The organism is uncultured Sphingomonas sp., from assembly GCF_946477935.1.
In the GTDB taxonomy this organism is placed as follows: Bacteria; Pseudomonadota; Alphaproteobacteria; order Sphingomonadales; family Sphingomonadaceae; genus Sphingomonas.
Genome location: NZ_CAMLAC010000004.1, coordinates 1 through 47,000, shown reverse-complemented (window position 1 = coordinate 47,000; position 47,000 = coordinate 1). Strand labels below are relative to the sequence as shown.

Below are 47,000 nucleotides of genomic sequence, written 5' to 3'. Positions count from 1 at the left end.
CCGAGAAGGGGCTGGCCATGTACGAGGCGGTGATCGCGGGACTGCGTGCCCGCGGCCTGCCCGTCCGGCCGCTGGTGATCGGCGACGGGCCGGAGCGCGAACGCTTCGCCCGGCGGCTGGACGGCGCGGTGATGACCGGCCATCTGGGCGGCAAGGCACTGGGCCGTGCGGTCGCGAGTGCGGACCTGTTCGTCAACCCCAGCCTGACCGAAGCGTTCGGCAACGTCACGCTGGAGGCGATGGCATCCGGCGTGCCGGTGGTCGCCGCCGATGTCGCGGCCACCCGGGCGCTGATCGACAACGGGCATTCGGGGCTGCTGGTGCCGCCGCGCGACGCGGCCGCCTATATCGAGGCGGCCGCCACGCTGATCGCGAACCCGGAGCGTGCTGCGGCGCTGGCCCATAACGCACTGGCGACGGCGCGCGGCTTCGACTGGGCGGCGACGCTGGACGCGGTGATAGACGGGTATCGCGATGTCGCCCGCGCGGTGAACCGGTCATGACGTGGCAACCCTGGCCGATCGCGGCCGCAACCGTGCTGGCAATCGCCCCGGCACAGGCGCAGCATGCGCCCGAGATCGCCGAGCCGATGGTGTTCGATCTCGTCCGCCCGCTGGGCGCCAGACGCGGCGAGCTGGAGGTCAACACGCTGGCGCAGCACAGCCTGTCCGGACCCGATCGCAGCGTCGAATGGGCGCCGGAGATCGAGCTGGCGGTGGCCGACGGCTTTGCGGTGGAACTGGAACTGCCGATCACCGACCGCCGTGTCACCGATTTCAAGCTGGGACTGCAGGGCACGTTCGGCACCATCAACGGCGGGCGCGGCATTCACGGCGTTCAGTATCTGGGCCTGTGGAACCGCGCGCGGAGGCAATGGGAAAGCTCGCTGCTCTACGTGATCGGCAACCGCTTCAGCCCGCGGTTCAGCACGCTCAGCATGATCGGCGTCGGTGAGGTTAGTGCAGCAGGTGCCGAGGCGCGCGGGCTGATCGTCAACCATACCAGTTTCTACGACATCAGCGATGCGACCACCGCCGGCATCGAGGTGAACATCCGCGCCGGCCATGAACGCTCGACGCTCATCATGCCGCAATTGCAACAGGATGTGACCGACCGGTTCCAGATCCAGTTTGGCATGGGGGCGGTGCGCGAAACCGGCACCGCCTGGCATCCACGCATCGGCGCCCGTGTGGTGCGGCAATTATAGATGACGGTTCGGGGGACGATGATGATGGGTCGGGCCATGGCGACGATGGCAATGGGCGGTGCGGCGATGCTGGCCATGCCGCTGCCCGCGACCGCGCAATTCTTTCTGAAAAGCCACGATTATCGTGGCGAGGTGGTGACCAGCCAGGCTCCGGGAATCCTCCAGCCGCTGCCCGGCGCCACCGCCGCCGAAGGCGAGGCGGCATTGATCTGGACGATGCGCGCCGCCCTGAACGTCGCGGCGCTGCAATGCCAGTTCGAGCCGACGTTGCTGACGCAAAGCACCTACAACGCCATATTGGGCGACCATGCCGAGGAATTGAAGGCGGCGTGGGGTACGCTGAACGGCTATTTCACCCGCACCCACAGGACGGTGAAGGCCGGGCAGGCCGCGCTCGACCAGTTCGGGACGCGGACCTATTCCAGCTTCGCCACGGTATCCGCGCAATATGGCTTCTGCCGTACCGCAGCCGCAGTGGGACGCGACATCCTGTTCGCAGCCCGCGGCGAACTGGCGACGATCGCGGCTGCGCGGATGCAGGAGTTGCGCAACAGCCTGGTTCCGTATGGCGAGCAGCAGTTCCCGCGCCATATCGGTCGCGACGCGGCGACCCTGCCGCGGCTGGACGTCGCCTGCTGGGACAAGAAGGCACGGTGGCGCACCCGTGCCTGCGGGGCGGATATGTGGCCGCACGTCGCCGAAGCGCGGCCGGCCGAGGTGCAACTGGCGGGCAACTGAGCGGTCTCGCTCCGCCTATTGCGGCAGCAGGCGCGGGAATTCAGCGGGCACCTCGCGCGCCAGGAAGCCGATCGGGCCGCTGGTAGTGGCGACGCGGCGGCCGGCCTGGCCGTGCAGCCACACGCCCCAGCCCGTCGCCTCCACCGGCGAGGCTCCGCGCGACAACAGACCGGCGATGGCACCGGCCAGCACATCGCCCGATCCGCCCGTCGCCAGACCGGTGCCGCCCCCGCCATAATGGAGCAGCGTACCCTCCGGCGCGGCGATGACGGTATCGCTGCCCTTCAGCGCGACCACCGCGCCATAGTGCGCCGCGACCTGTGCCGCGATCCCAGCCGGATCATCGGCGATCGTCTCCTCGTCACGACCGGTCAGCACCGCCATCTCGCCGTAATGCGGGGTCAGCACCCATTGCCCGGAAAAGCCGGCCAGTTCGGTGCGCAACGCGCTGATACAGCCGATCGCCATCGCATCGACTACCAGCATCATGTCGTCGCGGCGCTGGCCGGCCACCATGCGCAGGATGCGCGACGACGCGTCCGGGTTGCCGATGCCGGGGCCGACGACCAGCGTATCGCAGCCGTCGATCGCCTCCGCCAGCCTGCCGACCGCGTCGATATGGATCTCGCCATCTTCGTCCTCGGGCAAGGCTATCGCCGCGGCCTCGGGCACCAGCAGCCCCAGCATCGTCGCGGCGGATGCGACCGTTGCCATCTGCAACTTGCCCGCCCCGACGCGCAAGGCCGCTTCCCCGGTCAGGCGCAGCGCGCCGGGCACGCGCGCCGACCCACCGATCGCCAGCACCTTGCCGCGGCTGTTCTTGGTCGTGCCGCGCCGGTGGACGGGTGCGGGGTTGGCAGAGATCCAGGCGCTGTCGAGCGGCGTCATCCGGTCGCTCATCCGCGCACCCCGCCCGTCCGTTCGGGCTCGGCCGTCACCGGCACCGCATCGTCGGGTACCACGTCATTATAACGGACCAGCATCAGCCCACCGCCCGGATCGGCGCGATATTCGGTGACCGAGCAATTGGCGACGTCCCCCTGGCGGTCGATCGCCAGTATCTGCTCTTCGGACAAGTTCTCGATCACGTAGCGCAGGCACAGCACGACCACCTGATGCGCCACGATCATCACCCGCCGCCCGGCATGGTGCAACGCGATCGTATCCATCAGCGAGCGCAGTCGCAAAATGACATCGCACCAGCTCTCCCCGCCGGGCGGCCGGTGGTAGAATTTGCCGAGCAATCGGCGAAACTCCGCCTGGTCGGGATAGACGGAGGCGACGCCGCTGGTGGTCAGCCCGTCGAGAATGCCGAATTCCTTCTCGCGCAGACGTTCGTCGACGCAGATGGGAGCATCGTCGTCGGTACCGCCGTGGTCGCGGAACAACCGTGCGGTATGGCAGGCACGGACATAGGGAGAGGCCAGGATGATGTCCGGCCGGTCATCGGCACCAGCCCCTGCGAACCATGCGCCGAGCGCTGCCGCCTGTTCCTCGCCGCGCGGCGACAGCATGATGTCGACGTCGCGCGCCGCCAGTTCGATGCGATCGGCGCCGCTTGCCTGTGCCGCATCGCGCGCGACGTTGCCCGCGCTTTCACCATGTCGGACGATCCACAGCCGGCTGGGCCAATGCAGCGCGCTCCGTGGTTCCAAGTCCTTCAACATCCACGCTTCTCCCTAAGGATCAGACAAGCGCGCGAAGGGCCTTGGCGTTCCTTGCCGGATGCGTGTTCAGGGCCCGCATCAGCGTGTCGCTATACAAGCGGTGCGTCGAATTCACCCGGTGGACGCCCTGCCCCGCCGGCGCGATGCCGAGCGCCGCGGCCGGGGTAAAGGTCAGCTCGCCGAAATAGATGCCGTCTGCGCCGTCATACAGATCGACGCGCACGAAATCGAACGGCGCGGACAGTGCGCGCGCGGCGGCGATCATGGCCGCGATCCGCTCGGGCGTGGGCAAGGTGTAGCTGGCTGGCGGGACCAGCCCGTCGTCGGCATGCATCGGCGCAAAGTCGGGCAGACGCAGCAGCCGGCTCCAAGGTGTGCCGAAGCGGCCATGATCGACCTGGGCGAGCAGCGGCTCGCCATGAACACAGTGGAACTTGTAATCATCCGGCGGGCCGCTGGTCCTGACCGGCACCATCGTCTCGACGATGATCGTCCTGGGCAGGCGCCAATATTGCATCTCGCGCAGGATCGTCGCGTAGTCGCGCGTGGCGAGGGCATGGAGCGCCTCCACATCGTCGGCGGAGCGCGCATGGCGCAGAAAGGTCGCGGCGCCGCTGGCATGCCCGGGCTTGGCGATCGCGTCGGTGCCGACAAATGGGGTCAGGCGTTCCCACAGATGTCGCGGCGACGGCAGTTCGGCGACCGGGATTACCGCCAACGTTTCAGGCACGCGGAGTGCCGGTGCCAGCCGCTGCGCCTCGATCTTGGCGGTGTCCTTGGCGACGAAGCGGCGGTGCAGCGCCGGCCAGTCCGGCTCGATCATCCGGGCGAAGATCAGGTCGTTGATCGTCGCGTCGGGGTCGGTCGGGGATAGCGGCCACCGGCCGAAGCGGCGGGCGAAATGCGGGCCGGCGATCAGGTGATTGAACGGCCGCGTCATCGGCGCGTCATGCCTGAATCTTTCCCACGCCGGCCCCGAAAGTTCATCATCCGTGGCGGGAAAGTGCAGATGTCGCAAGCTCGGGATCCTTTGGCGGGCCTGTCACAACGCCCCGCTCAGACAATCGTCTCCGGAGGTCAGCGCCCGTCCAGCATGACGAGTGCGACGCCCTGTGGCGGCAGATCGAAGCCGGCGACGGCAGCGCCGGCCGCGCCGGGCGTCAGCGCGACAGGTTGTGGCTGCATCACCGATGCGGCCTCGAGCGCCGCATATTGCGTCGCATCGGGGTTCAGCGGCGCGCCCATCCTTTTCCATGCGGCAAAGGCGTTGCCATGCTGGTCGTCCACGCGCCAGATCGTCGCCTTCCCGCCGCGAACGCCGCGCACCGTCAGGCGGATGGCGGCGGGCGGGCCGGCGACATCGTCGTCATGATAATGCCACACCAGCACCGCGGTGCGTCCGTCCGCCAGGCGCGTCGCGACCGTGCCGATATCGGCCGCCCCGCGCACCCCCTCCGCCACGATACGCTCCAGCGGCACCTGTGCATCGCTGGTCGCCCGCAGCCGCTCGGGGCCGAGCTGGGCGAACAGACGGAACACGTTCAGCACCGGCAGTGCGACGCCGTTGGAGGCGAGCTGGCGATAGCCTGCGAACCAGGGCTGGTCCTCGAACTCGAACGACCAGGACAATACGCCCTCCAGATTGACCCGCCGCCGCACCGCCAGTTCCCAGATCCTCGCGAAGCTGGCGGCGGTGTAGCTGGAGTACATGGTGCCGTTGCGATACGCGTTTTCCGGCCCCGGACAGGCGGCGCACCCTTCCGGATCGCTTTCGCCGATCACCACCGGCTTGGCGGCGAGCGCCGGGATCGCGGTGACCTTCACGAAACCGCGATCGACCTCCTTCAGATGGGTCGAAATCCCCATGCGGACATGGCCGTCGACGAAGACGGGCTGCCCCTTGGCGTGAAAGGCAAGGAAGTCGGTGGGTGTGCCCACCTTGCCGGTGGCGTAGTTGGTGCCCGAGGTTACGTGGCGCAGGAAACCGTCCATGAACTCGCCGCCCGCGCCCGCCGAGTCCGGCCCGCCGACCCGCGCGGTCGGCAAAGCGCGGCGCACCCCGTCCACCGCATAATCGTGCAGCTTGTAGAAGTCCTCGCGCGACGCCTCCCAATAGGCGCCATTGGCCTCGTTCCACACCTCGAAATACCAGCGCTCCACCTCCGCCCGGCCGTAGCGCGCGACATTGTGGCGGGTCCATTGATAGACCAGCTCGCGCCACTTGTCGTAGCTCTTGGGCGGGTAGGCCCAGCCCGAGATGATGTACTTGTAGTCGAATCCGGGCCGCCAGCCATGCTGATAGGGCACCCCCGCCGGCGCCGACGACATCGCCTCCGGCATGAAGCCGATCTGGAGATAGGGACGCACCCCGCGCGCCAGATAGGTGTCGATGATCCGGTCGACATGGCTCCAGTCATAGATGGGCTTGCCGTCCTTCGTTTCGGTATAGACGTTGGTGCTGCCCCATTTGAACGACGCGGTGCCGTCGCCGGTGTTGAGCAGGTTGTGCGCGCGGAAGAACACATCGCCGGTGCGCAGCTTGCCCAGTTCGACCAGCAGCTTGCGACCATCCTTCATGGTCGCGTAATTCGGCTCGTCCGCCCCGAAGAAGCGCCACACGGGGGGCAGCGTGCCTTCCACCCGGTCGGCCTCCACCGTGATCGCGACGGCACGCGGCGTGACGCGCTCTTTCGCGGTGATCGGAGAAGCCGCCAGCAGACAGGATGCCAGAACAGCCGCCATACCACGGATCATGGACATGCCCCCTCTCGCCCGCCGGCCGCATTCCCTGCCGGTTCGCGGGCGATCATGGCCCAGGCCACCCGGCGCTTCAACTGCGCCTGCCCGACAGAGCGGGAAAAGCGGATCAAATTCGTTGTTCTATCGCAGCATCTTATGCTGAAAGGCGGCGGGGGCTGCACAGGGCGCATCGGGATCGAGGATTGACCCGCACGCACTCTCGCGGATACCACGATCCGGTCGATGTGGGAGAGACCGGGGTCATCCCGGCGCCGAAGGAGCAACCGCCCCGGAAACTCTCAGGCAGAAGGACCACGCGGCGCGAGAACATCTGGAGAGTGATGCGGTTTTCCCCGCGTCCGCCGACGGGATAGCGATCTCAGGCGCAAGGGACAGAAGGGGCATGCAACGGCCGGCGACCACCGGCGAAAAGGACCGCATGCACACCGATCCCGTCACCACCCCGCTCGATCGCGACATCCACCGCCCGATCAGCGTCGCCGAACTGTTCACCATCGGCATCGGCCCTTCCAGTTCCCACACGGTGGGGCCGATGCGGGCCGCGTTCGATTTCGCGCAGCGTGCGCTCGGTCTGGAGAGCGCGCCGGTGCGCGTCACCTGCGACCTGTACGGGTCGCTGGCGCTCACCGGACGCGGCCATGCCACCGACACGGCGACGATCCTGGGGCTGGCGGGATGGGAGCCCGAACGCCTCGACCCCGATGCCGCACCCGCGATCCTGAGCGGCATCGCGCAGGCCGGGCGGCTGATGCTGGGCGGCACGCATGCGATCACCTTTCCCGCCGGCGACATCGTCTTCCATCCGCGCGCCTTCCTGCCCGAACATCCCAACGGCATGACCTTCACCGCCGCCTGCGCTGATGGCACCACCCATGCCGAGACCTATTTCTCGATCGGGGGCGGCGCCATCCTGCGCAAAGGCGCGCCCGTCGCCGCCACCAACATCGCGGTGCGCCATCCCTTCGCCTCCGGCCTCGACCTGCTGACGATCGGCGACGCCACCGGTCTCGTCATCGCCGACATCGTTCGGGTCAATGAGGAGGCGTGGCGTTCGCGGGGGGAGACGGACGCGTTTCTGGATGCGGTGCGGGGGGCGATGAGCGCGTGTATCGACCGCGGTATCGCGCAGGAGGGCGTGCTGCCGGGCGGGCTGAAGGTCAGGCGGCGGGCGCACAAGCTGGCGGAGAGCCTGACGGGGGAGCGGCCGGGGAGCAATCCGGCGGAGGTGTTCGAGTGGGTGAGCCTGTGGGCGCTGGCGGTGAATGAGGAGAATGCGGCGGGCGGCCGTGTGGTCACCGCGCCGACCAACGGCGCGGCCGGCGTATTGCCCGCGGTACTGCGCTTCTACGAGACGCTGATCCACGGCGCGACGGCAGAGGGCGCCCGCACCTTCCTGTTGACCGCCGCGGCGATCGGCATGCTCTACAAGAAGCGCGCCTCCATCTCGGCGGCGGAAATGGGGTGCCAGGGCGAGGTCGGGGTCGCCTGTTCGATGGCGGCGGGCGCACTGGCCGCGGTGCTCGGCGGCAGCAACCGCCAGATCGAGAATGCCGCGGAGATCGGCATGGAGCATAATCTGGGCCTGACCTGCGACCCGATCGGCGGCCTCGTCCAGATCCCGTGCATCGAGCGCAACACGATGGGCGCGGTAAAGGCGATCAACGCCGCCTATCTGGCACTGCGCGGCGACGGCAGCCATGTCGTCTCGCTGGACGCGGTGATCGAGACCATGCGCCAGACCGGCGAGGACATGCGGTCGCAATACAAGGAAACCAGCCTGGGCGGGCTGGCCGTAAACGTGGTGGAATGCTGAGACTTCAGAACAAGGTCCGCCGGAACAGCGCCAGCGTCCAGTCCATCGCCTGAAGAAACAGCGCGGGGTCGTAGCGCGGCCCCTCGTCGCGCAGAAAGGCGTGCTGCCCGTTCACCTCGTGCCATTCATAGCGCGCGCCGACCGCCTCCAGCCGCGTGCGGATCGCCTCGCGGCCGGCATAGGGAACATGCGGGTCCTGCCGTCCCCAGACGAACATCGCCTCGCCCTGCAACTCCGCCATGCGCGCCAGGCTGTCGTCGGCGCGGCCCTGTCCCAGCGTCCCCGAATGAATGTCGGTGGCATAGAAGCACGCTGCGGCCGACACACGCGGATCGAGCGCGGCGCGAAAGGCAAGATGCCCGCCGAGGCAGACGCCAAAGGTCGCGAGCCGGCCGGTGCAGGCGGGATGCGCGGCCAGTGCGGTGAGCGCGGCGCGGGCATCGGCGTCATAGGCGGCGATCGGCTTTGTAAATTTCAGGTCGTTGCCGCGGTCGGTACCGGCCGGGTCATAGGCGAGCACGGTGCCGGCCGCCTCATATTCGTGATACACCTCCGGCACGGCAACGACATAGCCCTGCCCCGCCAGCATCGCCGCCAGCCGGCGGATCGGTGCGGTGACCTGATAGATTTCGGAGAACAGCAGGACGCCCGGATATCGCCCCTCGACCGCGGGGCGGAACAGGTGCGTGCGCATCGTGCCCGTACCCGGAACCTCGACATCCAGGGTTTCGTCGCTGCGAAGGATCATGGTTCGTTCCTGCTTACCGTGGCCGATATGGCACTGGCAGCATGACCCGCCCGAGGCAAGGATCGTTGCAGCGACGGAACGTAAGCACGCCAGTCGCAGTTTCTGGCAGGAATCGGAGTGACATAGATGACCGCCAGTGCCCGCCTGACGTTTCTGACCCGGATCGGCTTCGCCACGCGCGGGCTGCTCTACATCGTCATCGCGATGCTGATCCTGCGCACGGGCCGGACGGAGGATCCCGCCGGCGCGCTGGAATATCTGGGCGAGGGTGGCGGCCAGTGGCTGCTCAGCGTCATGGCCGCCGGGTTGATCGCCTATGGCATATGGCGGCTTGCCGATGCGGCGTTCGACATCGAGCGCCACGGCAGCGACCGGAAAGGCGCCATGGAACGCGTCGGTGCCGGCATCAGCGGCCTGGTGCATCTGTTCCTGTCGTGGCAGGCGATCAAGCTGATGCGCGGCGCCGCGGGCTCGGGCGACGGCACCCGGGCGGGGGCGCAGGCGGCGCTCGATCTGCCCGGCGGCTGGGCGCTGGTGCTGCTGGGTGCGGCCGCCTTGTTCGGGCTGGGCGCGATCCAGTTGGTCAAGGCGGCCAAGGGCAGTTTCCTGCGCTATCTGGAGCCGCAGGTCGCGCAGCAGCGCTGGGCGCAGTGGAGCGGCCGTGCCGGCTATGCCGCGCGCGGGCTGGTGTTCCTCATCAGCGGGTATCTGCTGATGCGCGCCGGGCTGGACGAACAGGCGGCACAGGCCGGCGGGATGGCGCGCGCCCTGTCATGGCTGACCAGTCCGTTCGACCTGATCGTCGGTGTGGGGCTTGCCGGGTTCGGCCTGTTCAGCCTGATCGAAGCGCGGTTTCGCCGGTTGCACGACGTGCCGGTCGACGATGTGGTGCGCCGGGCCACGCGGCTGCGCTGACCGTCACCCCGATGCCTTGGCATCGCCGCGCTTCAGCATCACGTCCTTGACCGTGTTGCCCGCCAGTCCGCCGGCCGCGAGCGACACGACGACGTTGCCGACCAGAAAATCGGCGATGCCGACCACGCTGGCGAACGCGACAAGCGCGGTGGTGGTGATCGGCATGGCGGCAGCTGCCTTGCCCAGCGTGACCTTTGCCGAGTGGCGGATCGCCTGCACGCGGGTCAGCGCGGCGGCCAGCGGCTGATCCGCCTCCGCCAGCGCGATCAGTTCACCCAGCGCACCATGCAGCGCCCGCAGATGGGACAACGCGTCCTCGCGATCGTCCTCCACCGGCGCGCCATTGTCCCGCAGGCGTGTTTCCTCGGCGATCAGGCGATCCACCGCCAGCAGCGCCGCCGGGGCCAGAACGCGTACCAGCAGCGCCTGTTCGCGGGTGGAGGCCCGCCCCGTCCATCCCGACGCGCTGACCGGTTCCTGCCCGCAAACCGCCTCCATCAATGCGGCGAACTCGCCACGCACCATGTCGCGGCGCTGCTGACGATCCGCGGTCTCGCGGACATGGCGAACGAAGGCGGGCAGATTGGGCTGTGCGGCAACACTAGCCGGGGCCAGTGGACGCAGGTCGCCGCGTTGCAGCAGCGCCCGGCGCAGCGCCTTGTACCGGCTGTCGTCGGCGAGATCCTGAATGCCGTCGCACCCGCCCAGGCACAAGGTGCGCAGGCGCTGTACCGCCTCCTCATCCGACAGACCCTCCGGCCAGCCGGTCATCCGGGCACCATTCCGGTCCATGCTGCGGCCTCCTTTCCAGCGTGTTCGCATGGCCTATCACAGCGTTTCATAAAAAGGAACATAACAAGAACATCAACTTAGCGCATCCAGCAGCTATTTGCGATTGCGTCTCAAAACGCTTGCTCCCTTTCGGAAGATCGCTATTGCGAGCCGATATCAAGGATCGGGGGAATCGAAGATGGTGGCTGGTTCAAGCCTGTGGACGATCGCGCTTGTTCTGAGCGCCGCGCCGACGATGGAGCGTGCCGCGACAGACGACGCGCCCGCCATGGCAGCGACGCCGGAGGAAGACCCGCAGGACCAGGCCATCGTCGTCACCGGCGAAAAGGATGTGCGGCCGACCACCTCTACCCGGCTGTCGCTGACCCTGAAGGAAACGCCGCAATCGGTGACGGTGGTCGATCGCCAGCGCATCGAGGATTTCAACCTGACCTCGGTCACCGAGGTGCTGGCGCAGACGCCGGGTGTGACGATCTCGTCCACCGACAGCAACCGCACCAATTTCAACGTCCGCGGCTTTGCGGTGCGCAACTTCCAGCTCGATGGCGTGCCGACCATCTATCAGGTCAGCGGGTACGAGAACAGCGCGGTGGGCGACATCGCGATCTATGACCGGGTGGAGGTGATCCGCGGCGCGGCCGGGCTGGTGACCGGGGTCGGCGACCCGTCCGCGACGGTGAACCTGATCCGCAAGCGTGCGCCTGCCGAATTCCGCGGCTATTTCTCGATGCAGGGCGGCAGCTTCTCCACCTATCGGCTGGAGGCCGATGTGGGCGGCCCGGTGACCGAGGACGGATCGGTCCGCGCCCGCATCGTGGGCGCCTATACCGATCGCGAATCCTATATCGACCTGCAGCATGACCGTGTTCCCGTGCTCTATGGCACGCTGGAATGGGACGTGACGCCGCACACGCGGTTGCGCGTCGGCGCCGATTACCTGCGCACGGATTCGCGCGGGGCGGGCTGGGGATCGGTCCCGCTGCTCTACACCGACGGCACGAAGACCGACTTTCCTCGCTCCTTCACCGGCACGACCCGCTGGACCCAGTGGCTGCGCGAGACGACAACGGTGTTCGGCGCGGTCGAACAGGATATCGGCAGCAACTGGCTGCTGCGCGTCAGCTATAACGGCCGGCGCGGCGACAATGACAGCACGCTGTTCAACATCCCCAACGGTTTCCCCAATCGCGACGGCACCGGGCTGGGCGCGCCCTTCTCCTTCTATGGTGAGGTGGACCAGAACGAGGACGCGGTGGACGCCTATGTCGCGGGCAAGGTGAAGCTGTTCGGCCGCGAGCATGAGGTGGTCGCGGGCATGAACCATTTCGAGCGCGACTTCGTGGTCAACCGTTCGCGCTACGGGGCGCTTCCGCCCGGCTATCCGATGACTGCCACCCCCGATATCGACCCGTGGAACCCGACCTTCGGCCGACCGGAGATCATCCGCTCCAACGTGCCCGACTTCACGCAGGACCTGCGCCAGACGGGCGGCTACGGCGTCGTCCGCCTGAATCCGGCGGACTGGCTGAAGGTGATCGCGGGCGTCCGATACACCGACTATCGCGCCGATCGCGACAATTACCTGAACGGCGTGTTGCAGCCGGACGGCGTCAGCAACGTGCAGCACGAGAAGAAATGGGCGCCCTATGGCGGCATCGTCGCCGACCTGACCCCGGCGATCTCGCTTTATGCCAGCTATGCCAGCGTCTTCACGCCCGTATCGGCGCGCAACGCGAACAACGACATCCTGCCGCCCACCACCGGCGCCAATTACGAGGCGGGCATCAAGGCGACGCCGTTCGGCGAAGGCTTCACCGTTTCGGCCGCGGGCTTCCATATCCGGCAGGACAATCTGACCATCACCGATCCCAACGCGGTGCCCAACTCGCTGCCCGGCAACCTGACGCCGTCGCTGTCGGTATCGGGCGTCAAGACCTGGGGTGGCGAGGCCGAGGTGGCGGGCGAACCCCTGCCCGGCTGGACGATCAACGGCAGCTACACCTATGCCCGGTCGGAGGATCGCACGGGCCTGCGCATCAACCCGTTCTTCCCGCTGCACCTCGGCCGCATCTACACCACCTATCGCCTGCCGGGCGACCGGCTGACGATCGGCGGCGGGGTGACCGCACAGTCGCGGATCTTCGATCGGGGCAACGTCCCCTCCGGCCGCTTCACTGCGGCCGGCGCGCCGATCCTGGTCGCCGGGGAGGTCGAACAGGGCGGCTATGCCACCGTCGACGCGCTGGCCCGCTACAAGCTGACCGACCGCGCGATCCTGAGCGTCAACGTCACCAACCTGTTCGACCAGACCTATTACCGCAACGTCCGCTTCGCCTTTGGCGGGCCGGGCGGCTTTTATGGCGAGCCGCGCCGGGTGATCGGCAGCATCCGGGTGAACTTCTGAGGGACTGTTTAGAAACGTGCTGAAGCACGTTTCGCGGCACCAGCCCACTCCCCCACCCGGCCTCCCATCAAGGATACTCTGTGGGAGGCCGGGTGGGGGAGTGGGCTGGTGCCGCCGTGAAACTCGCTCCTTCGCGAGTTTCCAAACGGATTCTGAGCCTCCGTCCGGAAATGCGTACCCACGCATTTCCGGACACGCCTTTGGACCGAAGGACCGGACCCATGGCGCCGGCGACCGGCGGTTGCCCTATCCTATGCGATTGCAGCACGCCTTAAAAACCTGATCGGGCAGGTACTTCTGGCTTCGGAACCGATGGGTTCGGGGGTATGGGCATGCTGATGCAGGAAGGTAACCCGATGAACGCAACCGCGAGACGCGATATCGTCGTGATCGGGGGGTCGGCGGGCAGCGGCGCCGTTCTGAAGACATTGATGCAGAGCCTGCCCGCCGACCTGCCGGCCAGCCTCTTCATCGCCACGCACATTCCCGCAAGCGGCCCCGGTTTCCTGAACGAGATCCTGTCGAGCCGGAGCGCGCTGCCCGTGACGCAGGCGGTCGACGGCCAGCCGGTCGAGCGCGGTCATGTCTATCTGGCGGCCCCCGACCGGCATCTGCTGGTGATCGACGGCATCATCCGCCTGGGTCTGGGGCCGCGCGAGAACATGGTGCGACCGGCGATCGACCCGCTGTTCCGGTCCGCGGCGCTGTCGTTCGGCCCGCGCGTGATCGGCGTGATCCTGACCGGCATGCTGAACGACGGCGCGGCGGGGCTGCATGCGGTCAAGGCATGCGGGGGCCTGGCCGTCGTCCAGAACCCGGTCGATGCCCATGCCGAGCAGATGCCGCTGGCGGCCCTGCAGGCGACGGAGGTCGATCATGTCGTGGCGGCCGCGGGCCTGGGCGATCTGCTGGTCGAACTGGTGAACAGCGTGGCGGGGCCGCGGCTGCAACCGGCCGAGGATCTGAAGCTGGAGGTCGCGATCGCGGCCGGATCGCGGCTGGGCAGCGCGACCCTGCTGGGCATCGCCAGTCCCAGCCCCCTGTCCTGCCCCGATTGCCACGGCGTGCTTTCGGAGGTGCGCGGGGGCGTGCCGCTGCGGTATCGCTGCCAGATCGGGCATGCCTATACGGCGGAAACGCTGGTGGCGCATGGCGATGCGGTGGATGAGGCGATCCGGGTGGCGATGCGGATGATGGAGGAACGGGTGACGCTGGTGGAGCGCATGGCGCAGGATGCGCGCGAAAGCGGCCGCATCGCGGTGGCCGAACTGTACGAGGCGCGGGGCGTGGAATATCGCCGGTATGCCACCACGCTGCGCGACGCCGCGGTCGCCTCGCTCCGCCTGGGTCGCGCCCCGCACGAACAGGATGTCCCCGATGACCGGTGATATGCAGGACGAGGCGGTGACGTCCGCCATTGTTGGCATCGGCGTCGGCGCGGCCTCGCTGCCCTCGCTGGAGGCGCTGCTCGCCGGGATCGGGCGTGGCGCGGCGGCCGGGGCGGCGTATCTGATCGCACTCCGCCAGCAGGACGGGCCGGGCATCGACACCATTGTCGAGGCTTTGCAGGCCAGCGCATCGCTGCCGGTCGCGCTGGCCCGCGATGGCGAGCGGATCGCGGGCGGCCATGTCTATGTCGGCGGGCCGGACGACATGGTGACCCTGGTCGACGGGCATCTGGCGACCCGCCCCGCCTCCGAGCCGGCCGGGCATCGCGGCACGATCGACACCATGCTGATCTCGCTGGCCGAACATGCCAGCGAACGCGGCATTGCCGTGATCCTCGCGGGCCTCGGCTCCGACGGCAGCGCAGGCGTGACCGCCACCAAGAAGTTCGGCGGCCTGTCCATTGCCGAGCGGGTGGGCGACGACGACGGGGCGACCGTCGACGACAACGGCCCCTACGGCGTCACCGACATCCGCGTGCCCGCCACCGAAATCGCCGAGCAGATCGACCGCTACGTCGCCAATCTCGCGGCGCCGGGTGCCGAGGAAGCGGAGCAGATGCCAGGCGACGGCGAGGCACAGGTGACGCAGATCACCACCATCCTGCGCAACGTCACCGGCAACGACTTCCACGATTACAAGCGCGGCACCTTCCAGCGCCGGGTCCATCGCCGCATGCTGGTCACCCAGGTGGACAGCATCGACGCCTATGTCGTGCGGCTGCGCGAGGATCATGACGAGGTGCAGAGTCTGTTCCAGGATCTGCTGATCGGCGTCACCCAGTTCTTTCGCGATCCCGCCGAGTTCGCGGCGCTGGAAAGCGAGATACCGCGCCTGTTCCAGAGCAAGGCGCCCGGCGAGCAGGTGCGTGTCTGGGTACTGGGCTGCGCCACCGGCGAGGAGGCCTATTCGATCGCCATCCTGCTGCGCGAACACATGGCGACGCTGGATCGCCCGCCCGAGGTGCAGATCTTCGCCACCGACCTTGATGCCAAGGCGCTGAACCTGGCGCGCGCCGGCCGCTATACCGATACGATCGCTGGCCATATCCGGCCCGACCGGCTGGAACGCTGGTTCGTGCGGGAGGGCGACACCTATTGCGTCGCCAAGGAACTGCGCGAGATGTGCATCTTCTCGCCGCACAACATCGTCAAGGACGCGCCCTTTTCGCGCATCGACATCCTGTCGTGCCGCAACCTGCTGATCTATCTGAATGCCGAGTTGCAGGGGCGGGTCATCCCGATCTTCCACTTCTCGCTGCAACCGGGCGGCGTGCTGTTTCTCGGCTCGTCGGAAAGCGTGTCGCGCCACCAGAAGCTGTTCGCGCCGGTCGATCGCCGCAACCGGGTGTATCGCCGGCTGGAGACCGGATTGCGCACCATTCCCGATTTCCCGCTGAGCGCGCGGGTGCGCACACCGGATATGCAATGGCCCCCCGCCGCCGCCCGCTCCCCCGTCGGGCAACTCGCCAACGCGGTCAGCCGCAAGGCGGAGGCGCTGGCGGAGCGGTACGCGCCCGCCTATGTCGTGGTCGACCACCAGTTCGACGTGCTGCACTTCGCCGGGCGGACCGGCCGGTATCTGGAGCCCAGCACGGGGGCCGCGACGCTCAGCCTGCTCAGCCTGATCCACCGCGACCTTCGCCTCGACCTGCGTTCCGCCCTGAGCCGCGCCGCCAGCGAGAACCGCCGCATCGAGCTGCCGCGCCTGACCGTCCATCATGACGACCGCGCCCATGCGGTGAACCTGATCGTGGAGCCGGTCGGCGGGCCGGATGCGGAGGCGCTGATGGTGCTGTTCCAGGATATCGGCGCGGTCGCGCTGCCCGGGGACGGTGACGGCGACCGGCTGGCGACCGACGAGCATGTGCAGCGGCTGGATGCCGAACTGCGCGTCACCCGCGACCGCCTTCAGGCGACGATCGAGGAACTGGAATCCACCAACGAGGAGCTGAAATCCTCCAACGAGGAATATCAGTCGATCAACGAGGAACTCCAGTCCGCCAACGAGGAACTGGAGACGTCGAAGGAAGAGCAACAGTCGATCAACGAGGAGTTGCAGACGCTGAACCACGAGCTCGGCCACCGGGTGGGCGAGCTGGGGCAGACCAATTCCGACCTGAAGAATTTGCTGGAATCGACCCAGATCGCCACCGTCTTTCTGGACAATGATCTGCGCGTGCGCTCCTTCACGCCGGTCGCGACCGAGATCTTCCACCTGCTCGACACCGATGTGGGGCGCCCATTGGACCATGTCGTCTCGCGCGTCCATTATCCGGAGCTGCACGAGGATGTGCGCCGGGTGCTGAAAACCCTTCAGCCGGTCGAGCGCGAGGTGATCGAGCCAGGAACCGGCCGCCATTTCGCGGCGCGCGTGCTGCCCTATCGCAGCACCGACAATTTCATCAGCGGCGCGGTGGTGACCTTTACCGACCTCACCGCGGTACGACAGGCCGAAACAGCCACCCGCGCCAGCGAGGAACGCTACCGCGCCTTTGTCACCGCCAGTTCGGACGCCGTGTTCCGCATGAATGCGGACTGGAGCGCGATGCGTCAGATGGACGGTCGCGGCTTCCTGGCCGATGTCAACGGGCCGTCCCGGGACTGGATGCACAGCTACATCCATCCCGACGACCAGCCATGGATACGCGCCGCGATCGACGACGCCATCCGTACGAAGACGATGTTCGAGCTGGAACATCGTATCCGCCGGGCCGACGATACGATGGGGTGGGCCCATTCGCGCGCGGTGCCGATCCTGGACGGCGCGGGCGAGATCGCCGAATGGATCGGCACCGCCAGCGACGTAACCGACGAGCACGGCGTGGAGGTTGATCGCCGCGCCGCCGAGGAGAGGCTGCGCAGCGCGATCCAGGTCGCGCGCATCGGCACCTGGGACTGGAACATCACCAGTGACGAGATCATCTGGTCCGAAGAATATTTCCGCATGCTTGGCTACGGCATCGGCGAGGTGGCGCCCAGCATGGACGCGCTGCTCGACCGCATCCACCCGGAAGATCGGCAGGCGACCAAGGAAGCCGTTGTCCAGGCCCGGGACATGCATCAGGAGTATGTGCACGAGTTCCGGTCGCTTCACCCGGACGGATCGGTACACTGGCTGTCCGCGCGCGGTCGGTTCCTTTATGCCGATGATGGTGAGGTTCTGCGCATGATCGGCGCGATGATCGAGACGACCGAGGCGCGCGAGTTCCAGAAGCGACAGACGGTTCTCGTCACCGAGCTGCAGCACCGGACCCGCAACCTGATCGCGGTGGTGCGCTCGATGACCGACAAGACGCTGCGCCATGCGCCCGACCTGCAGACCTTTCGCGGGCAGTTCCGCGTCCGGCTCGATGCGCTGGCCCGCGTTCAGGGCCTGCTTTCGCGACTGGACGAGCATGACCGGGTCACCTTTGACGAGTTGCTGCACACCGAACTGGCCGCGCATGGTGCGATGGAGAACGAGCCCGACCGGGTGACGCTGACCGGGCCAACCGGCATCCGCATGCGCTCCGGCATGGTGCAGATGCTGGCACTGGCGCTGCACGAGCTGGCGACCAACGCCACCAAATATGGCGCGTTGAAGGAGACGGGCGGGCGGCTGGAGATAAGCTGGCGCCTGCTGGACGAGGGCGATCGGTCCAGGCGGCTGGAGATCACCTGGCAGGAACATGGTGTCACCATGCCCCCCGCCGATGCACCGCCCCAGGGCAGCGGTCAGGGTCGTGAGTTGATCGAGCGCGCCCTGCCCTATCAGCTCGATGCGGAAACCAGCTATGCTTTCGGGCCGGACGGGGTGCGCTGCGTCATCATCGCGCCTGTTTCCAGGACGATGCCATGACCGACCCTCCCCTGCGTGGCCGCGCGATCCTGGTGATCGAGGACGAGTATATGCTCGCCGACGAGCTGTGCACCGATCTGGCGGAGGCGGGCGCCGACATCGTCGGTCCGGCCGCCACGGTGGCCGCCGGCATGTCCCTGCTCGACCGTGCCGCGCGACTGGACGGTGCGGTGCTCGATGTCAGCCTGGGCGGCGAACTGGTCTTCGATCTTGCCGATGCGCTGGTGCGGCGCGGCGTGCCCTTCGTCTTCACCACCGGCTATGATGTGGCTGCCATGCCCGACCGCTTTCAGGCCGCGCGCCATTTCCACAAGCCTGTGCCGATCGCAAAAATCATCGCCGCGCTGCGCAGCCGATAGCGTCATCACCGACTAGCGGGCTTTTGCGGCACCATGGACGGTGGCGCTAATCGAAGTTAGGATGGCGGGATGACGCATTATACCCGCGCCGATCTCGATATGGTGGATCGCCACATTGCGCAGGGCGAGCGGCATATCGTGCAGCAGGAACAACGCGTCACCAGCCTGCGCCTGAAGCAGTTGCCGACCGCCGCGGCGGAGGCCCAACTGGTGGCGCTGAACGCGACGCTGGTGCAGCACCGCGCCCACCGCAGCGCGATCGCCGAGGCGCTGGATGAAGGCGGGCGGCGGCCCGGCCATGGCGGGTCGACCGGAAGTGCGGAGCCGGACGGCTCGGGCGAGAGCGGGAAGTAACGCCCGCTCTATGCGATCACCCAGGCGAGCGCCTGCCGCAGCCGTGCCGTACCATCCTGCGCGAACCATGCGCCATGCGCGAAGATCACCCGCTCGGGCGCAAGTGCGAGCATCGCGCGCAGCGCGGCCACGACGTCGGCATGGCGCAGGTACAGGATCACGCGCAGATATCGCGGTGTCGTGCCCGCTTGGGTCCCGGCCAGTCGCGAGAAGGCGCGGGTGACCGCGGGCAGGCTCCGTGATCGCAGATGCTGCACCAGATCGGTCAGGATCAGCGTGCGCGAGGGGCGGTGGAACAGGTACACCTCCGCATAGCCCGCACTGCGGATCAGCCCTTGCGCGATCTCCTCCCGCCACGCCTCCGGCGCCTCTCCGCTCAGATCGCGATCGATCCGTACCTTCGCCGCGCGCACCTGACGCCGGCCGCGCAGCCCCGGCGCACCCCAGGTCACCGCATCCGGAAAACGCGCCTGCCACCCCTCCAGATAACTCCAGTGCGCAACGTTCGGCGCCACAAGGTGCCGCACCTGCCCCAGCACCTCCAACGCCGCGACCAGCGCATCGCTCACCTGCGTCGGGGAATGCAGCAGCAGCGCACCATCCGCCAACCGCACCACCGTCATGCGCACCGGCATCGGAATACCCCCCGGCCGCATCGGACCGCTATCGACGATCCAGACATTGTCGGCGACCGGCTTGGGCGTATCGAGCGGCGGATAGGTTGCGGCTTCGTCGGCCTCGTCCTCCGGGCCGACATCGGTACTGCCGCCCCGCAGCGCGCGGACGAGCAGCAAGGCCGCCCCGCCTGCCAGGGCCAGTCCCGCGACTTTTCCAGTAGAGTTTATCCGCATCGACCTTGCTCCGCTTCGCTGCGGTCAGGATCGCTACACGGCGTCGCCTGGTTCCGCGTCGGCAGAGGCAATCGGGCCGGATGACATTGCCGAGAGGACGATCAGAGTCCGAGCCGTTCGCGTAACATGGCCCGGCGGGCCTGCCGCGGTCAGTCGGCCGCAGCGGTCGGGAAGAAGCGTTCCACCACGTCGCGCGCCAGCCGCGCGGGGCGGAAGGTCTTGGCATCGATGCAGCACCAGCTCGACCGGACCTCGGCCAGCACATCCTCGCCACGCCGGATGATCGTGTTGTAGAAAGCGCGCGCGCCTTCCACCTTTTCCAGCAGGACCGTGGCGATCACATCGTCCCCCAGATAGGTTGGGCGGCGATAGGTGATCTCGTGCTTCAGGGCGACCCACAGGTGGCGGGCGACCGCATCCGCCGGTGCCAGCGACCGCCAATGATCGATCACCGCATTCTGCACCCAGTTCAGGTAGCTGGCATTGTTGACATGCCCCATGAAGTCGATGTCCGACGCCTGGACCGGCACGGAATAACGAAAGGGCGCCGCTTTACTCATGGATTTCCGATTAGCATGCGCAGCCGGCGGCAGATAGCGTTATTCCCTATCGCCGACACAGGATCAGCTTGGCCACAAGCGGTCATGGCCCGGGCCGCGCAGGGGCGGCCCGGACCCGTCACTCACTTGCCGCGAAGCGTGTTCGCGATGGCCAGACCGATCACGCCGACCAGCGCGGCGGTGGCGTAGGGGCGCGCCTTGGCGAAACCGGTCGCCTTGTCGATCACCGGGCCGGGATTGGCGATCGCATCCTTGGCGGCGCCGGCAACCTGCTTGGCATTGCCGATGATCTGATCCGCGACACCTTCGTTTTCGATCTGCTTGTCGCCGATCGCCTTGCCAACGGTTTCCTTGACGTTGCCGCCCAGATCCTGCGCCTCACCCTTCAGCGTGGTCGTGTTCATGATGATGCCTCCGTAACCAGAATGGAACGGGATGCGTAACGATCGAGGCACGGGGAAGTCCCGCCGCAATGCGGTAAATTTTCTTCAATCGGCGATATCGCCCAGCGGCGACGCGGCATAATCCGCCAGCAGTGCCGCAACATCATCGTAGATCGCGGTCGCACCCGCCTCCATCAGAGCGTCGTCCGTGAACCCGCCCGAGCGCAGCGCGACCGCGGCGATCCCGCATCGCCCCGCCGCCTCCACATCATAAGGTGTATCGCCGACGACGATCACCTCGTCCGCTGCCATCTGCGGCAGCTTGTCCAGTGCGGCGGCGAATATGTCCGGGGCGGGCTTGGTCCGGGCGACATCGTCGCCGCTGGTCGTCTCCGCGACGAGATCGCGCACATCCAGCACGCCCAGATAGTGATCCAGCTCCTCCCGCGACGCCGAGGATGCGAGCACCACCGACTGGCCCAGACCATGGGCATGGGCAAGCAGGTCGGGTGCCTGTGCAAACGGCTTCGCCCGATCGAGATATCGGTCCTTGAAGATCGCACCATGCGCCTCGCCCAGCCGGGTTACGCCCTCTTCGTCCAGGTCGGGTAGCAGGCTGGGGACCAGCATGTCGGTCCCCTTCCCGATCTGGTCGTGGATCGTCTGCCGATCGAAGCGCGCGCCTATCCCCGCAAACGCCTCTTCCCAAGCCAGCACATGCAGGTCGTTGGAATCGATCAGCGTGCCGTCGATGTCGAAAAGGATGGCCTTGATCGGCATGGTGGTACGTCCTGACGTTTCTTGGGAGTGGAAGGGACACAACGACCGGGCGCAGCAGCCGTTCACCAAAAGAAACAGGCGTGCGGCCAAAGATTTCGCTTCCCCCCGTGAACCAAGTGACTCATAGAATCCCCATGCCGATCCGTCCTGAAAACCGATGGCTCTACCCGATCGACTGGCAGCAGCTTTCGCATGCGGTGCGCTTCACCCGCGCGGGTGCGCGGTGCGAGCGGTGTGCGCGGCCGCACCGGCAGCGGGTGGCGCATCTGGGTGACGGCCGCTGGTGGGATGCAGGTGCGGCGTGCTGGCGCTCGGATCGTGGCAAGCGGGTGGCGGTCAAGGGCTTCACGCTGTCGAGGGTGCGCATGACCTATGTCGTGCTGGCCTGCGCGCATCTGGATCACGATCCCGGCAACAATGCGCTCGTCAACCTAAAGGCGCTGTGCCAGCGGTGCCACATGATCCACGACGCCGCCGAGCATCGCTGGCAACGCTGGTGGAACGTCTATCGCCGGCGCGGCATCCGCGACCTGTACGAAGATCCACGCGTCACCCGCGCCCGCCTTGCGGCCCGCTAGTCGATCAGGCGCGCACCCCGCTCGAAGGTGAAGTAGCGCCAGATCCACTGGGTCATTACCGAGGTCCGCCGCTCGAACCCGATCAGCAGATAGACGTGGACGATCGACCATAACAGCCATGCCATGCGGCCGGTCAGCGTAAAGCGGCCATAGACATAGACCGCGGCGTGGCGCCCGATCACCGCCGTGTCCCCGCGTGTGCGGTAACGATAAGGTGGCGGCGGTCCGGCCTTGCGCAGCGCACGGCCGAGATGATGGCCCTGCTGCTGCGCGACCTGTGCCAGCGCAGGCAGCGGTGCGCCGTCCTGCCGGAACAACGCCACGTCGCCCAGCGCGTAGATGTCGCGCTGTCCGGTCACCGCCAGATTGGCGTCGACCGCGATCCGGCCCCCGCGGTCGTCCGTGCCGCCGACCCAGCCGGCGCCCTCTGCCGCACGTATGCCCGCGCCCCACACAACATTGGCCGCATCGATCCGTTCGCCGGACACCACCACGTACCCGTCCTCGATCCGCTCCACCGCCCCGCCCACGCGCACCTCCACCCCCATCTTGCGCAATCTTTGCGCGGCATAGTCGCCCAGATGCTCCGGAAACGCATTCAACAGCCGGGGTCCTGCTTCGACCAGGATGACCCGGATGTGGCGGAAGTCGCCGCGCAGCGTGTAGCGGGCAAGCTCGGCGGTCGTCCCCGCCATCTCCACCCCGGTCGGACCACCACCGACCACCACGATCGTCATCAGCGCCGCGCGGCGCACCGGATCCGCACAATGCTCCGCTTCCTCGAACGCCCTCAACAGCCGCGCGCGGATCGTGCGAGCGTCCGCGATCGACTTGGGCGCCGGCGCGTGCGCCGCCCATTCGGGGTGCGCAAAGTAATTATAGGCCGAACCGGTCGCCAGCACGAGCTGGTCGAAAGGCAGGTCCGCGCCATGCGCCAGCTTCACCACCCGTGCCGCGGTATCCACCCCGACGACATCGGCCAGTACGACATCGACATTGCGGGCACGCGCGAGCACCCGGCGGATCGGCGCGGCGATATCGGCGGGTGACAGGGCCGCCGTCGACACCTGATACAGCAGCGGCTGAAACAGGTGGTGGTTGCGTCGGTCGACCAGCGTGACCCTTGCATCGGCGCCTGCCAGCGCCCGTGCACAGGCCAGTCCGCCGAACCCGCCCCCCACGATGACGATGCGGCGCCCATGGCCGCCGCTCGGCGGTGTCGTATCGGGCTGGGTTATCGGTGCGATTGCGCGTCTCCCATGGCGTCCTGCCTCAACCATGGCCTGCGCCTTGTGTTTCCTGACCGGTAACAGATTTCACCCGCTCAGCGCCGGATCACCCGCCCGATCGCCCGCGTCACGAGTTTGAGGTTGATCGGCTTTTCGCATTGCACCACGCCGCAGAACCGCTCCGGAATGACCGACTGGTCATAGCCGGTGGTGAACACGAAGGGCACGCCGCGTTCCGCCAGCAGATCCGCCGCGGCGAACACCATGTCCCCGTCCAGATTCACGTCGAGGATACCGCCATGGATGGGATCGCTGGCGCGGATCAGCGCTGCCGCATCCTGGACGCTGCCCACCGGGCCCAGCACGACCGCACCTGCATCTTCCAGCTCCATGCGGAGTTCGTCGGCGAGCATATATTCATCCTCGACAACAAGGATGTGGCAATCGCGAAGGGAAGGTTCAGCCATGCGCCCATGTCCGGTTATCGGTCATCATGGACCGGCGATAGGCCAGCGGGCGCCGGCCTGCGCCAACGTGCATGAGGTTTTCGCGCGACCTGTCGCTAGAAGCCGATCCGCCCGATCACCCCGAAATACCGGTCCGCCTCGCGCGGGATGATGTAGCGATAGCTGCCGCCGGGCCCACCGCTGGTGATCGATGCCGCGAAGCTCTGGTCGAACAGGTTCTTCACCTGGAAGCCCAGCCGGAACCGGTCGCTTGCGTCGATCAGCGCGACACCTAGGTCGACCAGTGCATAATCGCCGATCGTGGTCGCCTGCCGGATCGCGGGCGAGGCATCGAACTGGCTGATCTGGTCGGACTGCCACGACCCTTGCGCGTTCAGCCCGATGTCCACCACCCCGCCGGTGCGAATGCGCCAGTCGCCGGCCAGCGACGCCTTCCATTCCGGGGCATAGGCCAGCCGCGTGCCCGGCGCGATCACGCCCGTCACCGTGCCGGTCGGCTGGCGGAACGCGTCGACATGCGCGTCCGTATAGGCCAGGCCCCCCGACACCGACACGTCGCGCGCCGGGTTCCAGATCAGGTCCAGCTCGCCACCCCGCGTCGAAATGCGGCCGGCATTGGTGAAGCGCGTGACCAGCACGCCCGCGACCACATCCGGATTATTCGCCTGGAAATTGTCGTAGCGCGCATAATAAGCGGCGAGATTGAGCACCAGCTTGCCGCCGAACAGCGTGTTCTTGATCCCCGCTTCGTAGCTGTCGACCGTTTCCGGCTCGATCACGTTCGTGCCGGTGCCGGCCAGATTGTAGAAGATGTTGTATGCCGGCCCCTTATAGCCGCGCGTCCAGGTGGCATAGACGGTGTGGTCGCGCGACAGGTCGAACTGCGCGCCGGCCATGCCCGACCAGTTGTCGTTGGTCGTCTTGGTGGTGAACGGGATGCCGTTGGAGGCGACCACTGCCTGCGTCTGCGCAGCGGTCGGCGCCACGCCGCCCGCGACCAGCGAGACGTAACGATCGTACACGCCCTGGTCGAAATTGGGCTGAATACCCGGCCCGGTGAGCGCGGTCTGGCGGATATGGAAGACGTTCAACTGGTCATGGGTGAAGCGGATGCCGCCGAGCAGGCGCAGCCGGTCGCTGACATTGACCGTGAACCGCCCGAAAGCCGCAAGGTTCTTGAAGGTCGACCCGAAATTGGCGGTGCCCGTCGGCCGTGTCACGGTCACGCCCGGTGCGTCGCACCCGGTCAGCACGGTGGCGTTCGGTGCACACAGCGTGACGTCGCGGCGGAAGGTGCGCTCGGTATCCGCCCAGCTATAGAAGACACCGCCGACATAATCGACCAGCCCGCCGCTCGGCGAAGTGATCCGCACCTCCTGCGTGAAGGTACGCCCCACCTGCGGTCCGAAGTCGTGCAACTGGTTCAGCCCGGCATTGACATAGGGCTGCGCCAGCCAGTCGCCGTCGCGGATCTCGGTATTGTCGTAGCGCCGCCACGCGGTGATCGAGGTCAGCGTGTTTGCGCCCAGCGTCGCATCGACCTGCAGCGACCCGCCATAGCTTTCCTCGTTCGTCGCGGTGACCAGGTTCTGACGTACCCGGCGCGTGCGGTCGCCTTGCGGGGTAGGCAGGATCTGAGCGGCCAGGTTGGTCGGCGTCGTCCCGATCACCTCGGCGCAGCAATTGTCGCTGGCCTTGCGATAATCGCCGATCACCGTGATCGTCAGGTCGGGTGTCGGATCGGCGACCACGATGCCGCGCACACCCCAGCGGTCATAGCCGTTGACGCGGCCATTCACGTTCGGCGCCTCGTTGAACAGGTTGCCGTCGTAATTGCTGTAGAAGCCGGTGATGCGGCTCGACACCCGCTCGCCCAGCGGCACGTCGATCGCGGCGCGGGCGCGGTATTCGTTGCCGTTGTCGAAGAAGAAGCCGCCCTCGGCATAGCCGGAGAGTTCGCGGCCCGGTTTGCGGCTGACGATGTTGATGACACCGGCCGACGCATTCTTGCCGAACAGCGTGCCCTGCGGCCCGCGCAGCACCTCGATCCGCTCGATATCGACCAGATCGCTGAAAGCCTCGCCCGCGCGGCTATAGACGACGCCGTCCACCACCGTGGACACCGAAGGCTCGCCCGCGATCGAGAAGGTGGAGGTGCCCACGCCGCGCAGGAACAGCGACTGGTTGATGCTCGTCCCAGATTTGCGGAAGTTGAGCGTCGGCACCAGATATTGCGCGCTTTCCAGGTTGATCCCGCCCTGTCGCGCGATCAGGTCGCCCCCGATCACCGACACCGCGACCGGCACGTCCTGCAACCGCTCCTCCCGCTTCTGCGCGGTCACCACGATGTCGGCGCCCCGCGCCTCGCTCTCCTCGGTCACGGGGACTGCTTCCTGCGCCATCGCAGGCGTGGCGAGCACCGCGGCCAGCACGGCGGTGGCCACGCCGGCACGGGCGAAAAGATGGTTCATGAACAGGCTCCCCGGCATCATTGTTTCGGGGTCGTTTGTATATCCCACTCGCGAAATGGGAATATGGCTTTACTTCATAGCGGAACGGTCAGGCTTTAGCGTGCCCACTCCCACGGAGAGAGGGTAGAACCCGCGGCATCATCACCCGCAGCCAGGCGAACCCCAGCAGGTACGAAGCCCCGGCAAACACGAACAACGGCGTATAGCCACCGCCCGCGCTCAATACCGCACCCGTCACCCACACGATCGCGACACCGCCCAGGTTGCCGCAGAACGCCCCGAACGCGGTCACCCGGCCGACCTTGGCGCGCGGTACCACGTCGGTGATCGTGCCGAAGATGCTGAGCGAAAAGCCCTGATGCCCGGCCAGCACCACACCCATCATCAGGGTGACCGCCCAATAGCTGTCGATGCGCAGGATGACCGGCACCGGCGCCACCACCAGGGCGGAGACCAGCATCACCGCCGCCCGCACCCGTGCAGCCGGCCAGCCGCGTGCCATCAGCCGCCCGGATACCCAGCCCGCCAGCAGCGCGCCCAGCCCCGACCCCAGAAACGCGATCGCCAGCGGGAGGCCCAGTTGCTCGGTGGAAAGCCCTAGTTCGCGACGGTAGAAATCGGGAAGCCAGAAGTTCAGCAGCCACCAGGTCGCATCGGACAAAGCCTTGGCGACGACGATCGCCCAGGTCCGCCGCTCCAGCAGGATCGGGCCATAGGGCGCCGCGCCATCGGCATAATCCAGCTCGGGGTCTTCAGCCCGGTCGTCGAACACGACGCCGCGCGCCGCGATCCACCACAACGCCAGCACGGCGAACCCGCCCGCCCCGGCAAAGATCAGCGCGCCGCGCCATCCCCAGGCCGCCGCCAGTACGGGGATGAAGAAGGGCAAGGTGATCGTGCCCGCCGCACCGATCAGCGTGCCCGCGCCGATCGCGAGCGAGCGCAGCTTCGGCCCGAACAGCGTCGCCACCGTCTTGATGGTCAGCGGCGTCTGCACCGCCTCGGTCGCACCCAGCCCGACCCGCGCGGCGACCACCTGCCACCCGGTCATCGCCCAGCCATGCACCGCCGCGGCCAGGCTCCACGCCGTCACGCCGACCACCATCGACCGGCGTACGCCCAACCGGTCGATCATCCAGCCGGTGAACAGATAGGACAGCGCGGCGGCGAACTGCGTCACCGCGGCCAGCCGCCCGAAATCGGCATCGCTCCACCCGAACTCCGCCGACATGTCGGGTTTCAGGATGGCGATGATCGGCCGGTCCATCGCGTTGAAGATGCCCGCCGCGCACAGCAGCGCGAACAGCGCCCACGCGCGCGAGCGCGAAAGGGAGGAGGTCAAGGCCGGAGCGGCGCGTGATCGAGGTGCGGCAGCACGTGGCGCGCGAACAGGTCCGCCTCCGCCGCATGCGGATAGCCGGACAGGATGAACGCCTCGATCCCCTCCGCCCGGTACGCGTTCAGCTTGGCGAGCACCTGATCGGGATCGCCGACGATTGCCGCGCCGCAGCCCGAGCGCGCCCGGCCGATCCCGGTCCACAGGTTGTCCTCGACATAGCCGTCCTGCCGCGCCGCTTCCTCACGCAAGGCCGCCTGCCGCGCGACGCCGGCCGACTGGCTGTCCAGCGATTTGGCACGGATGGCGGCGCCGGTATCGGCGTCCAGCTTCGACAGCAGGCGGTCGGCGGCGCGCCGGGCCTCGTCCTCCGTCTCGCGCACCACGACATGGACGCGGTAGCCGAATTTCAGCGTGCGTCCCCGCGCGGCTGCCCGTGTGCGCAGGTCGGCGACGATGCCGCGCACCCCCTCCATCGTGTCGGGCCACATCAGATACACGTCCGCGCCCTCCGCCGCGGCATCGCGTGCTGCTGGCGACAGGCCGCCAAAATAAAAGGACGGGCAGCGGCCCGACACCGTCGTCACGCGCGGCGGCGCGACATCCAGTTGCCAGAACTCGCCGTCATGGCTGAGATGCTCGCCGTTCAGCAGCGTGCGCAATATGTGCATCGCCTCCACCGTACGGCGGTATCGCGGGGCGCTGTCCAGCGTCTGCCCCGGCAGGTCGCTGGAGATGATGTTGACGGTCAGCCGCCCGCCCAGCATCCGGTCGATCGTGGCGATCTGGCGCGCCAGTTGCGGCGGCCAGCTTTCGCCGATGCGCACCGCCATCAACAGGCGGATGCGCGACACCAGTGCCGCCATGCCCGCGGCAAAGGCGGTGGTGTCGATCCCCAGCGCATAGCCGGAAGGGAGGAGGACATTGTCGAACCCGCCGCTTTCCGCCTGCAGCACGATGTCGCGGCAATGCTCGAAACTCGACGCCAGCTTCGGGTCGGGCACGCCCAGAAACTCGTAATCGTCATCGCACAGCGCGGAAAACCAGCTCACCTCGCACGGCGGCAATGCGGGGGCGTTCATGGCAGGCGCTCCCCGCTGCCCGCCTGCATCACCGCATACCAGCGTTCCCGGGTCCACTCGACCTTGAACGCGTCGGTCGCGGCGCGGATGCGGTCGGCATTCTGCGATCCCACGATCGGGATGATCCGCGCCGGATGCACCATGATCCAGCTTAGTGCCGCGGCCACCGCATCGACGCCATATGCCGCCCCCTGTTCCGCCAGCAAGGCGCCGGCCGGATGCGTCGCATCGGTCAGCCGCCCACCGCCCAGCGGCGACCAGGCCAACACCGCGACATTCGCCGCCATCGCCTGATCCAGCGTCCCGTCATAAAGGGGCGCGACACGCAGCGGTGAGAATTCCGGCTGCGTCGACACGATCGGCAGGTTCAGGAAGCGCTGCAACGCGCCCAGTTCGGCCGGGCTGTGGTTCGACACGCCGACGGTGCGGACCTTGCCCGCCTCGACCAGACGGGTCAGCGCGGCGGCCACCTCCTGCGGATGGGTCAGGAAGTCGCGCCGGTGGATCTGGTACAGGTCGATCACATCGGTGTGCAGGCGGCGCAGCGAGGCGTCGCACGCCGCGGCCAGATAGTCGGCGCTTGAATCATAGGGCACCGGCGGCGTGATCCCGCCCTTGGTCGCCAGCACGATGCGACCGCGCAGGCCCTTGTCCGCCGCCAGCACCGCACCCAGTATCGCCTCCGCCCCCCCAAAGCCTTCGGGCGCGTCGAAACCGTAGATGTCGGCGGTATCGAACAGCGTGATTTCGGCGTCGAGCGTGGCATGGACCAGCGTGGCGGCGGCCGCCACCTCCCCGGTCATCCGCCACATCCCCCAGGCGAGCGGGGAAACGGACATGTCGCTGTTGCCGAGTTGGCGGGGCTGGCGATCTGGAAGGAGCTTGTGCATATGCCCATCAGGTAAATAGGAAATTGGGTATGACTTCAACCGTTCGCTACGGCATCGTCGGCACCGGCATGATGGGCGTCGAGCATATCCGCAACATCGCAATTCTTCCCGGCGCACAGGTCACAGCTATCGCCGACCCGGTGGCGCATTCGCTGGATTGGGCGCGCGATGCGCTGGGTGATGGTGCGGCCTCGGTCGCGGCATTCAGCGACGTGGAAAGCTTCGCGCGCGAGGCGCGGGTCGATGCGGTGGTGATCGCCTCCCCCAACTATACCCACCGCGACGTGCTGGCGCCGCTGTTCGCGACCGATGCCGCGATCCTGTGCGAAAAGCCGCTGGCGACGACGATGGCGGATGCGCGCTGGATCGTGGAGCAGACCGCGAACCGTGCGGCGCCCTTCTGGACCGGCATGGAATATCGCTACATGCCGCCAGCCGCCGCCTTTATCGAACAGGTGCATGGCGGCCGCATCGGCCGGTTGCAGATGCTGTCGATGCGGGAACATCGATTCCCCTTCCTGCGCAAGGTCGGCGACTGGAACCGCTTTTCGCGGAATACAGGGGGCACGATGGTCGAGAAGTGCTGCCATTTCTTCGACCTGATGCGGCTCATCGTCCAATCGGAGCCGGTGCGCGTGTTCTGCTCGGGCGGGATGGACGTGAACCATCTGGACGAACGCTATGGCGGCGAACGGCCGGACATCATCGACAACAGCTACACCGTGGTGGAGTTCGCCAACGGCGTGCGCGCGATGCTGGACCTGTGCATGTTCGCCGAGGGTGCCGAGCATCAGGAGGAGATCTCCGCGACGGGCGACAAGGCGCGGCTCGACGTGCTCATCCCGCCCGGCGACCTGATCTTCAGCCCGCGCATCGAATGGCCCGCGCCCAAAACGCCGGAAATCACGCACATCTCGGTCGATGACGCGGCGATGCGCGCCGGATCGCATCACGGCGCCACTTATTACCAGCACGCCGCCTTCCTGGCCGCGGTGCGGGGCGAAGCGCCGGTCCAGGTCACCGCCGAGGATGGCCTGCGCGCCGTGGCGATCGGCACCGCAGCCGAGATCAGCGCGCGCGAACACCGCGTGGTCGACATGGCGGAGTTGCTCCAGCAAACGTGAAGACGGCCCCGGATTTCCTGCCAAGCCTCATCGATATCGGCAAAAAAACCGCGTCATAGTGCGGCATCGTGCTGAACCCTCAGCCGGTGCGGGCGGTTGTGTCTCCCGCGTGAAGGGAGATGGCCGGCGATGCCGATACAGCGTCTTGGCGGACTGGATATCGCCTATTCCGATAGCGGGCCAGGCGACGCCCCTGTTGTACTGCTCCTGCACGGCTGGCCGGACGATGCGTCGACATGGAATGCCGTGGTGCCGCAACTGGCGGGCGCCGGTCTCAGGGTAATCGTGCCGACATTGCGCGGGTTCGGCGCGTCGCGGTTCGTCGCCGACGATGTACCACGCACCGGCGACAGCGCGATCCTCGCCATGGATGCGATCGCGTTGATGGATGCGCTCCACATCGATCGCTTCATGGTCGCGGGGCATGACTGGGGATCGAACGCGGCTGAGGCGCTGGCGGTCGGCTGGCCCGATCGGGTCGAACGAATGGCGATGCTCAGTACCCCGCCGCGGCTGGGCGGAATGCCGACGCCGCCCTTCGAACAGGCGCAGCGGCAATGGTATCACTGGTTCATGGCGACCGCCCGCGGCGCCAGGGCGGTCGAGGATGACCGCAAGGCGTTTGCGCGCATCCATTGGAACAACTGGTCGCCACCCGGCTGGTATGACGAAGCGACTTTCGAACGCGTCGCGCGGTCCTTCGACAATCCCGACTGGGCCGATGTCACGGTACACAGCTATCGCGCGCGCTGGGACGAGGCGGAGCCGGATCCCGCGAGCCGCTGGCTGGCCGACAAGGTTGCGGCGACCAAGTCGCTGTCGTTGCCGACCCTGTATTTTCAGGGTGAGGTGGACGGGGTGAACCCACCGTCCGCCGCGAAAGACGTTTCGGCCAAATTCACCGGTCCGTTCGGCATCATCCGTCTCGCCGGCGTGGGGCACTTCCCCCAGCGCGAGAACCCGGACGTGGTCGCGCGGCACCTGATCCACCTGTTCACCGGCGACCCCGCCACCCTGACCGATCGCACCGACTGGAGCCTGCCGATGAAGAACGCTGCCCCCTATGCCGCCGGCATCGCTGCCATCGGTCTGATCGCCGCGGCGGCGGTCGGCGTCGCCTCCGCACAGGATCGCAGCAACGCGCTCCACCAGGAAGCGCAGTTCGATCATCAGGTCACCGGCGTGGCGGTGACGTCGGATGGCCGCCGCTTCGTCAACTTTCCGCGCTGGACGGACGATGCCCCGGTGTCGGTCGCCGAGGTGATGAAGGACGGGTCGTTGCGCCCCTATCCGGACGCGAAGTGGAACGCGTGGCGCAATGCCCGCGCGAACGAACTGCCGGTGGGCGAGCATTTCGTCTGCGTCCAGTCGATCGTGCCGGACGGACAGGGCAATCTCTGGGTGCTGGATCCCGGTGCGCCGGGGAACGAGAAGATTCTGCCCGGCGCGCCCAAGCTAGTGAAGGTCGATCTTGCCAGCAATCAGGTGACAAAGGTGATCCCGGTGCCGGAGACCGTCGCGCTTCAGGGCACCTATCTCAACGACATCCGCTTCTCGCCCGACGGTCGCATCGGCTACATCACGGACAGCGGTACGCGCGGCGCCATCATCGTCGTCGATCTGGATAGCGGCAAAAGCTGGCGCGCGCTGGATGGCCACCCCTCGACACAGGTCGACAAGACCGTCACCGTCACGCTGGACGGCAAGCCGCTGCGTCGCCCCGACGGGCGCCAGCCGCTGTTCGCCGCTGACGGCATCGCCATTTCGAACGATGGCAGGACGCTCTATTATCAGGCCCTTACCGGCCAGACACTGTACGCGATCGATACCGAGCAACTCCGCCAGGACGTGTCCGAGCAGACACGCGGCGCGGCCGTCAGGACGGTCGCCCGGACGCATGTCGCCGACGGCTTGTGGATGAGCAAGGCGGGTGTCCTCTATCTCACCTCGCCGACGGATTATGCGATCAAGCGCCTGAACGGCAGCGCGGTCGAGACGGTGCTTACCGACCGCCGCCTGCGCTGGCCCGACACCTTCTCGGAAGGGGCCGACGGGCGGATGTACGTCACCGCCAGTCATATCCAGGATACCAACTGGTTCAAGCCGGGTGCGCCTTCGTCGATCCGGACCCAGCTCTTCTCCTTCGCACCCGTGCGTTGATCTGAAGGATATCGTTGTCATGAACGCTGCACGCCCCTTTGCCGTCATCACCGGCGGCTCCAATGGCATCGGGCTGGAGCTTGCACGCCAGTTCGCCGACGCCGGCTACGACCTGCTGATCGCGGCCGAGGATCCCGAACACCTCCGCGATGCCGCGGCAACGCTGGCTACAAGCGGCGCGGACGTGGCGATCCATGCCGGCGACCTTGGCCGCGAGGATGCGGTCGAGGGTTTGTACCGCGCGATCGGCGATCGTCCGGTCGATGTGTTGTGCGTCAATGCGGGCATCGGGCTTGGCGGACCCTTTGTGGAAACGGACCTTTCGATCGAACTGCAGATGATCGATCTGAATGTGCGCGGCGCGGTGCAACTGACCAAGCTGGTGCTGAAGGACATGGTGGCGCGGGATGCGGGAAAAATCCTCTTCACCTCCTCCATCTCCGCGACGATGCCCGATCCGTTCGAGGCGGTGTATGGCGGCACCAAGGTGTTCCTGCGCTGGTTCGGCGAAGCCCTGCGCAACGAATTGAAGGACACCGGAATCACGGTCACCGTGCTGATGCCCAGCATGACCGAGACGAACTTCTTCCACCGTGCCGACATGGACGATACCCGTGCGGGGCAGGCGAAAAAGGACGACCCCGCCATGGTCGCCAAGGCAGGGTTCGACGCGCTGATGGCGGGCAAGGACAAGGTCATCCCCACGCTCAAGAACAAGGTGATGGGCACGATCGCGCACCACCTGCCCGATACCGCCGCGGCGCAGGTTCACCGCCGCCTGTCCGAACCGGGATCGGCACGATGATCTGCCGCAACGACGATGAAAGCATCGCGTACCTGTGAGGCGTTGCCGCTTATCGCATAGCGACTGGTCTATCGCGGGATCGTGCCACGACCCGATGCAGCCAGCGTCGCCATGATCCTTGAAACCTTGCAGCGCCCCTCAGATGCGCAGCAGGAGGTTGGCGAGAAGCGGGCGGATGCGGCGAAGTTCGCCGCGATGCGCATCGGCAAGATTCTCGATCAGCTCCTCGCCTCTTGAGGTCAGGGACACAGGAACACGCCGCCGGTCTCCCTCGGTTTCGCGGCGCTCGACCAGGCCCTGCTTTGCCAGCCGGTCGACCAGCCCGGTGACGCTGTTGGGCCGCAACGCAAGTTGCCGCGCCAGCTCGCCGATCAGCACCGCCTTCGGCGCCGCACGGATCGCCAGCAGCGCCTGATGCTGCTGCGGGGTCAGTCCGGCGTCCTGTGCCGCCGTCTCGCTGAACGACAGGAATTCCCGCAGCTCCTGGCGAAAACCTGCAAGGGCGCGATATTCTTCTTCGGTAATCGCTCTAGCCATGCCATTCTAATTACCTGATAATATCGTTGGTTCCAGCTCGCGGCACGAAATAAATCCGGGCGCGCGGTCAATGCATCCGGGTCGCCAGATTGCTCAGTACCACCAGCGTCCCCGCCACCATCAACACTATGATCAGGCTGGAAAAGAGGAGCAGGATCAGGTCGTCTCGCGAGGATCGGCGCGGGCCGATATGAAGGAAGCAGCGAAAGTGGACGAGTGCCTGCACCAACGCCAGCGCGAAGATCGCCGCCAGCGTGGTGCCGCGATCCGCAATCGGCCAATGCACAACGGCAAAGGCGGCGCCGGTCAGGGTCAGCGCAAGCAGCAACCCCGTCACATAGCGCCGCGTCTCGGTCGCACGCGCGCTCATGCTGCCAGCCCCTGCAGATACACGACCGAGAAGATCGCGATCCAGATGATGTCGAGAAAATGCCAGAACAGGCCAAGGCGCAGGAGGTTGACCTTGACACGCGCGTCGACGCCGATCGTCATCACCTGTGCCGCCATTACGACGATCCACAGGCAGCCGGTCGCGACATGCAATCCATGGAGCGGAACGAGCGCGAAAAAGCCGGAAAGAAAGCCGCTGCGCGCCGGAATCGCGCCCTTGGCGAACATCGTCGCGAAGTCGTGCAATTCCATCGCCAGAAAGCCGAGGCCGAGGAACAGCGTCACCGCCATCCACGCCAGCAGCCTCGCGCGTGAATCCCGATATTTCAGCGCAAGCGAGGCCATGCCCCAGGTGAAGCTGCTCGCAAGGAGCAGCCCCGTCTCGATAAAGGCGGGCTGCAGCTCGAAAACGTCGCGCGGGGTCGGTCCCCCCGCCGTGCCTGACAGCATCACGCCATAGGTGGCGAACAGCAGGGCGAAGATCACCGCGTCGCTCATCAGGAACAGCCAGAAACCGAACAGCCCCTGTTCGGCATCCTTTTCGGCCATGTCGGCGTGGCGGGTCAGGTCGGGGCCGGGATACAGCGCGCGGGCGGTCATGCGGCGGCCTCCGCAGCGGTAGCGGAGACGCCGCGATTGGCCACGCTGGTTTCCAGCGCGCGGGTAACGGCGGGGGTCGCCTTTACCGTGTCGCGCCAGTGGCGGTCGATCGCCTCCACGGCGTCGGCTGACAGGGTACGCTCGACATTCCGCACGACGCTGCGCGCGATGACGGCGCCGATCACGGCGACCAGTCCGGCGATCGCCATCCACCAGGCGTGCCACACCAGGCCGAATGCGGTGATGAGCGCAGCGATGCCGATGAGCGGTCCCAATGCACTCGGTCGTGGCACGTCGATCGGCTCGTAATGGTCGGGCGGTGCGATCGCGGGGCCGTCATGCTTGCCGTCGTAAAAGGGATAAGGCCCGTCGACCCGCGGCGGCATGGCGAAGTTATATTCGGGTGGCGGCGAGGATGTCGCCCATTCCAGCCCGCGGCCATCCCACGGGTCGCCCGCCCATACTGCGGTCTCGCGGCGATCGCGGATGCTGACCCACAATTGCACGATCAGGGCGGCGAGTGCGGCAAGCACCACGAAGGCGCCCGCCAGCGCGACATACAGCCATGGCCGGAAATCGGGCTCGAAGATCTGCGCGGTGCGCCGCGCCATCCCGCTCGCGCCCAATATGTAGAGCGGCATGAAGGCCAGGTAGAATCCCACGACCCAGCAGACAAAGGCGATCCGCCCCCATGTCTCGTTCAGGCGAAAGCCGAATGCCTTGGGGAACCAGTAATGATAGCCTGCAAGCAGGCCGTAGAGCAGCCCGGGGATCAGCATGTTGTGGAAATGTGCGACCAGAAACAGCGTGTTGTGGAAAAGATAGTCGAGCGGGGGAATCGCCAGGATGATGCCGCTGAGGCCACCCAGCGTGAACGTCATCATGAAGGCGAGCGCGTACAGCATCGGCACGGTGAAGCGCACCTCGCCCCGAAACATCGTCCATATCCAGTCATAGATCTTCACGCCGGTCGGTACGCCGATCGTCATGGTCGCGATGCCGAAGATCGCGTTCAGCTTCGCCGACTGGCCCATCGTGAAGAAGTGATGGACCCACACGGTGAAGCTGAGCACCGCGATCGCCATCGTCGCGATCACCAGCGAGGTATAGCCGTACAGCCGCTTGCCCGAAAAGGTCGAGACGACCTCCGAATAGATGCCGAACGCCGGCAGGATCAGGATGTAGACCTCCGGATGGCCGAACAGCCAGAACAGGTTGGCATAGTTCATCATGTTCCCGCCGAGGTCGCCCGTGAACATGTGGAAACCGAGATAGCGATCGAGCGCGAGCAGCGCGGTGGCCACGGTCAGCGGCGGCATCGCGAAGATCATCAGGATCGCGGTGCACAGCGACGTCCAGCAGAATAGCTGCATCCGCATCAGGCTCATGCCCGGGCAGCGCAGCTTGTAGATGGTGCAGGCGATATTGATCCCGCCCAGCGTCGATCCGATCGATCCCAGCGTCACCGCCCAGATCCAGTAATCCGGCCCTACATCAGGACTGAAGGCGAGGCCGGTATAGGGCGGATAGCCGGTCCAGCCCCCGGTCGAGAACTTGCCGACGACGAGCGAGATCATCATCAGCACGGCGCCGCCACCGGTCAGCCACAGCGCCACCGAATTCATCCACGGAAAGGCCATGTCGCGTGCGCCGATCTGGAGCGGCATGATGTAGTTGATGAGGCCGGTGATGAACGGCATGGCCATGAAGAAGATCATGATCGAGCCGTGCGTGGAGAAAAGCTGCGCGAAATGATCGGGCGACAGCACGCCGGGCGCGTCGATCGCGCTCGCCTGCTGCACGCGCATCAGCACCGCCTCGATCACCGCGCGCGCCATCATAACGAAGGCGATGACGATGTACATGATGCCGATCTTCTTGTGGTCGAGGCTGGTCAGCCAGTCGCGCCACAACGTGCCCCACAGGCGGTAGCGGGTCAGGACCAGTACCAGCGCCACGGCCCCTACGATCACCAGCGCGGCGGCGGCGGCGGCAATGCCTTCGCTGAGGCTCGGCTGTTGCCAGAAGCGCACGAACGGCAGGTCTTCCCAGGCGAAGCGGCCGAGCAGCGCCGGCAGGACGGGGGCGCCGTTCACCGTGCGTCCTGCATCACGCGGTGGAACAGGCCGGGCGGCGTGGCGACGTAAAAGGATGGCGCCGGCGCGACCTGGCGGCGCGCCAGCTTCGCCCACGCCCCAGCGTCGAGCGGCTGCGCGCCCCTGCGCACACGTGCGAGCCACGCGGCATACTCCGCCGGCGAAAGCGCAAGCACCTCGAAGGACTGCCGCGCAAAGCCGTTGCCATTATATTGCACGTTCGCCCCCCGATAGATGCCCGCATGATCGGCGCGCAGGTTCAACTGCGTCCGCATCGCCGGCATCGCATAGATCTGCCCGCCAAGCCGCGGGATCAGCATGGATTGCATGACGGTCGCACTGGTCAGGTCCAGCCGTACCGGGCGCCCTACCGGGATCGCCAACTGGTCCACCGCGGCGATCCGCGCATCGGGATAAACGAACAACCATTTCCAATCGAGCGCGATCGCCTGCACCACCAGCGGCCTGGCCACCGCCCCCCGCCCATCCGCCAGCGGGCGATACGGATCGTCACGCACCGTCGCGCGCCACAACAGCACCGACAGCAGCACGACGAGGAGTAGCGGCGGAACCCAGATCAGGCCCTCCAGTCCCCATGAGAAGGTCCATTTCGGCCGATAGGCGTGGTGGCGATTGGCCCGGCGATAATGCCACCCGATCAGTGGCACCAGCAGCAGCACCGGCGCCGCGATAAAGGCGAGCACCACTGCGACAAGGGCGAACAGGTGGCGCTGATTGTCTGCCACCGGACCCGCGGCGTTCAGGAACCCATGCGACAGCGCAGCACAGCCGCCCAGCAGCAGGGGCAATGGCATCGCCAGAGCGGCAATACGCCTCAACGCACCCGCCGGATCGTGGCGCGACGCAATTCCCGGTCGTTACGCGAATAATAAAGCCAGATCCGCCCTTCGCGTACCACGGCGGAGGCGGCAAAGGCGATATCGCGCGGACCATCGACATCGTCGGGTGGCGCGATCAACGGCGCCTCGCTCCGCGCGACGACGGCGCTCAGATCGGGGGTGAAGGCGACCCAGCCGATCCCCCAATGCGCCTGGGCGTTCGCCCCGTTGTAGAACATGATCGGGCAATCCGTGTCCTGCGTCAGCAACGGCCCGGTCGACAGATGATAATTGTCCCACATATCGGGGCGGATCGTGAAGGGATCGTCATGGTGATGCCAGCGATCGCCGGGGCCGTCACCCTCGGCCAGACCGATCAGCGAATGACCGTCATGCGCATATTCGTAGAGCAGTCGCCAGCGGTCGCCATCGCGCATCACGGCGGCTTCCTTGCTGTTGCGCTCGGTCTTGCTGTTGCGCAGCGCGATCCCCTGCTTCGCCAGCGATGCCATATCGGGGCCCGTGGCGTAGAGCATGTGGCCGACGCCGTCGCGATCGACGCCGGTATAGAGAACCGTATAGCCGTCGGCGGTCTGCACCACCGTCGGGTCTTCGCACCCATGGGCATCCCGCGTATTGCCGCCCACGATCGCGGGGGCTTCGGCCATCCGGAACAGCATGCCGTCGCTGCCGCTGCGTCCGTACCAGATGCGACCGGTATCCTGCTCCGCCGCACCCTCGGCCGGCACCGCGCGCAACAGCATGTGGAATCCCGCATCGCCCGGCTCCTGCCAGACATAGGGGCTCATCAGCTCGCGCTTCAGCAGCATGTCGGGGCCGAAGATCGCGATATCGTCGATCCGTTCGACCGCAAAGTCGATATTGGAGCGGCTCATGCGGCCATCCATGCCCGCGCCAGTCCGTCGCGGCTGCGCGTGATCACCGCGTCCAGATCGCCGTCATACAGCGAGTCCGCCACGTCGTTCGAAAAGATCTCGATCACATATGGTCGGTCATACCCCGTTGCATGGGTCGCCGCGAGCAGCCGGTCGAGCGGGATTTCACCGTCACCCGGCACGATCCGGTCGGCAAAGGAACGCGGCGTGCGCCAGTCGCTGGCCTGCACGGTGAAGATGCGGTCGCCGGCACGTGCGATTGCGCCCTCGACATCGTCCTGCTGCCAGATGTTCCAGTAATCGAGGCACAGACCCACCGCCCCGCTGCCGCTATCGTGGATCACGTCCAGCGCCTGGTCGATCGTCCAGATCGCGCTTTCCACATTGACCGAGCTGGGGTTGAGCGGCTCCAGCGCCATCAGCACGCCGTGGTCCGCGGCGATCCGGCCCAGTTCGCCCAGTTCGCGTGCCACCACGCGCATCGCCTCGGCCATGTCGCCTTTGGGATGCGCGCCGGTGTTGGTGATGAAGGGCACGCCCGGCGCGAACTTCGCCAACCGCTCGATCGTCCCGCGCAGTGCCGCGACGCGATCTTCGAGCGCGGGTGGATCGGGCATCATCCGGCTGGCGAAGAAGGTTCGCACGCGCGGCTGGACTCCGCTGATGGTCAGGCCGGCGGCCGTGATCGCATCCATCTGTTCGGCAAGGCGATCATCGTCCAGCTTTGCCTCCACCACCTCGATCGCGTCGACCCCCGCCTGCGCATAGTGCGCGACGTCCCGCTCGAACGACCATGGCATCGTCGTAAACGCGCTGACCCCGAACCTGAACGGCAGATCCATCCTGCATGCCTCCCTGCAAGGCAACCAAACCACCTCGCGACACGAAGTTTCCGGCAGTGTGTAAAATCGCGGTTCAGGCGCCGGTTGCCTGCAGCAGCGACAGCCCGCCGTCCATCACGATCTCCGCCCCCGTGATGTACGCGCCCGCCGGCGAGGCCAGGAACACCGCCAGCCCCGCCACCTCGTCCGGCCGCCCGGCACGGCCCGCCGGAATGTTGCGCTCCAGCTTCTCGCGATAGGCGGAATCATCCATCGCCTGATGGTTCATCGGCGTCAGGATCATGCCCGGCGCGATCGCATTGACGGTGATGCCACGCCCGGCGACCTCGATCGCCAGCGTCCGGGTCAGATTGCACTGCCCGCCCTTGGCGGCGTCGTAATCGGCGCCCCCGCTGCGCATCGCAAAGGCGTGGATCGAGGTGATGTTGACGATCGCGCCCGCTCGTCCGGTCGGTTGAAGGTCGCGCACGAAACGGCGGCAGGTGAGGAAGCTGCCGGTCAGGTCGGTCGCGAGCAGCCGGTGCCACTGCGCCAGCTCCATCTCCGCGACCTTGACCCCGCTCATGTTCAGGCCGGCGGAATTGACCAATATGTCCGGCACGCCCAGTGCCTTCTCGACCGCGTCGAAGCCCGCTTCGACCGATGCCTCCTCGGCCACGTCGACCTGTACCGCGACGCCCCGTCCGCCCAGTGCCTCGACCGCCCGCACGCCGCTCTCCGCAGCCTCGCGATCCTTCAAGTAGAAAATGCCTACATCAGCACCCGCTGCCGCCAACGCGGCGACGCACGCAGCGCCAATACCCGACTCGCCTCCGGTGACCACGGCGATGCGATGCTGAAGCGACGATGGGGGCATGATCGTTTCCTTCGTGTGGCGACATAAATGGTGGAACCGCCGAGCGACCGGATCGCTCCACCGTTATCGCACTTCAAAGGATGCAGTGATGACAGAACAACGCGCACCACTGGTCGTCATCACCGGTGCGGCCGGGACGATCGGCACCGTTCTTGGTCACGCGCTCGGCGGTTGTTACACCGTCGTTGGGCTCGACCAGGCCGGCAAGGATTCGTCCATGCCGCTGATTTCAGTGGATCTTACCGCCGACACGTCCGTCGAGCATGCACTGCGGCGCTTGCGTGAAGAGCATGGCGCGGAGATCGCTAGCGTCATCCATCTGGCAGGCTATGATGATTTCACCGGCGAGGACAATCCGCTTTACCAGCAATTGACGGTTGAGGGCACGCGGCGCCTGCTGGCTGGCCTGCAGCGTTTTCGCGTCGGGCAGTTCGTGTTCATGAGCACGATGCTGGTCGAGCAGGCGACCGGGCCTGACGGCCATGTCGACGAGGAGCGACCGCTTCAGCCACGCTGGGCCTATCCGCGCTCGAAGGTAGAAGCCGAGGCGGTGGTGCGCAATCATCATGGCGGCATTCCATCGGTGATCCTCCGGCTTGCCGGCCTGTATGACGAGCGGACGCTGGTCCCGACGCTGGCGCACCAGATCGCCCGCATTCGCGAACGCGATCTCGAAAGCCACCTCTATGCCGGCGACCTGGATACCGCAGTCGATGATCCACCATGCCGATGTCGCCAGCGCGGTGCGCGCGGTCGTGGACCGGAGAGCAGGGTTGCCGGCGGAAACCGTCATACTGCTCGGCGAACCCGACCCGCCCGCCTATCGACGATTGCAGGACGCGATCGGCCAGGAGTTGCACGGCGAGGACTGGACGACGGTGCGCGTACCGGCACCGATCGCTGCGGCGGGGGCATGGGTGCAGGACAAGGTGTTACCGCATCTTCCCGAACGACTTGGCGGCACCGACAAGCCGTTCCTGCGTCCCTTCATGATGGCGGCTGCCAGCGACAGCTATGCGCTCGATATCAAACGCGCGCGTGACTTGCTCGGCTGGGAACCCAAGCACCGGTTGATGGCAACCTTGCCGGCGATCATCGCCGATCTGAAAGCAGCACCGGAAGATTGGTACGCGCGCAACAAGGTGCCTTGGCGGGGATGAAGCTCGCTGCGCGCGTGATATCACGTAATATGTCGTGTTGCGACCACTCCTCATAAGATGAAAGCTCATGATTGAATGTCGCACAGGGATATTGTGCTGCGAAGCGACGTTTTGCGGCTGCTACACTTCCGGGGGCAGGAATGGACACGCATTATGACCTGATCGTGATCGGCAGCGGGCCCGGCGGTGCGTCATTGGCGCAGGCCCTTGCGCCTACCGGCAAGCGCATCCTCATCCTGGAGCGGGGCGACTATCTGCCGCGCGAAGAGGCGAACTGGAGCGCAAAGGCCGTGTTCGTCGATGGCCGCTATCAGGCTGATGAAACATGGGTGGCGCGCGATGGGCGCGAGTTTCAGCCGCAATTGCATTACTATGTCGGCGGCAACTCCAAGGTGTATGGCGCAGCTCTGTTTCGCCTGCGCGAGCGGGACTTTGAAGAGGTCGCGCACAAGGGAGGCACCTCCCCGGCCTGGCCGCTTTCCTATACCGACTTCGCGCCCTGGTACGACGCGGCGGAAGCGCTGTTCCACGTTCATGGCTGCCGCGGCGAGGATCCGCTTGATCCCGGCACGGCGCCCTACCCTTATGTGCCCGTGCGGCACGAGCCCAAGGTGCAGGAACTGGCCGACCGGCTGGCCGGTATCGGTCTTCATCCCTTCCACCTGCCACTCGGCATTCGGCTCGACCAGAAGGAGGATGGTTTCGCGACGCCGACCAGCACCTGCATGCGTTGCTCGTTCTTTGATGGTTTTCCCTGCCTGCTGAACGGGAAGGCTGATGCGCAGGTCATGTGTATCGACCCGGTGCTGGCGGCGCACGACAATGTCACGCTGCTGACCGGCGCCTATGCCGAGCGGCTGGAAACCGATGCGAGCGGACGGCGCGTCACCGGGGTACAGGTGACCCGCGGCGGGCAGGCGGAGCGCTACACCGCGGACACGGTGGTGGTCGCGTGCGGAGCGCTCTCGTCCGCGCTGCTGCTGCTGCGCTCGATCAGCGACGCGCATCCCGCTGGCCTTGCCAACGGATCCGGTCTCGTCGGGCGCAATTACATGCGGCATGAGATGGCGATCGTCATGGCGGTGATGAAGGAGACGAACGATACCGTCTTTCAGAAGACGCTCGCGCTCAGCGACTTCTATTTCGGCACCGATGACTGGAACTATCCATTGGGACTGATCCAGATGTGCGCGACCAGCCATGCCGAACAGATCAAGGGGGAGGCGCCGTTCGGCAGCCTGATGCAGCATCTGCCCGACATGCCGTTCGAGGAACTGGCGCGCCATTCGATGGACTTCTGGTTGCAGGCAGAGGATTTGCCGGACCCGGACAACCGGGTTTATTATCGCGATGGGCGCGTCCACCTCGACGTCACTCCGACCAACGCAGAGGCGCTCGAACGGCTCAAGGCCAGGCTGAAGAAGATGCTGTCCGATATCGGCTGGCCGGCAGTGCTGCTCGACCGGTCGCTCTATCTCGGCAAGGACATACCCCTTGCCGGCACCGCGCATCAGGCGGGCACCTGCCGGTTCGGCACCGATCCGGCGACCTCGGTGCTCGATCTCGACTGTCGCGCGCATGAGGTGGACAATCTCTACGTCACCGACGCCAGCTTCTTTCCCTCGATCGGCGCGGTCAATCCGACGCTGACGATCATCGCCAACGCGCTGCGCGTCGCCGATATCCTGAAGGCGCGGCTGTGACGGCCATGGCTATCGCCGCGCTGGTGGTCCGCTGCGGCATGGTGCTGTTGTTCCTGCCGTTCAGCGCGTTCGACAAGCTGCTGGGCTTTCGCCACGCGGTCGGACAGGCAGGCCAGATGTTCCCGCGCCCGCTTGCGGTTGCCGCCATCCTGGTGGGTCTGTTCATCGAGATCGTCTGCTCGCTCGGCATCGTCACCGGCATTGCCGACCGTGCCGCGGCGTTCATCATCGCCGGCTATTGCGCGGCAACGGCGATCCTCTTCAAACAATTCTGGGCACAGGGCGACTTCTGGGCCGATCCGGATGGCAAGGGCCGCACGCTGTTCTGGGATTTCTGCAAGAACCTGTCGCTGGGCGCCGGTTTTCTGCTTCTGGTGGTCGGACCGGACGGCGCGGGGCTGCCCGCCTTTCTCGACGCGCCGTTCGCCTCCACCCATCCTTATGCGGGGTCGCGATGACGCTGCACGCGATCCGCGGTTTCCGGCTGGTCACCACCGATCCGGACCGGCTCATGCGTTTCTATGCCACCATCGGCTTCGCGGTCGGCGACACGGTGAGAACCGGGCACGGTATGCGGGTGAGGATGCAACTGGGCGACACGCCGGTCACGCTCGAACGGTTCGATCGCCCCGGCCGTCCCTATCCCATGGCGGCCGACGCCGCATCCTCCTGCTTTCAGCATCTCGCCATCGTCACCGACGATGCTGCGACCGCCTGGGCGCTGGCCGATAAGGCCGGCGCGACGCCGATCTCCCGGCACGACCCCGTCACGCTTCCTGCAAGTTCGGGCGGCGTCACCGCGATCAAGTGTCGCGATCCCGAGGGACATCCGCTGGAGTTCCTGCAATTCCCGAACATGGCAGCCGCAGGCTGGCCGGGCCGCGGCATCCTGGGCATCGATCACAGCGCGATCACCGTCGCCGATGGGACCCGCGCGCGTGCCTTTTACCGCCGGCACGGTCTGGCCGAGGGGAAAGCCACCCACAATCACGGCCCGGCCCAGGCGGCATTGGACGGCCTTGACGATCCCGATGCGCTGGTCGTGCCGCTGGAACCCCCGATATCGCGTCCGCATCTCGAACTTCTCGCCTATCGTCATCCGCCGATCGCCGGCGAACCGCCCGCTCTGGCCGACATCGCCGCCACGCGCATCGTCTGGGACGCGGACGAAGCCGGTCTGTGGCAGGATCCGGACGGCCATTGGCACGAAACGATCGCCGCGCCCCTGAGCGATACCCCGTCATAGCGGAACCACCGCCCCGCCGTCAGTCATGGCGCAGCGCCCAGGCCGGGGCGGCGCGGCTGGCCCGGAGCGACTGGCCGAGCACGGTCAGCACCGCAACCATCGTCGCGATCAGGCTGGCGCCGACAAAATAGACCGGCGACAGCGTGATCCGGTCGTCGAACCCGGCCAGCCATGTCCGCATCGCCACGAACGCCAGCGGCCAGGCGATCAGGTTGGCGAGCAGCACCGGCCGCAGAAACTGCCCGACCAGCAACAGGACGATATCGGCGGACGATGCGCCCAGCGTCTTGCGGATGCCGATCTCCTTGATCCGCCGCGCCGTGTTGAACGAGGCGAGACCCCACAGCCCGACGCAGCCGATCAGCACCGCGAGCCCCGCGCCGATCCCGAACAGGCGGGTGGCGCGATCATCGGCTTCATAGAAATCGCGCAGCCGCGTGTCGGCCGTGTCACCCACGAACGGAACCTGTGGCACCATCCGCTGCCAGACGCCTCGCACCGCCGCCAGCGCCGTTCGCGGGTCGCCGGCGTAACGGATCGTCGCCACCGACGTGCCGATTTTCGTCGGATCACGATAATAGAGGTAATAGGTTGGCGCGACCGGATTGCGCGGCGAATCAAACCGCATGTCGTCGATAACCCCGACGATCGTACGCGGCCGGTCGCCGCCCACCGTTTTGCCGATTGCCGCTTGCGGCGAGCCGATGCGCAGGCTGTTCAGCGCGCGGCGATTGACCACGATGTTCACGCCTTCGCGAAGGTTGCGGGCCCCGGCATCGTCCTCGCCATGCGCATCGTCGAACAGGCGGCCAGCGATCAACCGCGCACCGTGCGTCGTGAAGAAATCCGGCCCGACGATCGACCACGCCAGTGATGGCCCGGTCCCGGGAACACCGGGCAGCGGCACGTTGTCGCTGTTGTTCTCACCACTGCCGCCGACTGCGGCGTTGGACAGTGTGATGCTGCGGACCATCGGCAACGCCTGGAGCGTCGTGACGATAGCGGGCTTGCGCGCGGGTTCGACCAGCGAGTCCGCCATCGAGCGGATGACCAGCAGCCCATCGCGGTCGAAGCCCAGGTCGGTCTGCCGCACATGCCGCGTCTGCGCCACGAGGATCGCGGTGCCGATCATGAAGGCGATCGCCAGCCCGAACTGGAAGACGACCAGCAATTCGCGCAACCGCATGCCCGCTCGGCCGCCACCCGGCGCCCTTGCTGACGCTAGTACCGCCGCTGCCGGAAAGCGCGACAGGAGTATCGCCGGATAGGCGCCTGCCGCGACCCCGACCACGATCGCCAGTATGGCGAGCGCGGGCACGACGATGCCATAGGGAATGACGAGTGATAGGCCGCCAGCGGCATTGACCAGCGGCAGTCCCAGTTCGGCCAGCATCAATCCGCCAAGTGCCGCCAGCGCGACGGTCAGTACCGCTTCTCCCAAGAACTGGCCGACAAGAGCGCGGCGCTTGGCGCCCAGCACCTTGCGCATCGCGACTTCGCGCGCGCGCAGCCCGGCGCGCGCCGTAGCCAGATTGATGTAGTTGACGATTGCGATCAGCAGCGTGAGCAGGCCCACGAGCCCCAGCGTCACGACGGTGATCCGGCGGCTCTGGCTTTCCTGTCCGGCCGGTTCCAGATGCACCCGGGTCACCGGCAGCAGCTTCAACGTCTGGAAGTCGGTGGCTGGCTTGCCCGGCTCGGCGAGTTCGACACCACGCCGGTTCACGAACGCATCCAGCTTGCCTTCGAAGCTTCGCGCCGCAGCGGGCTTGTCGAAGCGAAGATAGGTGACCAGCGTCGAACTGCCCCAATGATACCAATTGTCATTCGGCGGCGTGTGGGACAACGGCGTCAGGATCGACAATTTCAGGTCGCTGTTCGGCGGCAGGTCGCGGAACACGCCAGTGACGCGGTAGGTCACCGGCGCATCCATCGCCACGACCATGGTGCGGCCGATCGGGTTGGAATCGCCAAAATACTTGTGGGCGGTGCGTTCGTCGATCACGACGCTGCTGGGCTGCGCCAGTGCGTTCGCCTCATCACCGCGCAGCAGCGGCAACGCAAAGACCCTAAAGA

At 66.7% G+C, this 47,000-nt stretch carries 43 protein-coding genes, 1 pseudogene and 1 riboswitch; of the genes and pseudogenes, 19 read left to right on the top strand and 25 right to left on the bottom strand.

The annotated features are described in order from the left end of the window. The 3 genes from Q0U08_RS01240 to Q0U08_RS01230 form a co-directional block, all read left to right on the top strand. The coding region (locus Q0U08_RS01240; RefSeq protein WP_298089249.1) for a glycosyltransferase at positions 1-503 on the top strand (503 nt) is incomplete at its 5' end. After that, entirely contained in the window at positions 500-1,207 is a 708-nt protein-coding gene (locus tag Q0U08_RS01235) for a hypothetical protein (protein ID WP_298089248.1), read from the top strand. The genes Q0U08_RS01240 and Q0U08_RS01235, both read left to right, overlap by 4 nt. A gap of 36 nt (positions 1,208-1,243) precedes the next feature. Continuing rightward, positions 1,244-1,945: a hypothetical protein gene (locus Q0U08_RS01230; RefSeq protein WP_298089247.1), complete on the top strand. Its 702-nt coding sequence runs from the start codon at positions 1,244-1,246 to the stop codon at positions 1,943-1,945. A gap of 15 nt (positions 1,946-1,960) precedes the next feature. Here Q0U08_RS01230 and Q0U08_RS01225 read toward each other — a convergent pair whose 3' ends face one another. The 4 genes from Q0U08_RS01225 to Q0U08_RS01210 form a co-directional block, all read right to left on the bottom strand. Beyond that, a complete protein-coding gene (locus Q0U08_RS01225) occupies positions 1,961-2,845 on the bottom strand; it encodes an NAD(P)H-hydrate dehydratase (RefSeq protein ID WP_298089245.1) in 885 nt (294 codons plus the stop codon). After that, positions 2,842-3,612, bottom strand: coding sequence for a histidine phosphatase family protein (locus tag Q0U08_RS01220; protein ID WP_298089244.1), 771 nt, complete (start codon positions 3,610-3,612; stop codon positions 2,842-2,844). Before Q0U08_RS01220 ends, Q0U08_RS01225 begins: the two co-directional genes overlap by 4 nt. A gap of 19 nt (positions 3,613-3,631) precedes the next feature. Then, entirely contained in the window at positions 3,632-4,552 is a 921-nt protein-coding gene (locus Q0U08_RS01215; protein WP_298089242.1) for an ATP-grasp fold amidoligase family protein, read from the bottom strand. A 137-nt stretch (positions 4,553-4,689) separates the two neighbouring features. After that, positions 4,690-6,366 (bottom strand): beta-xylosidase, encoded by a 1,677-nt coding sequence (locus tag Q0U08_RS01210; protein WP_298089241.1) that lies wholly within the window; start codon positions 6,364-6,366, stop codon positions 4,690-4,692. 221 nt (positions 6,367-6,587) lie between these two features. Then, a riboswitch (glycine riboswitch) is annotated at positions 6,588-6,676 on the top strand. Between the two features lie 114 nt (positions 6,677-6,790). Between Q0U08_RS01210 and Q0U08_RS01205 the strand changes: the two genes are divergently transcribed. After that, entirely contained in the window at positions 6,791-8,185 is a 1,395-nt protein-coding gene (locus Q0U08_RS01205; RefSeq protein WP_298089252.1) for an L-serine ammonia-lyase, read from the top strand. A 4-nt stretch (positions 8,186-8,189) separates the two neighbouring features. On the opposite strand, the gene Q0U08_RS01200 is transcribed toward Q0U08_RS01205, so the two are convergent. Then, positions 8,190-8,933 (bottom strand): dienelactone hydrolase family protein, encoded by a 744-nt coding sequence (locus tag Q0U08_RS01200; RefSeq protein ID WP_298089240.1) that lies wholly within the window; start codon positions 8,931-8,933, stop codon positions 8,190-8,192. Between the two features lie 126 nt (positions 8,934-9,059). On the opposite strand from Q0U08_RS01200, the gene Q0U08_RS01195 reads away from it, so the two are divergent. Continuing rightward, positions 9,060-9,848, top strand: coding sequence for a DUF1206 domain-containing protein (locus tag Q0U08_RS01195; RefSeq protein WP_298089238.1), 789 nt, complete (start codon positions 9,060-9,062; stop codon positions 9,846-9,848). A 3-nt stretch (positions 9,849-9,851) separates the two neighbouring features. Here the strand turns inward: Q0U08_RS01195 and Q0U08_RS01190 are convergent, their stop codons facing one another. Beyond that, a complete protein-coding gene (locus Q0U08_RS01190) occupies positions 9,852-10,640 on the bottom strand; it encodes a hypothetical protein (protein ID WP_298089237.1) in 789 nt (262 codons plus the stop codon). A 178-nt stretch (positions 10,641-10,818) separates the two neighbouring features. Between Q0U08_RS01190 and Q0U08_RS01185 the strand changes: the two genes are divergently transcribed. The 5 genes from Q0U08_RS01185 (at position 10,819) to Q0U08_RS01165 (ending at position 19,043) form a co-directional block, all read left to right on the top strand. Further along, on the top strand, positions 10,819-13,044 hold the full coding sequence (locus Q0U08_RS01185; RefSeq protein ID WP_298089236.1) for a TonB-dependent siderophore receptor: 2,226 nt from the start codon (positions 10,819-10,821) through the stop codon (positions 13,042-13,044). A gap of 356 nt (positions 13,045-13,400) precedes the next feature. Beyond that, positions 13,401-14,432, top strand: a complete 1,032-nt coding sequence (locus Q0U08_RS01180) for a chemotaxis protein CheB (RefSeq protein ID WP_298089234.1) — start codon at positions 13,401-13,403, stop codon at positions 14,430-14,432. Next, positions 14,422-18,330, top strand: a complete 3,909-nt coding sequence (locus tag Q0U08_RS01175; RefSeq protein WP_298089232.1) for a CheR family methyltransferase — start codon at positions 14,422-14,424, stop codon at positions 18,328-18,330. The genes Q0U08_RS01180 and Q0U08_RS01175 overlap by 11 nt, the downstream gene beginning before the upstream one ends. Then, positions 18,327-18,689: a response regulator gene (locus Q0U08_RS01170; protein ID WP_298089230.1), complete on the top strand. Its 363-nt coding sequence runs from the start codon at positions 18,327-18,329 to the stop codon at positions 18,687-18,689. The genes Q0U08_RS01175 and Q0U08_RS01170 overlap by 4 nt, the downstream gene beginning before the upstream one ends. A 69-nt stretch (positions 18,690-18,758) precedes the next feature. Beyond that, positions 18,759-19,043 carry a hypothetical protein gene (locus Q0U08_RS01165; RefSeq protein ID WP_298089228.1) on the top strand — a complete coding sequence of 95 codons (285 nt, stop codon included), beginning with the start codon at positions 18,759-18,761 and terminating at the stop codon, positions 19,041-19,043. A gap of 8 nt (positions 19,044-19,051) precedes the next feature. Here the strand turns inward: Q0U08_RS01165 and Q0U08_RS01160 are convergent, their stop codons facing one another. The 4 genes from Q0U08_RS01160 to Q0U08_RS01145 all read right to left on the bottom strand — a co-directional run bounded on the left by Q0U08_RS01160 (position 19,052) and on the right by Q0U08_RS01145 (position 21,617). Further along, positions 19,052-19,894 (bottom strand): DUF4336 domain-containing protein, encoded by an 843-nt coding sequence (locus tag Q0U08_RS01160; protein ID WP_298089227.1) that lies wholly within the window; start codon positions 19,892-19,894, stop codon positions 19,052-19,054. Between the two features lie 149 nt (positions 19,895-20,043). After that, entirely contained in the window at positions 20,044-20,454 is a 411-nt protein-coding gene (locus Q0U08_RS01155; RefSeq protein WP_298089226.1) for a thioesterase family protein, read from the bottom strand. Between the two features lie 122 nt (positions 20,455-20,576). Next, on the bottom strand, positions 20,577-20,858 hold the full coding sequence (locus tag Q0U08_RS01150) for a CsbD family protein (RefSeq protein ID WP_298089225.1): 282 nt from the start codon (positions 20,856-20,858) through the stop codon (positions 20,577-20,579). An 84-nt stretch (positions 20,859-20,942) separates the two neighbouring features. Further along, positions 20,943-21,617 carry an HAD family hydrolase gene (locus tag Q0U08_RS01145; protein ID WP_298089224.1) on the bottom strand — a complete coding sequence of 225 codons (675 nt, stop codon included), beginning with the start codon at positions 21,615-21,617 and terminating at the stop codon, positions 20,943-20,945. 134 nt (positions 21,618-21,751) lie between these two features. On the opposite strand from Q0U08_RS01145, the gene Q0U08_RS01140 reads away from it, so the two are divergent. Beyond that, positions 21,752-22,195 (top strand): hypothetical protein, encoded by a 444-nt coding sequence (locus tag Q0U08_RS01140; RefSeq protein ID WP_298089223.1) that lies wholly within the window; start codon positions 21,752-21,754, stop codon positions 22,193-22,195. Here Q0U08_RS01140 and Q0U08_RS01135 read toward each other — a convergent pair. The 6 genes from Q0U08_RS01135 to Q0U08_RS01110 form a co-directional block, all read right to left on the bottom strand. Beyond that, complete coding sequence (locus Q0U08_RS01135) at positions 22,192-23,475, bottom strand: NAD(P)/FAD-dependent oxidoreductase (protein ID WP_298089222.1); 1,284 nt, start codon at positions 23,473-23,475, stop codon at positions 22,192-22,194. The two genes, Q0U08_RS01140 and Q0U08_RS01135, sit on opposite strands and share 4 nt — an antisense overlap. Positions 23,476-23,519: 44 nt before the next feature. After that, a complete protein-coding gene (locus tag Q0U08_RS01130) occupies positions 23,520-23,891 on the bottom strand; it encodes a response regulator (protein WP_298089221.1) in 372 nt (123 codons plus the stop codon). A gap of 95 nt (positions 23,892-23,986) precedes the next feature. Next, positions 23,987-26,362 carry a TonB-dependent receptor gene (locus Q0U08_RS01125; protein ID WP_298089220.1) on the bottom strand — a complete coding sequence of 792 codons (2,376 nt, stop codon included), beginning with the start codon at positions 26,360-26,362 and terminating at the stop codon, positions 23,987-23,989. Positions 26,363-26,450: 88 nt separating this feature from the next. Further along, the gene (locus tag Q0U08_RS01120) at positions 26,451-27,704 is read right to left on the bottom strand and encodes an MFS transporter (RefSeq protein ID WP_298089219.1); all 1,254 of its coding nucleotides are present in this window, start codon (positions 27,702-27,704) and stop codon (positions 26,451-26,453) included. Then, on the bottom strand, positions 27,701-28,780 hold the full coding sequence (locus Q0U08_RS01115; RefSeq protein ID WP_298089217.1) for an LLM class flavin-dependent oxidoreductase: 1,080 nt from the start codon (positions 28,778-28,780) through the stop codon (positions 27,701-27,703). The genes Q0U08_RS01120 and Q0U08_RS01115 overlap by 4 nt, the downstream gene beginning before the upstream one ends. Then, positions 28,777-29,619 carry an aldo/keto reductase gene (locus Q0U08_RS01110; RefSeq protein WP_298089216.1) on the bottom strand — a complete coding sequence of 281 codons (843 nt, stop codon included), beginning with the start codon at positions 29,617-29,619 and terminating at the stop codon, positions 28,777-28,779. Before Q0U08_RS01110 ends, Q0U08_RS01115 begins: the two co-directional genes overlap by 4 nt. Positions 29,620-29,699: 80 nt before the next feature. Between Q0U08_RS01110 and Q0U08_RS01105 the strand changes: the two genes are divergently transcribed. The 3 genes from Q0U08_RS01105 (at position 29,700) to Q0U08_RS01095 (ending at position 33,759) form a co-directional block, all read left to right on the top strand. Then, positions 29,700-30,794 carry a Gfo/Idh/MocA family oxidoreductase gene (locus tag Q0U08_RS01105; RefSeq protein ID WP_298089214.1) on the top strand — a complete coding sequence of 365 codons (1,095 nt, stop codon included), beginning with the start codon at positions 29,700-29,702 and terminating at the stop codon, positions 30,792-30,794. 129 nt (positions 30,795-30,923) lie between these two features. Further along, positions 30,924-32,954 carry an L-dopachrome tautomerase-related protein gene (locus tag Q0U08_RS01100; protein ID WP_298089212.1) on the top strand — a complete coding sequence of 677 codons (2,031 nt, stop codon included), beginning with the start codon at positions 30,924-30,926 and terminating at the stop codon, positions 32,952-32,954. A 19-nt stretch (positions 32,955-32,973) separates the two neighbouring features. Continuing rightward, positions 32,974-33,759 (top strand): SDR family oxidoreductase, encoded by a 786-nt coding sequence (locus tag Q0U08_RS01095; RefSeq protein ID WP_298089211.1) that lies wholly within the window; start codon positions 32,974-32,976, stop codon positions 33,757-33,759. A 138-nt stretch (positions 33,760-33,897) separates the two neighbouring features. Here Q0U08_RS01095 and Q0U08_RS01090 read toward each other — a convergent pair whose 3' ends face one another. The 8 genes from Q0U08_RS01090 to Q0U08_RS01055 all read right to left on the bottom strand — a co-directional run bounded on the left by Q0U08_RS01090 (position 33,898) and on the right by Q0U08_RS01055 (position 40,815). Beyond that, positions 33,898-34,296, bottom strand: a complete 399-nt coding sequence (locus Q0U08_RS01090; protein WP_298089209.1) for a MarR family transcriptional regulator — start codon at positions 34,294-34,296, stop codon at positions 33,898-33,900. Positions 34,297-34,363: 67 nt separating this feature from the next. Further along, positions 34,364-34,666, bottom strand: coding sequence for a cytochrome C oxidase subunit IV family protein (locus Q0U08_RS01085; RefSeq protein ID WP_298089207.1), 303 nt, complete (start codon positions 34,664-34,666; stop codon positions 34,364-34,366). Further along, the gene (locus tag Q0U08_RS01080; protein WP_298089205.1) at positions 34,663-35,286 is read right to left on the bottom strand and encodes a cytochrome c oxidase subunit 3; all 624 of its coding nucleotides are present in this window, start codon (positions 35,284-35,286) and stop codon (positions 34,663-34,665) included. Before Q0U08_RS01080 ends, Q0U08_RS01085 begins: the two co-directional genes overlap by 4 nt. Continuing rightward, positions 35,283-37,382, bottom strand: a complete 2,100-nt coding sequence (locus tag Q0U08_RS01075; protein ID WP_298089204.1) for a cbb3-type cytochrome c oxidase subunit I — start codon at positions 37,380-37,382, stop codon at positions 35,283-35,285. The genes Q0U08_RS01080 and Q0U08_RS01075 overlap by 4 nt, the downstream gene beginning before the upstream one ends. Continuing rightward, on the bottom strand, positions 37,379-38,197 hold the full coding sequence (locus Q0U08_RS01070; protein WP_298089203.1) for a cytochrome ubiquinol oxidase subunit II: 819 nt from the start codon (positions 38,195-38,197) through the stop codon (positions 37,379-37,381). Before Q0U08_RS01070 ends, Q0U08_RS01075 begins: the two co-directional genes overlap by 4 nt. Positions 38,198-38,217: 20 nt before the next feature. Continuing rightward, complete coding sequence (locus Q0U08_RS01065; RefSeq protein WP_298089201.1) at positions 38,218-39,117, bottom strand: glycosidase; 900 nt, start codon at positions 39,115-39,117, stop codon at positions 38,218-38,220. After that, positions 39,114-39,959: a sugar phosphate isomerase/epimerase gene (locus tag Q0U08_RS01060; RefSeq protein WP_298089199.1), complete on the bottom strand. Its 846-nt coding sequence runs from the start codon at positions 39,957-39,959 to the stop codon at positions 39,114-39,116. Before Q0U08_RS01060 ends, Q0U08_RS01065 begins: the two co-directional genes overlap by 4 nt. Before the next feature lie 73 nt (positions 39,960-40,032). Further along, on the bottom strand, positions 40,033-40,815 hold the full coding sequence (locus Q0U08_RS01055; protein WP_298089198.1) for an SDR family oxidoreductase: 783 nt from the start codon (positions 40,813-40,815) through the stop codon (positions 40,033-40,035). On the opposite strand from Q0U08_RS01055, the pseudogene Q0U08_RS19835 reads away from it, so the two are divergent. The 5 genes and pseudogenes from Q0U08_RS19835 to Q0U08_RS01030 form a co-directional block, all read left to right on the top strand. Further along, positions 40,814-41,464: pseudogene (locus Q0U08_RS19835) on the top strand (NAD-dependent epimerase/dehydratase family protein); the annotation flags it as partial. The gene Q0U08_RS01055 and the pseudogene Q0U08_RS19835 overlap by 2 nt on opposite strands. Before the next feature lie 37 nt (positions 41,465-41,501). Beyond that, positions 41,502-41,975 carry a hypothetical protein gene (locus tag Q0U08_RS01045; protein WP_298089195.1) on the top strand — a complete coding sequence of 158 codons (474 nt, stop codon included), beginning with the start codon at positions 41,502-41,504 and terminating at the stop codon, positions 41,973-41,975. A 140-nt stretch (positions 41,976-42,115) separates the two neighbouring features. Beyond that, entirely contained in the window at positions 42,116-43,678 is a 1,563-nt protein-coding gene (locus Q0U08_RS01040) for an FAD-dependent oxidoreductase (protein WP_298089193.1), read from the top strand. A 5-nt stretch (positions 43,679-43,683) separates the two neighbouring features. Beyond that, on the top strand, positions 43,684-44,136 hold the full coding sequence (locus tag Q0U08_RS01035; protein WP_298089251.1) for a DoxX family membrane protein: 453 nt from the start codon (positions 43,684-43,686) through the stop codon (positions 44,134-44,136). Continuing rightward, complete coding sequence (locus Q0U08_RS01030; RefSeq protein ID WP_298089191.1) at positions 44,133-44,924, top strand: VOC family protein; 792 nt, start codon at positions 44,133-44,135, stop codon at positions 44,922-44,924. The genes Q0U08_RS01035 and Q0U08_RS01030 overlap by 4 nt, the downstream gene beginning before the upstream one ends. Before the next feature lie 19 nt (positions 44,925-44,943). On the opposite strand, the gene Q0U08_RS01025 is transcribed toward Q0U08_RS01030, so the two are convergent. Next, positions 44,944-47,000 (bottom strand): FtsX-like permease family protein (locus Q0U08_RS01025; RefSeq protein WP_298089190.1); only part of this gene is annotated, 2,057 nt, incomplete at its 5' end.

Bases quoted from the DNA above. Each gene is read 5' to 3' on its own strand.
- Q0U08_RS01235 (WP_298089248.1), top strand. From the start codon at position 500: ATGACGTGGCAACCCTGGCCGATCGCGGCCGCAACCGTGCTGGCAATC.
- Q0U08_RS01230 (WP_298089247.1), top strand. From the start codon at position 1,244: ATGGCGACGATGGCAATGGGCGGTGCGGCGATGCTGGCCATGCCGCTG.
- Q0U08_RS01225 (WP_298089245.1), bottom strand. From the start codon at position 2,845: ATGAGCGACCGGATGACGCCGCTCGACAGCGCCTGGATCTCTGCCAAC.
- Q0U08_RS01220 (WP_298089244.1), bottom strand. From the start codon at position 3,612: ATGTTGAAGGACTTGGAACCACGGAGCGCGCTGCATTGGCCCAGCCGG.
- Q0U08_RS01215 (WP_298089242.1), bottom strand. From the start codon at position 4,552: ATGACGCGGCCGTTCAATCACCTGATCGCCGGCCCGCATTTCGCCCGC.
- Q0U08_RS01210 (WP_298089241.1), bottom strand. From the start codon at position 6,366: ATGATCCGTGGTATGGCGGCTGTTCTGGCATCCTGTCTGCTGGCGGCT.
- Q0U08_RS01205 (WP_298089252.1), top strand. From the start codon at position 6,791: ATGCACACCGATCCCGTCACCACCCCGCTCGATCGCGACATCCACCGC.
- Q0U08_RS01200 (WP_298089240.1), bottom strand. From the start codon at position 8,933: ATGATCCTTCGCAGCGACGAAACCCTGGATGTCGAGGTTCCGGGTACG.
- Q0U08_RS01195 (WP_298089238.1), top strand. From the start codon at position 9,060: ATGACCGCCAGTGCCCGCCTGACGTTTCTGACCCGGATCGGCTTCGCC.
- Q0U08_RS01190 (WP_298089237.1), bottom strand. From the start codon at position 10,640: ATGGACCGGAATGGTGCCCGGATGACCGGCTGGCCGGAGGGTCTGTCG.
- Q0U08_RS01185 (WP_298089236.1), top strand. From the start codon at position 10,819: ATGGTGGCTGGTTCAAGCCTGTGGACGATCGCGCTTGTTCTGAGCGCC.
- Q0U08_RS01180 (WP_298089234.1), top strand. From the start codon at position 13,401: ATGAACGCAACCGCGAGACGCGATATCGTCGTGATCGGGGGGTCGGCG.
- Q0U08_RS01175 (WP_298089232.1), top strand. From the start codon at position 14,422: ATGACCGGTGATATGCAGGACGAGGCGGTGACGTCCGCCATTGTTGGC.
- Q0U08_RS01170 (WP_298089230.1), top strand. From the start codon at position 18,327: ATGACCGACCCTCCCCTGCGTGGCCGCGCGATCCTGGTGATCGAGGAC.
- Q0U08_RS01165 (WP_298089228.1), top strand. From the start codon at position 18,759: ATGACGCATTATACCCGCGCCGATCTCGATATGGTGGATCGCCACATT.
- Q0U08_RS01160 (WP_298089227.1), bottom strand. From the start codon at position 19,894: ATGCGGATAAACTCTACTGGAAAAGTCGCGGGACTGGCCCTGGCAGGC.
- Q0U08_RS01155 (WP_298089226.1), bottom strand. From the start codon at position 20,454: ATGAGTAAAGCGGCGCCCTTTCGTTATTCCGTGCCGGTCCAGGCGTCG.
- Q0U08_RS01150 (WP_298089225.1), bottom strand. From the start codon at position 20,858: ATGAACACGACCACGCTGAAGGGTGAGGCGCAGGATCTGGGCGGCAAC.
- Q0U08_RS01145 (WP_298089224.1), bottom strand. From the start codon at position 21,617: ATGCCGATCAAGGCCATCCTTTTCGACATCGACGGCACGCTGATCGAT.
- Q0U08_RS01140 (WP_298089223.1), top strand. From the start codon at position 21,752: ATGCCGATCCGTCCTGAAAACCGATGGCTCTACCCGATCGACTGGCAG.
- Q0U08_RS01135 (WP_298089222.1), bottom strand. From the start codon at position 23,475: ATGGTTGAGGCAGGACGCCATGGGAGACGCGCAATCGCACCGATAACC.
- Q0U08_RS01130 (WP_298089221.1), bottom strand. From the start codon at position 23,891: ATGGCTGAACCTTCCCTTCGCGATTGCCACATCCTTGTTGTCGAGGAT.
- Q0U08_RS01125 (WP_298089220.1), bottom strand. From the start codon at position 26,362: ATGAACCATCTTTTCGCCCGTGCCGGCGTGGCCACCGCCGTGCTGGCC.
- Q0U08_RS01115 (WP_298089217.1), bottom strand. From the start codon at position 28,780: ATGAACGCCCCCGCATTGCCGCCGTGCGAGGTGAGCTGGTTTTCCGCG.
- Q0U08_RS01110 (WP_298089216.1), bottom strand. From the start codon at position 29,619: ATGTCCGTTTCCCCGCTCGCCTGGGGGATGTGGCGGATGACCGGGGAG.
- Q0U08_RS01105 (WP_298089214.1), top strand. From the start codon at position 29,700: ATGACTTCAACCGTTCGCTACGGCATCGTCGGCACCGGCATGATGGGC.
- Q0U08_RS01100 (WP_298089212.1), top strand. From the start codon at position 30,924: ATGCCGATACAGCGTCTTGGCGGACTGGATATCGCCTATTCCGATAGC.
- Q0U08_RS01095 (WP_298089211.1), top strand. From the start codon at position 32,974: ATGAACGCTGCACGCCCCTTTGCCGTCATCACCGGCGGCTCCAATGGC.
- Q0U08_RS01090 (WP_298089209.1), bottom strand. From the start codon at position 34,296: ATGGCTAGAGCGATTACCGAAGAAGAATATCGCGCCCTTGCAGGTTTT.
- Q0U08_RS01085 (WP_298089207.1), bottom strand. From the start codon at position 34,666: ATGAGCGCGCGTGCGACCGAGACGCGGCGCTATGTGACGGGGTTGCTG.
- Q0U08_RS01080 (WP_298089205.1), bottom strand. From the start codon at position 35,286: ATGACCGCCCGCGCGCTGTATCCCGGCCCCGACCTGACCCGCCACGCC.
- Q0U08_RS01070 (WP_298089203.1), bottom strand. From the start codon at position 38,197: ATGCCATTGCCCCTGCTGCTGGGCGGCTGTGCTGCGCTGTCGCATGGG.
- Q0U08_RS01065 (WP_298089201.1), bottom strand. From the start codon at position 39,117: ATGAGCCGCTCCAATATCGACTTTGCGGTCGAACGGATCGACGATATC.
- Q0U08_RS01060 (WP_298089199.1), bottom strand. From the start codon at position 39,959: ATGGATCTGCCGTTCAGGTTCGGGGTCAGCGCGTTTACGACGATGCCA.
- Q0U08_RS01055 (WP_298089198.1), bottom strand. From the start codon at position 40,815: ATGCCCCCATCGTCGCTTCAGCATCGCATCGCCGTGGTCACCGGAGGC.
- Q0U08_RS01045 (WP_298089195.1), top strand. From the start codon at position 41,502: ATGCCGGCGACCTGGATACCGCAGTCGATGATCCACCATGCCGATGTC.
- Q0U08_RS01040 (WP_298089193.1), top strand. From the start codon at position 42,116: ATGGACACGCATTATGACCTGATCGTGATCGGCAGCGGGCCCGGCGGT.
- Q0U08_RS01035 (WP_298089251.1), top strand. From the start codon at position 43,684: ATGGCTATCGCCGCGCTGGTGGTCCGCTGCGGCATGGTGCTGTTGTTC.
- Q0U08_RS01030 (WP_298089191.1), top strand. From the start codon at position 44,133: ATGACGCTGCACGCGATCCGCGGTTTCCGGCTGGTCACCACCGATCCG.